Origin of the sequence: Arcanobacterium wilhelmae, from assembly GCF_029632765.1 — a bacterium.
In the GTDB taxonomy this organism is placed as follows: Bacteria; Actinomycetota; Actinomycetes; order Actinomycetales; family Actinomycetaceae; genus Arcanobacterium; species Arcanobacterium wilhelmae.
The window spans coordinates 573,445-631,115 of the sequence record NZ_CP121247.1; the positions used below are offsets into that span (position 1 = coordinate 573,445).

The 57,671-nt window shown below is 61.8% G+C and carries 51 protein-coding genes (2 of these 51 only partly in view); 36 read left to right on the top strand and 15 right to left on the bottom strand.

All coding sequences use genetic code 11. The annotated features are described in order from the left end of the window. The 8 genes from P8A24_RS02480 to rplQ all read left to right on the top strand — a co-directional run. A protein-coding gene (locus tag P8A24_RS02480; protein ID WP_278059389.1) for an adenylate kinase crosses the window boundary here: on the top strand, positions 1-142 show its final stretch. The gene continues 434 nt to the left of window position 1, outside the view; only the last 142 of its 576 coding nucleotides appear in the window; its start codon lies beyond the left edge, outside the window; the stop codon is at positions 140-142. After that, entirely contained in the window at positions 142-981 is an 840-nt protein-coding gene (map, locus tag P8A24_RS02485; protein ID WP_278059391.1) for a type I methionyl aminopeptidase, read from the top strand. The genes P8A24_RS02480 and map overlap by 1 nt, the downstream gene beginning before the upstream one ends. Positions 982-1,244: 263 nt before the next feature. Then, entirely contained in the window at positions 1,245-1,466 is a 222-nt protein-coding gene (gene infA, locus P8A24_RS02490) for a translation initiation factor IF-1 (protein WP_278013204.1), read from the top strand. Between the two features lie 39 nt (positions 1,467-1,505). After that, the gene (gene rpmJ, locus P8A24_RS02495) at positions 1,506-1,619 is read left to right on the top strand and encodes a 50S ribosomal protein L36 (protein WP_278013205.1); all 114 of its coding nucleotides are present in this window, start codon (positions 1,506-1,508) and stop codon (positions 1,617-1,619) included. A gap of 114 nt (positions 1,620-1,733) precedes the next feature. Continuing rightward, positions 1,734-2,102, top strand: coding sequence for a 30S ribosomal protein S13 (gene rpsM / locus P8A24_RS02500; RefSeq protein ID WP_278013206.1), 369 nt, complete (start codon positions 1,734-1,736; stop codon positions 2,100-2,102). A gap of 50 nt (positions 2,103-2,152) precedes the next feature. Beyond that, entirely contained in the window at positions 2,153-2,545 is a 393-nt protein-coding gene (gene rpsK, locus P8A24_RS02505) for a 30S ribosomal protein S11 (RefSeq protein WP_278013207.1), read from the top strand. A gap of 99 nt (positions 2,546-2,644) precedes the next feature. Further along, positions 2,645-3,646: a DNA-directed RNA polymerase subunit alpha gene (locus P8A24_RS02510; protein ID WP_278059396.1), complete on the top strand. Its 1,002-nt coding sequence runs from the start codon at positions 2,645-2,647 to the stop codon at positions 3,644-3,646. 30 nt (positions 3,647-3,676) lie between these two features. After that, a complete protein-coding gene (gene rplQ / locus P8A24_RS02515) occupies positions 3,677-4,162 on the top strand; it encodes a 50S ribosomal protein L17 (RefSeq protein WP_278059398.1) in 486 nt (161 codons plus the stop codon). A gap of 78 nt (positions 4,163-4,240) precedes the next feature. On the opposite strand, the gene P8A24_RS02520 is transcribed toward rplQ, so the two are convergent. Further along, positions 4,241-5,032: an ROK family protein gene (locus tag P8A24_RS02520; RefSeq protein ID WP_278059400.1), complete on the bottom strand. Its 792-nt coding sequence runs from the start codon at positions 5,030-5,032 to the stop codon at positions 4,241-4,243. Here P8A24_RS02520 and truA point away from each other — a divergent pair. From truA to glmM, 4 genes are all read left to right on the top strand, one after another. After that, positions 5,031-5,912, top strand: coding sequence for a tRNA pseudouridine(38-40) synthase TruA (truA, locus tag P8A24_RS02525; protein ID WP_278059403.1), 882 nt, complete (start codon positions 5,031-5,033; stop codon positions 5,910-5,912). The genes P8A24_RS02520 and truA overlap by 2 nt on opposite strands. Positions 5,913-6,210: 298 nt before the next feature. Next, positions 6,211-6,654 (top strand): 50S ribosomal protein L13, encoded by a 444-nt coding sequence (gene rplM, locus P8A24_RS02530; RefSeq protein WP_278059405.1) that lies wholly within the window; start codon positions 6,211-6,213, stop codon positions 6,652-6,654. Between the two features lie 37 nt (positions 6,655-6,691). Next, the gene (gene rpsI / locus P8A24_RS02535; RefSeq protein ID WP_278059407.1) at positions 6,692-7,177 is read left to right on the top strand and encodes a 30S ribosomal protein S9; all 486 of its coding nucleotides are present in this window, start codon (positions 6,692-6,694) and stop codon (positions 7,175-7,177) included. Positions 7,178-7,358: 181 nt separating this feature from the next. After that, a complete protein-coding gene (glmM, locus tag P8A24_RS02540) occupies positions 7,359-8,693 on the top strand; it encodes a phosphoglucosamine mutase (protein WP_278059409.1) in 1,335 nt (444 codons plus the stop codon). Between the two features lie 93 nt (positions 8,694-8,786). On the opposite strand, the gene coaA is transcribed toward glmM, so the two are convergent. Further along, positions 8,787-9,707 (bottom strand): type I pantothenate kinase, encoded by a 921-nt coding sequence (coaA, locus tag P8A24_RS02545; protein WP_278059411.1) that lies wholly within the window; start codon positions 9,705-9,707, stop codon positions 8,787-8,789. A 184-nt stretch (positions 9,708-9,891) separates the two neighbouring features. Between coaA and glmS the strand changes: the two genes are divergently transcribed. From glmS to tsaD, 8 genes are all read left to right on the top strand, one after another. After that, positions 9,892-11,745: a glutamine--fructose-6-phosphate transaminase (isomerizing) gene (gene glmS, locus P8A24_RS02550; protein ID WP_278059413.1), complete on the top strand. Its 1,854-nt coding sequence runs from the start codon at positions 9,892-9,894 to the stop codon at positions 11,743-11,745. A gap of 110 nt (positions 11,746-11,855) precedes the next feature. Further along, positions 11,856-13,355, top strand: coding sequence for a bifunctional ADP-dependent NAD(P)H-hydrate dehydratase/NAD(P)H-hydrate epimerase (locus tag P8A24_RS02555; RefSeq protein WP_278059415.1), 1,500 nt, complete (start codon positions 11,856-11,858; stop codon positions 13,353-13,355). Then, positions 13,352-14,455 carry an alanine racemase gene (gene alr, locus P8A24_RS02560; protein ID WP_278059417.1) on the top strand — a complete coding sequence of 368 codons (1,104 nt, stop codon included), beginning with the start codon at positions 13,352-13,354 and terminating at the stop codon, positions 14,453-14,455. The genes P8A24_RS02555 and alr overlap by 4 nt, the downstream gene beginning before the upstream one ends. A gap of 28 nt (positions 14,456-14,483) precedes the next feature. Further along, positions 14,484-15,005, top strand: coding sequence for a tRNA (adenosine(37)-N6)-threonylcarbamoyltransferase complex ATPase subunit type 1 TsaE (gene tsaE / locus P8A24_RS02565; RefSeq protein ID WP_278059419.1), 522 nt, complete (start codon positions 14,484-14,486; stop codon positions 15,003-15,005). Beyond that, positions 15,002-15,835, top strand: a complete 834-nt coding sequence (locus P8A24_RS02570; RefSeq protein WP_278059421.1) for a hypothetical protein — start codon at positions 15,002-15,004, stop codon at positions 15,833-15,835. Before tsaE ends, P8A24_RS02570 begins: the two co-directional genes overlap by 4 nt. Next, entirely contained in the window at positions 15,816-16,508 is a 693-nt protein-coding gene (gene tsaB / locus P8A24_RS02575; RefSeq protein ID WP_278059423.1) for a tRNA (adenosine(37)-N6)-threonylcarbamoyltransferase complex dimerization subunit type 1 TsaB, read from the top strand. The genes P8A24_RS02570 and tsaB overlap by 20 nt, the downstream gene beginning before the upstream one ends. Continuing rightward, a complete protein-coding gene (locus P8A24_RS02580; protein ID WP_278059425.1) occupies positions 16,505-16,990 on the top strand; it encodes a GNAT family N-acetyltransferase in 486 nt (161 codons plus the stop codon). Before tsaB ends, P8A24_RS02580 begins: the two co-directional genes overlap by 4 nt. A 51-nt stretch (positions 16,991-17,041) precedes the next feature. Next, positions 17,042-18,091, top strand: coding sequence for a tRNA (adenosine(37)-N6)-threonylcarbamoyltransferase complex transferase subunit TsaD (tsaD, locus tag P8A24_RS02585; protein ID WP_423190685.1), 1,050 nt, complete (start codon positions 17,042-17,044; stop codon positions 18,089-18,091). 143 nt (positions 18,092-18,234) lie between these two features. On the opposite strand, the gene P8A24_RS02590 is transcribed toward tsaD, so the two are convergent. Then, positions 18,235-19,416 (bottom strand): class I SAM-dependent methyltransferase, encoded by a 1,182-nt coding sequence (locus P8A24_RS02590; protein ID WP_278059429.1) that lies wholly within the window; start codon positions 19,414-19,416, stop codon positions 18,235-18,237. 169 nt (positions 19,417-19,585) lie between these two features. Between P8A24_RS02590 and groES the strand changes: the two genes are divergently transcribed. Continuing rightward, positions 19,586-19,882 (top strand): co-chaperone GroES, encoded by a 297-nt coding sequence (gene groES / locus P8A24_RS02595; RefSeq protein ID WP_278059431.1) that lies wholly within the window; start codon positions 19,586-19,588, stop codon positions 19,880-19,882. 169 nt (positions 19,883-20,051) lie between these two features. Here groES and P8A24_RS02600 read toward each other — a convergent pair whose 3' ends face one another. Next, positions 20,052-20,348 carry a WhiB family transcriptional regulator gene (locus P8A24_RS02600; RefSeq protein WP_278059433.1) on the bottom strand — a complete coding sequence of 99 codons (297 nt, stop codon included), beginning with the start codon at positions 20,346-20,348 and terminating at the stop codon, positions 20,052-20,054. A gap of 258 nt (positions 20,349-20,606) precedes the next feature. Here P8A24_RS02600 and guaB point away from each other — a divergent pair, with 258 nt between their 5' ends. Then, the gene (gene guaB, locus P8A24_RS02605; protein ID WP_278059435.1) at positions 20,607-21,758 is read left to right on the top strand and encodes an IMP dehydrogenase; all 1,152 of its coding nucleotides are present in this window, start codon (positions 20,607-20,609) and stop codon (positions 21,756-21,758) included. A 7-nt stretch (positions 21,759-21,765) separates the two neighbouring features. Here guaB and P8A24_RS02610 read toward each other — a convergent pair whose 3' ends face one another. After that, the gene (locus tag P8A24_RS02610) at positions 21,766-22,464 is read right to left on the bottom strand and encodes an exonuclease domain-containing protein (protein WP_278059437.1); all 699 of its coding nucleotides are present in this window, start codon (positions 22,462-22,464) and stop codon (positions 21,766-21,768) included. 113 nt (positions 22,465-22,577) lie between these two features. Between P8A24_RS02610 and P8A24_RS02615 the strand changes: the two genes are divergently transcribed. Beyond that, entirely contained in the window at positions 22,578-23,696 is a 1,119-nt protein-coding gene (locus P8A24_RS02615; RefSeq protein WP_278059439.1) for a GuaB3 family IMP dehydrogenase-related protein, read from the top strand. Then, positions 23,693-25,246, top strand: coding sequence for a SulP family inorganic anion transporter (locus tag P8A24_RS02620; protein WP_278059442.1), 1,554 nt, complete (start codon positions 23,693-23,695; stop codon positions 25,244-25,246). Before P8A24_RS02615 ends, P8A24_RS02620 begins: the two co-directional genes overlap by 4 nt. A 35-nt stretch (positions 25,247-25,281) precedes the next feature. On the opposite strand, the gene P8A24_RS02625 is transcribed toward P8A24_RS02620, so the two are convergent. The 5 genes from P8A24_RS02625 to pta all read right to left on the bottom strand — a co-directional run bounded on the left by P8A24_RS02625 (position 25,282) and on the right by pta (position 29,923). Then, positions 25,282-25,830: a hypothetical protein gene (locus P8A24_RS02625; RefSeq protein ID WP_278059444.1), complete on the bottom strand. Its 549-nt coding sequence runs from the start codon at positions 25,828-25,830 to the stop codon at positions 25,282-25,284. Between the two features lie 53 nt (positions 25,831-25,883). After that, positions 25,884-26,354 (bottom strand): DUF2087 domain-containing protein, encoded by a 471-nt coding sequence (locus P8A24_RS02630; protein ID WP_278059446.1) that lies wholly within the window; start codon positions 26,352-26,354, stop codon positions 25,884-25,886. Between the two features lie 120 nt (positions 26,355-26,474). After that, a complete protein-coding gene (locus P8A24_RS02635) occupies positions 26,475-26,909 on the bottom strand; it encodes a GNAT family N-acetyltransferase (RefSeq protein ID WP_278059448.1) in 435 nt (144 codons plus the stop codon). Positions 26,910-27,031: 122 nt separating this feature from the next. Continuing rightward, a complete protein-coding gene (locus P8A24_RS02640) occupies positions 27,032-28,204 on the bottom strand; it encodes an acetate/propionate family kinase (RefSeq protein WP_278059451.1) in 1,173 nt (390 codons plus the stop codon). A 90-nt stretch (positions 28,205-28,294) separates the two neighbouring features. Further along, complete coding sequence (gene pta / locus P8A24_RS02645; RefSeq protein WP_278059453.1) at positions 28,295-29,923, bottom strand: phosphate acetyltransferase; 1,629 nt, start codon at positions 29,921-29,923, stop codon at positions 28,295-28,297. A 136-nt stretch (positions 29,924-30,059) separates the two neighbouring features. Here pta and P8A24_RS02650 point away from each other — a divergent pair, with 136 nt between their 5' ends. The 8 genes from P8A24_RS02650 to P8A24_RS02685 all read left to right on the top strand — a co-directional run bounded on the left by P8A24_RS02650 (position 30,060) and on the right by P8A24_RS02685 (position 44,343). After that, positions 30,060-30,983 (top strand): pseudouridine synthase, encoded by a 924-nt coding sequence (locus tag P8A24_RS02650; RefSeq protein ID WP_278059455.1) that lies wholly within the window; start codon positions 30,060-30,062, stop codon positions 30,981-30,983. Positions 30,984-31,166: 183 nt separating this feature from the next. Then, on the top strand, positions 31,167-32,720 hold the full coding sequence (gene guaA, locus P8A24_RS02655; protein ID WP_278060167.1) for a glutamine-hydrolyzing GMP synthase: 1,554 nt from the start codon (positions 31,167-31,169) through the stop codon (positions 32,718-32,720). A gap of 170 nt (positions 32,721-32,890) precedes the next feature. Continuing rightward, complete coding sequence (locus P8A24_RS02660; RefSeq protein WP_278059457.1) at positions 32,891-36,676, top strand: S8 family serine peptidase; 3,786 nt, start codon at positions 32,891-32,893, stop codon at positions 36,674-36,676. 162 nt (positions 36,677-36,838) lie between these two features. After that, positions 36,839-39,298 carry a DNA helicase PcrA gene (gene pcrA / locus P8A24_RS02665; protein WP_278059459.1) on the top strand — a complete coding sequence of 820 codons (2,460 nt, stop codon included), beginning with the start codon at positions 36,839-36,841 and terminating at the stop codon, positions 39,296-39,298. Beyond that, positions 39,298-41,313, top strand: a complete 2,016-nt coding sequence (locus P8A24_RS02670) for an acyltransferase family protein (RefSeq protein ID WP_278059461.1) — start codon at positions 39,298-39,300, stop codon at positions 41,311-41,313. Before pcrA ends, P8A24_RS02670 begins: the two co-directional genes overlap by 1 nt. A 17-nt stretch (positions 41,314-41,330) precedes the next feature. Continuing rightward, positions 41,331-42,749 (top strand): cell division protein PerM, encoded by a 1,419-nt coding sequence (locus P8A24_RS02675; protein WP_278059463.1) that lies wholly within the window; start codon positions 41,331-41,333, stop codon positions 42,747-42,749. Beyond that, positions 42,746-43,015, top strand: a complete 270-nt coding sequence (locus P8A24_RS02680) for a DUF3017 domain-containing protein (RefSeq protein WP_278059465.1) — start codon at positions 42,746-42,748, stop codon at positions 43,013-43,015. The genes P8A24_RS02675 and P8A24_RS02680 overlap by 4 nt, the downstream gene beginning before the upstream one ends. 20 nt (positions 43,016-43,035) lie before the next feature. Beyond that, complete coding sequence (locus P8A24_RS02685) at positions 43,036-44,343, top strand: hemolysin family protein (RefSeq protein ID WP_278059467.1); 1,308 nt, start codon at positions 43,036-43,038, stop codon at positions 44,341-44,343. 115 nt (positions 44,344-44,458) lie between these two features. Here the strand turns inward: P8A24_RS02685 and P8A24_RS02690 are convergent, their stop codons facing one another. Then, positions 44,459-46,708: a 6-phosphofructokinase gene (locus tag P8A24_RS02690; protein ID WP_278059469.1), complete on the bottom strand. Its 2,250-nt coding sequence runs from the start codon at positions 46,706-46,708 to the stop codon at positions 44,459-44,461. 165 nt (positions 46,709-46,873) lie between these two features. Between P8A24_RS02690 and P8A24_RS02695 the strand changes: the two genes are divergently transcribed. Further along, positions 46,874-48,991 carry an alpha-amylase family glycosyl hydrolase gene (locus tag P8A24_RS02695; RefSeq protein ID WP_278059471.1) on the top strand — a complete coding sequence of 706 codons (2,118 nt, stop codon included), beginning with the start codon at positions 46,874-46,876 and terminating at the stop codon, positions 48,989-48,991. A 238-nt stretch (positions 48,992-49,229) separates the two neighbouring features. Next, positions 49,230-50,873, top strand: coding sequence for a glucose-6-phosphate isomerase (gene pgi / locus P8A24_RS02700; RefSeq protein WP_278059473.1), 1,644 nt, complete (start codon positions 49,230-49,232; stop codon positions 50,871-50,873). A 98-nt stretch (positions 50,874-50,971) separates the two neighbouring features. Here pgi and P8A24_RS02705 read toward each other — a convergent pair whose 3' ends face one another. Genes P8A24_RS02705 through P8A24_RS02720 form a run of 4 tightly spaced genes read right to left on the bottom strand, consistent with a single transcriptional unit; the run spans position 50,972 to position 54,828 of the window. Next, positions 50,972-51,733 (bottom strand): iron ABC transporter ATP-binding protein, encoded by a 762-nt coding sequence (locus P8A24_RS02705; protein ID WP_278059475.1) that lies wholly within the window; start codon positions 51,731-51,733, stop codon positions 50,972-50,974. Next, positions 51,730-52,857: an iron chelate uptake ABC transporter family permease subunit gene (locus P8A24_RS02710; RefSeq protein ID WP_278059477.1), complete on the bottom strand. Its 1,128-nt coding sequence runs from the start codon at positions 52,855-52,857 to the stop codon at positions 51,730-51,732. Before P8A24_RS02710 ends, P8A24_RS02705 begins: the two co-directional genes overlap by 4 nt. After that, positions 52,850-53,809 (bottom strand): ABC transporter permease, encoded by a 960-nt coding sequence (locus P8A24_RS02715; protein WP_278059479.1) that lies wholly within the window; start codon positions 53,807-53,809, stop codon positions 52,850-52,852. Before P8A24_RS02715 ends, P8A24_RS02710 begins: the two co-directional genes overlap by 8 nt. After that, positions 53,809-54,828 carry a siderophore ABC transporter substrate-binding protein gene (locus P8A24_RS02720; protein ID WP_278059481.1) on the bottom strand — a complete coding sequence of 340 codons (1,020 nt, stop codon included), beginning with the start codon at positions 54,826-54,828 and terminating at the stop codon, positions 53,809-53,811. Before P8A24_RS02720 ends, P8A24_RS02715 begins: the two co-directional genes overlap by 1 nt. A gap of 281 nt (positions 54,829-55,109) precedes the next feature. Here P8A24_RS02720 and P8A24_RS02725 point away from each other — a divergent pair, with 281 nt between their 5' ends. Next, positions 55,110-55,958, top strand: coding sequence for a biotin--[acetyl-CoA-carboxylase] ligase (locus tag P8A24_RS02725; RefSeq protein ID WP_278059483.1), 849 nt, complete (start codon positions 55,110-55,112; stop codon positions 55,956-55,958). Further along, a protein-coding gene (locus tag P8A24_RS02730; protein WP_278059485.1) for an acetyl/propionyl/methylcrotonyl-CoA carboxylase subunit alpha crosses the window boundary here: on the top strand, positions 55,955-57,671 show its 5' portion. 20 nt of this gene lie beyond the right edge of the window; only the first 1,717 of its 1,737 coding nucleotides appear in the window; its start codon is at positions 55,955-55,957; its stop codon lies off the right edge, out of view. Before P8A24_RS02725 ends, P8A24_RS02730 begins: the two co-directional genes overlap by 4 nt.

Here is a 57,671-nt window from a genome sequence, read left to right on the forward strand (position 1 = left end):
CATTGAGGTCTACCACGCCGAAACCGCGCCGCTGGTTGAAGTTTACGACAAGCGCGGTCTGGTGCTAGCGGTGGATGGCAACGGCACCATCGGCGAAGTCACCGAGCGCATCCTGAAGGCCCTGAAAGAGCGTCTTTCCTGATGCGTATTCGCGACAAGCTTGAATATAAGACGAATGACCAGTTTCGCGCGATGCGCGAGGCTGGTCTCGTCGTTGCCGAGATTCACACAGCCCTTCGTGAAAACGTCAGAGCTGGAGTGACGACGAAGGAGATGGACGACGTCGCTCTCGCGGTTCTCGAGAAGGCGGGCGTGAAGTCGAACTTCTATGGTTACTACGGTTACCCAGCGCAGACCTGCATCTCGGTGAACTCGACCATCGTTCATGGCATACCCAACGATTACGTGCTTCAGCCGGGCGATCTCGTCTCGTTCGACTGTGGCGCTGTGGTCAACGGGTGGCATGGCGACGCGGCGTTTTCAGTGGTGCTTCCGGGCGGCGATCCGAAGGTGCGGGCAGGGCGCGAGCGCCTGTGCGCGCAAACGGAAGAGTCCATGTGGGTCGGTATTGCTGCGATGGCGCAGGGGCGTTTCGTCGGGGATATCGGCGAGGCGATTGATGACTATGTGATGTCGATCCCGGCGTCGGAGCGTCCGGATATTGTCCTCGACTATGTGGGTCATGGGATCGGTACCGCGATGCACCTTGCGCCCGATGTTCCCAATTACAACTCAGGGGAGCGGGGCCCGCGCCTCAAGCCAGGAATGGCGCTGTGTATCGAGCCGATGCTCACCGCCGGCAAACAGGACAACAAAACGCTAGCTGACGACTGGACTGTCGTGACGATCGACGGCAAGGATGCGTGCCATTGGGAGCATGAAGTTGTGCTCCACGAGGGCGGCATCTGGGTGATCACGGCGCCCGACGGCGGTGCGAGCGAGCTGGCACGCTTCGGCGTCACGGTGGCGCCGCTCGGCTAAGCGCGAGCGGTCAAATCGGGCGGCGGATTTCCCGCCGCCCGATTTTGCTATCAACAAGACAACCGGGCACCTGTCCGAAGCTCGTGGCTCCGGCGTCGGCGTCGGTCGTCCACGCCGTTTCGTAAGTGACGTGCTCCACCGGAATCTCGCTTTTCAAAATACTGTCGCCAGGCGTAGACTTTTCTATTGGTGCATTCTGCGTGCAGAATCACTCGTCACCCCGCCGGGGTGGCGCCGAATTGCAATCAACGTAAGCGGAGAAAATGGCGAAAAAAGAAGGCGTCATCGAGGTAGAAGGCACGGTCGTTGAGGCCCTGCCGAATGCGATGTTTCGAGTCGAGTTGGAGAACGGGCACGTTGTGCTCGCTCACATTTCTGGCAAGATGCGCCAGCACTACATCAAGATCCTTCAAGAGGACCGCGTGGTCGTGGAGATGACTCCCTACGATCTCTCTCGTGGCCGCATCGTCTACCGCTACAAGTAAAACTCCGCCCTTTCGGGTGGGCAAGGAAGAACGACAACTATGAAGGTCAAGCCGTCTGTTAAGAAGATCTGCGAAAACTGCAAGATCATTCGCCGGCATGGTCGCGTCATGGTCATCTGCGACAATCCGCGACACAAGCAGCGTCAGGGCTGAAACTGACATTTTGAAAGAGACATTGCAGGCGAAAGCCAACCCTCGGTCCGAAGGCCGGGGCCCGCAAGGGAAGCAATGTTCCACACCTTCGGAAGAAAAATAGGAGCCAACATAATGGCACGTCTCTCTGGAGTTGATCTCCCTCGCGAAAAGCGTATCGAGGTTGCTCTCACCTACATTTTCGGCATTGGACACACCCGCGCGGTTGAGACCCTCGCCGCCACCGGTGTCAACCCTGATACCCGCGTCAAGGACCTCACTGAGGATGACCTCGTCAAGCTGAAGAATCACATCGACGAGTCCTACAAGGTCGAAGGCGATCTTCGACGTGAGATCCAGGCGGACATCCGCCGCAAGATCGAAATCGGTTCTTACCAGGGCCGCCGTCACCGCATGGGCCTTCCGGTTCACGGTCAGCGCACGAAGACCAACGCTCGTACCCGCAAGGGCCCGAAGCGTACGGTTGCGGGTAAGAAGAAGTAGTAGTTTTCGCGTTTTAGCGAGAATCGACGATATTCAGGAGTATTGAAAAAATGCCACCAAAGTCTCAGAACCGGTCGCGCCGCAACCTGCGTAAGAACGTCGGCAACGGCCAGGCTCATATCAAGTCCACCTTCAACAACACGATCGTGTCGATCACGGACACCAAGGGTGAGGTTATCGCCCAGGCGTCGTCGGGCATGGTCGGCTTCAAGGGCTCGCGTAAGTCCACGCCGTACGCTGCTCAGCTCGCCGCTGAGAATGCCGCACGCCGCGCGATTGAGCAGGGCGTGAAGAAGGTTGACGTGTTCGTTAAGGGCCCGGGTTCGGGCCGTGAGACCGCCATTCGTTCGCTGACCGCCGCTGGCCTCGAAGTGACCTCGATCTCCGACGTCACGCCGCAGGCTCACAACGGCGTTCGCCCGCCCAAGCGCCGTCGCGTTTGATCCAAAGGCCACCTGGCCTTTCCTCGGCGGCATCGCCGCCAACTCATGAGGATCGTTATTAGGCGTCATATAGTGGGCGCCTTGTGAAAGGAAAACATAGTGATCATTGAACAGCGTCCAGTGCTGCGCGAGGAGCAGCTGTCCGAGACTCGCTCTCGCTTCACGCTTGAGCCGCTTGAGCCGGGCTTCGGATACACGCTTGGCAATTCGCTTCGTCGCACCCTTCTTTCCTCGATTCCGGGAGCTGCTGTGACCTCCGTCCACATCGACGGTGTGCTTCACGAGTTCTCGACAATCGAAGGCGTGAAGGAAGACGTCGCTGAGATCATCTTGAATATCAAGGATCTCGTTGTGACTTCCGAGAACGACGAGCCGGTTCAGATGTATCTGCGTAAGGCGGGCCCGGGTCAGGTTCTGGCTTCGGACATCACTCCGCCCGCTGGCGTGGAGATCCACAACCCGGATCTCGTGCTTGCCACGCTGAACGAGAAGGGCAAGATCGAAGTTGATCTGACGGTGGAGCGTGGACGCGGCTATGTGTCGGCGTCGCTCAACAAGTCGCCGGACGACGAGATTGGCCGCATCCCGGTCGATTCGATCTACTCGCCTGTGGTCAAGGTTTCCTACAAGGTTGAGGCGACTCGAGTTGGTCAGCGCACCGACTTCGACAAGCTCGTTGTGGATGTTGAGACGAAGGCCTCAATGCTCCCGCGCGATGCGTTCGCTTCCGCTGGCAAGACCCTCGTTGAGCTCTTTGGCCTGACCACCGAGCTGAACGAAGAGGTCGAGGGCCTGGAGTTGAAGGAAGCTCCGGTTGTCGAGACCCAGTCGTCCGACCTCGCCCGCCCGATCACGATTCTCAACCTGCCAGCGCGTTCGCAGAACTGCCTGCAGCGTGAAGGCATCCACACGATTGGCGAACTTGTCCAGCGTTCGGAGGCTGATCTCCTCGACATCCGCAACTTCGGTGCGAAGTCGATCGAGGACGTCAAGGACGAGCTTGCAAAGCTCGACCTCCACCTGAAGGATTCCCCGGCCGGCTTCAACGCTGGTTTCGGTGACGACAACTACGCCATGTTCAGCGACGATTCGCAGGCCTGAGCCCGCGAGAAAAACTTTTAGGAGAACATCATGCCGAAGCCCGCAAAGGGTCCCCGCCTGGGAGGATCCCCGGCGAACGAGCGCAAGATCATTGCAAACCTCTGCAAGGCGCTCATCACCCACGAGTCCGTTGTGACCACCGAGACCCGCGCACGCCGCGTGCGTCCGCACATCGAGAAGCTGATCACGAAGGCGAAGAAGGGTGATACCCACAACCGTCGTCTCGCGCTTCGCACCCTCGGTGATCGCGAAGTTGCCTACGTCCTGTTCGAGGAGCTTGCTCCGAAGTTCGAGGGCCGCAACGGTGGCTACACCCGCATTGTGAAGCTTGCTAACCGCAAGGGCGACAACGCTCCGATGGCCGAGATCTCGCTCGTGACCGAGAAGGTCTCGCCCAAGCCGTCCAAGAAGAAGGCCGAAGCCGCGAAGGCTGCTGCCGCTCCGGCGAAGGCGGAAAAGTCCGCTGAGTCGTCGGCATCGTCTGAGTCGTCGGCTTCCGCTGAGTCGGCTGAGTGATGTAGCGTCAGCTCAATATAGGGTGCGGGCCGGAAGGTTTTCCTTCCGGCCCGCACCCTATATTGAGCTGGGTGATTCTTACTCGGTGGAAAGCACTGTGGTTGGGTGGGGTTTCGCCATCGCCCACGCGCGCACACCGCCCTGAGTGCCCGCCATATTCGGAACGAAGATGGCAGGGGTGAGCCGAGCCCGCACCGAATCGGTGATTCGGGAGGCATTTCCTCCTCCGATATAGAGCTGATCCCACCGAAAGACCGGGTAGAGTGTCTCAATTGCTTTCAATACGCGCCGTGACCACGCTGAATCACCGAGTCTGAGGCGTTCGGCCTCTCCCACCACGTCGTCGTAGGTCAGGCCCCATTTCATCTGTGCATGCGAGATTTCCAGGTGTGGGGCGAGGTGGCCGTTGTCGAGAAAGGCGGTGCCGAGCCCTGTACCGAGGGTCATGACAAGCTCGAGCCCGCGCCCCCGGACGACGCCTGCCGCGGCCACTTCGGCGTCGTTCAAAACGAGCGACGGTACTCCGAATCGCACCTCGAGAGCCGTTTGGAGATCGAGCCCGTTCCAGGCCTCTTCAAGCTGGGGGAGGGGGCGCGTGTGCGGGCCAGAGCGTCGGATGTAGTGCGGCGTATAGACAACCACTCCGTGGCGGATCATGCCAGGGAGCCCGACGGTCATCCGCGTGAACTGCCCCAAAGCGTCGGCGTGTTTCGTGATGATGTCCGCCAGATCCTGCGGAGAGAACGGATACGGGACGGGCGTGCGCAGTGAATCGCCGAGTTGGAAGCCGCCGGCGTCGAGCAGGGCGCTCTTAACGCCGCCGCCGCCGCAGTCGACGGTGAGCGTGCGTTCGTGGGAAACTTCTGTCATGGTTTCGACGGTATCGCACACGGCACGGATTCGCATCGAATGCGCCTATGATGGCGCGCAATTTCACGGCTGGGCGGCGCAGCCTGGTCTGCGGACGGTCCAGGGCGTGCTCGAGGATGCGCTTGCGACGATCCTGCGTGAGCCGATTACTCTCACGGTGGCTGGACGAACCGACGCGGGTGTGCATGCTGCCGGTCAGGTGGCGCATTTTGACGTGTCGCGTGAACGCTGGGAGGCACTTCCGGGGCGCTCAACGTTCACTCCGGGCGATTCTTTAGTCCGGCGCGTGAACGCGATCACCGCGGCAGGAAGCCGCGAAGCGGGGATCGCTGGCTATACCGACGTCGTCGTAAAAAGTGCCCGCGAGGTTCCCGAAACTTTTGACGCACGTTTTTCGGCGTTGTGGCGCGCGTACACTTACCGGATGGCGGAGGGGCCAGATGGCTGGGATCCGAAGCGGCGTGACGTGTTGTGGTTGCCGGGCGAGCTTGATATCGACGCAATGAACCGAGCGGCCCAGCGCATTCTGGGTGAGCACGACTTCCTGTCATACTGCCGCCCACGCGAGGGGGCTTCGACGGTTCGTACCCTCCACGAGTTGCGTTTCGAACGGGCCGGCGGGTTACTGCTTGGCTACGCGCGTGCCGACGCGTTCTGTCACTCGCAGGTGCGCACGCTGATGGGCACAATGATCGAGGTGGGACGTGGGGTGCGCGGGGAAGAGTGGCCTCTCAAACGCCTCGAGGCCTCCTCGCGCGACGGCGAAGTGATTGTTGCGCCACCGCACCCGCTCACGCTCGAGGAGATCGGTTACCCTCCGGAAAGTGAGTATGGAACGCAGGCGCAGCTTGCACGCCGGTTCCGTGGCCCGACCTCGTAGGTGCGAGCCGAGGGCTGACGACGTCGGTGCGGGAGCCGACGTCGTATGACGTTCGTCGGCGTCGGGGGCGTTGAAGAGGGGACAATGAATCGGCTCACAGCGCCGCCTTTCCTTTGACGCGAGTTAATGTGAGCGACTACAGTAGGTAAATGCTGTGGAAACTCATGCGTTGATGCTTATTCCCACTCGTCGCGCGAGAGAATCCCACCGTTAACTTTGACCAGGGGCAAACCGCTTTGAAGCAAGCCATTTTTCAAAGCGTGGAGCCCGAAGATTAACAGAAACGAAGGCTACGCAAGTGCGCACTTATACACCGAAGCCCGGGGATGTAGAGAAGAAGTGGTACGTCATCGACGCCACCGACATCGTCCTTGGCCGTCTGGCAGCCCAGGTTGCCAACCTGCTCCGTGGGAAGCACAAGCCCAACTTCGCTCCGAACGCTGATACCGGCGATTTCGTCATCGTGATCAACGCCGAGAAGGTGGCGCTCACGGGTGCAAAGCTCGAGCAGAAGATGGCTTACCACCACTCCGGTTACCCGGGTGGGTTGAAGGCTACGTCCTACGCCGAGCTCCTGGAAGAGAATCCGGAAAAGGCTGTGAAGAAGGCTGTCGCGGGCATGGTCCCGAAGACCACCCTTGGACGTCAGCAGCTGACCAAGCTCAAGGTTTACCGCGGTGCGGAGCACCCGCACGCTGCTCAGCAGCCGGAGGCCTACGAGCTCAAGCAGGTCGTACAGTAAGGCCCGGGCGCTGCCCGCAAGATTTTAAGGAGAAGCTGTGGCTGAAACCACTGCAACTGAAGAGTTCGAGGAGACCCCGACCTCGTACAGCACCGTGAGCGAATCTGAGCCCACGGGTCAGGGTGCTTCCCTGACGGCCCCGGGCGCTGGCCTGGGCCGCCGTAAGGAAGCTGTTGCTCGTGTCCGCCTTGTTCCGGGCACCGGCGAATGGAAGATCAACGGCCGCACGCTCGAGGAGTACTTCCCGAACAAGCTGCACCAGCAGCTCGTGCACTCCCCGTTCGTCCTGCTGGACATCGAAGGCCGTTTCGACGTGATCGCCCGCATCAATGGCGGCGGCACCTCCGGCCAGGCTGGCGCGCTTCGCATGGGCATCTCCCGTGCACTCAACGAGATCGATCGCGAGTCGAACCGCCCGGCCCTGAAGAAGGCTGGCTTCCTCACCCGCGATGCTCGTGCAGTCGAGCGTAAGAAGGCAGGCCTCAAGAAGGCCCGCAAGGCTTCGCAGTTCTCGAAGCGCTGATCGATACCGATCTTTTATTGGAAGGGACCTCCGCTCAGGCGGGGGTCCCTTCCTCGATGTTTGGCGTTGACAGTGTTGACGGCGGGGTACACACACGAATTTTGTTCGGCAAGGCACCCGCAGTGTATGACGGAGAAGTGGAATAATGGGGGAGTTAAGGAAATTTATTGAAGGAGGCCTGATGGCTCGCATGTTCGGTACCGATGGTGTTCGCGGCCTGGCGAATAAAGATATCACTGTGGATCTTGCAGTGAAGTTGGGCGAGGCCGGCGGGCGCGTTCTGGCGAAAGGCGTCGAAGGGCGTCGCCCGCGTGCGATCATTGGTCGTGACACTCGCCAGTCTTCCCCGATGCTTTCGCATGCCCTGGGCGCCGGGCTCGCTGCTGCAGGTATCGACGTCGAGCATGCCCGTGAGATCCCGACGCCAGGTATCGCCTACCTGACGGCGGAGAAGGGCTACGATCTCGGCGTGGTCATTTCGGCTTCCCATAATGCGATGCCGGATAACGGCATTAAGTTCATTTCATCGAACGGCTTTAAGCTGGACGATTCGGTGGAGGACGAGATCGAAGCTGTGCTGGGTGAGGAGTGGGAGCGTCCGACGGGTGAAGGCGTTGGCCGCGTCACCGAGAATTCCGTGGTGACGGACCGTGCGTACATGGATCACCTCGTGGCCTGTGGCGAGCCCCTGAAGGGCCTGCGTATCGCGCTTGATTGTGCCAACGGTGCTGCTTCGGAGGTTGCGCCCACGGTGTTCCGCGAGCTTGGCGCCGACGTCGTTGTGATCAACGCCGAGCCAGATGGGCGAAATATCAACCTCAACGCTGGCTCTACCCATCCGGAGGCTCTTCAGGCGATGGTCGTGGCAGCGGGCGCAGATATGGGCTTCGCGTTCGACGGCGACGCCGATCGTTGCCTTGCGGTCGACGAGGATGGCAACCTGGTGGACGGCGATCAGATCATGGGCCTACTCGCGGTGGATCTGAAGGAGCAAGGCAAGCTCGCGAACAACACTCTCGTGATCACAGTGATGAGTAACCTTGGCCTACGCTTGGCGATGAAGGAGAAGGGTATCGACGTCGCGGTCACCGGTGTGGGCGATCGCTACGTGCTCGAGGAAATGCTTGCGAAAGGCTACGTGATTGGCGGCGAGCAGTCGGGTCATGTGATCGATCTTGAGCATGCAACCACGGGCGATGGAACGCTTACCGCAATCCTCGTTTCCTCGATTGTTGCCCGTAAGGGTGGCCCGAAGCTCTCGGAGCTGGTGGGCTTTGTCAAGCGCCTTCCGCAGACGCTTATCAATGTGCGCGGCGTGGATAAGACCGCGACGGATAAGATCGCTGCCGAGGTTGCGCAGGCAGAGGCGGAGCTCGGAGAGACTGGCCGCGTGCTCCTTCGCGCATCTGGAACTGAGCCGCTCGTGCGCGTGATGGTTGAGGCCGCAACACAGAAGCAGGCTGACGACGTTGCGAAGCGTCTTGCTGCGGTTGTGGAGGAGAAGCTGGCACTCTAAGCGGGCATCTGTTTTTCCTGCTCCCGACGCCGGTCGCGCAATTTGCGCCCCGGCGTCGGCGCGTTTGGTGGCGACTCGCGCCCCGGTGTCGGCTTAGAGCCGCTTGAGGTGGATTTTCTCGATGCGGTGGTCGGCACCTTTCGTGAGGACGACGGTGGCGCGCGAACGCGTCGGTGCGATGTTCTCACGAAGGTTGGGGAGGTTAATGGCGCGCCAAATGTCGCGCGCCGTGGAGGCGGCCTGCTGGTCGGACAGGCCCGCGTAGTTGGTGAAGTAGGAGCGCGGGTCGGAGAACGCCGTGGTGCGCAGTTTCAGGAAGCGGTCTACGTACCATTCTTCGAGGCTCGTTTCAGGAGCGTCGAGGTAGATGGTGAAGTCGAAGTAGTCGTACACTCCAGCGTATTCGCCGCGTTCGTCGAGCTTGGCGGGCTGGAGGAGCGTCAAGCCCTCGACGATGAGGATATCGGGGCTGGAAACGGTGATGGATTTTCCAGGGACGATGTCATAGGAAACATGGTCGTAGACTGGCACTTCGGCGTCGCGCCCGGACTTGATGTCGTCAAGGAACTTGGTGAGGGCGCCAGGTGTATAGGACTCGGGGAAGCCTTTACGGCCGAGGATGCCGCGCGCCTCGAGTTCGGCGTTGGGCATGAGGAAGCCGTCGGTGGGGACGAGTGCAACGTTCGGCGTGCCTGGCCAACGCGAGAGGAGTTCGCGAAGGAGACGTGCGGTGGTGGATTTGCCCACGGAGACCGAGCCGGCGATTCCGACGATGAACGGCGTGCGAGGTTGTGAGAAGCCGAGGAATTCTTTCGCCCTGGCAAACAGTGCTCCCTGGGCTCCAGCGAACATTTGGATGATCGCTGACAGGGGACGGTAGATTGCATCGGCTTCCTCGAGCGAGATCGGATCGCCAAGCGAGGACAGGCGCGCTAGATCACGATCCGTGAGCGGAAGCGCGGTGGCCTGCGCAAGTGCAGCCCATTCATCGTGGTTAAAAGTCACGTACGGCATGTTTTTAGTTTCGCACGTTTCGCGTGTTGGCGCGGGCGGTGAGCGACCTTGGGACGTTACGTGCGCCACGTTGCGGTGCCGATGGGTAGGTGCGACGTCGTTGCGAGAGTGTCGGCGATGCCGTGGGCGAACGTTGTGTCGTGTAGCGCAGAAGTTTTGGCAATTTCGTCGTATATTTTTTCCTATGTGTGGAATCGTTGGATACGTTGGCCAGGCCGTTTCGGCCCGCCCGCTCGATGTTGTTCTTGAAGGTCTGTCGCGTCTGGAGTACCGCGGCTACGATTCGGCGGGCGTGGCAGTTGCCGCGAACGGCGGCGTAGATCTGCGAAAGAAGCAGGGCCGCGTAGATAATCTCCGTGAGTCGCTTGTAGCTTCGCCGGTGGGAGAGGGGATGGCTGCGATCGGCCACACGCGCTGGGCAACCCACGGCGTCCCGAGTGATCGCAATTCGCACCCGCACGCTTCGGCGAACGGCAAGGTGGCGATCGTTCATAATGGCATTATTGAGAATTATCGCGAACTTCGTAACGAGCTCGAAGACGATGGCGTGACTTTCGCGTCGGATACGGATTCTGAGGTGATCGCTCACCTGCTCGCACGCAAGCTTGCAGAAGGCGTGGAGATCACTGAGGCGATGCGCCAGGTGGCGCGCCGTCTGGAGGGGTCGTTTGCGACTGTTGCAGTGAGTGCGGATCATCCGGATGTTCTTGTTGGCGCTCGCCGTAATTCGCCGCTTGTGATCGGTATTGGCGAGGGCGAAAATTTCGTGGGTTCGGATGTTGCGGCTTTCGTCGGTTCGACGACGACGGCGATGGCGGTCGATCAAGATCGCATCGTCACCTTGCGTGCGGATTCGGTCGAGATCCGCGATTTCGATGGCAACGTTGTTGAAGGGAAGACGTACGAGGTTGAGTGGAACGCCGAGATGGCGATGCACGACGGCTACGACACCTACATGGAGAAAGAAATCCACGAGCAACCCACCGCGGTTGCTGAGACGTTGCGTGGCCGCATGGTTGATGGTGCGCTGACGCTCGATGAGCTTCGTATTTCGGAGGAAGAGCTGCGCAGCGTGGATAAGATTATCGTTGTGGCATGTGGTACTGCTGCTTATGCAGGGCATGTCGCCAAGTACGCGATCGAGCACTGGTGCCGTATCGGCGTCGAGGTTGAGCTTGCGCACGAGTTCCGTTACCGTGATCCGATCCTGACCCCGCGCACGCTCGTCGTCGCGATTTCACAGTCGGGTGAAACGATGGATACTCTGATGGCGGTTCGTCACGCACGCGAGCAGGGTTCGCGCGTCTTGTCCATCGTGAACACGTACGGTTCGACGATCGCGCGTGAGTCGGATGCTGTGTTGTACACGCATGCTGGCCCGGAGGTGGCTGTGGCCTCCACGAAGGCGTTCACCGCGCAGATCACCGCAACATATTTGCTCGGCCTCTACCTTGCGCAGCTTCGCGGCAACAAGTTCCCGGATGAAGTTGCGACGTATCTGGAGGAGCTTTCACGCATGCCGGGTCGTATCGAGGCGGTGTTGGAGCAGGAAGATAAGATCAAGAGCCTTGCGAAGCGGATGCAGGATGTTGATTCGGTACTTTTCCTGGGCCGTCATGTTGGTTTCCCGATTGCGCTCGAGGGTGCTTTGAAGCTGAAGGAGCTGGCATACATTCACGCTGAGGGCTTTGCCGCTGGCGAACTCAAGCACGGTCCGATCGCTCTCGTGGAGGAAGGCCTGCCGGTGTTCTTCATTGTGCCGACCCCGCGTCGTCCGCTTTTGCACTCGAAGGTGATTTCGAATATTGCGGAGGTTCGCGCTCGCGGTGCTCGCGTCGTTGCGATTGCCGAGGAAGGCGATGGAGCAGTGGACGAGATTTCGGAGTTCGTGATTCGCGTTCCGCGTTCGACGCCGACGCTCATGATGCCACTGGTAACTGTTGTCCCGTTGCAGATTTTCGCTGGCGCTTTGGCGGCGGCGAAGGGTTACGACGTCGACAAGCCGCGTAACCTGGCGAAGTCCGTGACTGTGGAGTGAGACGTGAAACGGGCATCGGCGTCGGGCGACGTCGGTGCCCGCTTTTCTTTTTCGTGCGAATGTTGAAGTGATAGCGATTTTTTGTCGTAGGTAGGGCCTAGGCTTGAGACATGTTGAGATCGTATTTGCCACATGATGTTGCGGCGGCAGAGAGGCCGCTGCTGGATGCAGGCGAGCCGCTGATGGCGCTCGCTTCGTTTGCCTGTGCACAGGCGGTGATTGCGGATCTGCATGCGCGTGGAGCACGGGTGAGCGGATCTGCGGTTCTTGTTGTGGCGGGCCGCGGAAATAACGGTGGGGATGCGCTGTTCGCTGGCGCGATCCTTGCGCGGCGAGGAGTGGCGGTGAAGGTCGCGCACCTTCCTGGTGCGCATGCCGAAGGCCTTGCCGCAGCGAGAGCGGCGGGTGTGCGAACGGTTGAGCTTGAGGGCACACCGGCGGATCTTCACGTGTTGCGTGGGCTTGCCGCGTGGGGTGGAACCTGGATCGATGGTCTGTTAGGGATCGGAGCGTCGGGTGCGGTGCGTGAGCCTGTTGCCTCGTGGATCGAGGCGTTGAATGAGGAACGTGCGGCGAGCCCTGATGAGCCACATGTGATCGCTGTGGACGTGCCCAGCGGCGTTGGTGTTGGCGATGGAACATTGCCGGGGCCGGTGCTTGCGGCAGACATGACGGTGGCGATGGGCGCGCGCAAGCCGGCGCATCTGGTGCCACCGGCGTCGTTGGTGTGCGGCCGTATTGTGGACGTGCCGATCGGCATTGAGTCGAACCTGCCAAAGGAAGCGGAGGTGTGTGCGCTAGGTGATGCGGATGTGGCGGATCTGTGGCTAGTTCCTGGACCTCGTGATCACAAGTACACGCGTGGCGTGCTTGGGATGCTGACGGGTTCGCGCACATATCCGGGGGCCGCGCTTCTCGGAATCGGAGGCGCTTTGGCTGTGGGGCCGGGAATGGTCCGGTATCTCGGCGGGGCCGACGTCACTGGTGTGTTTCCTGAGGTTGTCACGGCACCTGGCCGGGTACAAGCTTGGGTGATCGGCTCAGGGCTGGACGATCTGAGTGAGGCGAAGCGCGTGCTTGCGGATGCGGTGGCTGAGGGTGTGCCGGTTATTCTCGACGCTGGGGCAGTGGCGCTCGCGGCGACGCAACAGTTGCCACAAGTAACTGTTCTCACTCCGCATGCTGGTGAATTGAGCACGCTGTTGGGGGAGCTGAGTCAGCCAATGAGCCGCGAAGAGATTGAGGCTGCGCCGCTTGCAGCTGCTCGCGCCGCTGCACGGGCCACCGGAGCCATTGTGGTTGCGAAGGGCGCGATTGATGTGATCGCAGGGCCGAACGGCATGGCTTACGCACAGGGCGGAGCGCCGGGGTGGCGTGGGGTCGCAGGCGCGGGAGATACCTATGCTGGCGTCCTCGGAGGTATTCTCGCAGGTGTTGAACCGACCCAAGAGGCCGCGGCCGCCGCGGCGGCGGCCGCCTCCCACCTCCACGCGCGGGCGGCGCAGCGCGCCGCCCGTTCGAACGGTCGCATTGGGCGACCCATCCGAGCTAGGGAGATTTCTTCCGCGTTGCCCGATGTTATCGACGAAATCCTGAATGGAGAATCATGAGCTACCCGTCGCGCGCCTATATTTCGAAGAGCGCATTTGAACACAATCTTGAGGTTGCTCGCGAACTTGCGCCCACAATGGCGATCGTGAAGGCGAATGCTTATGGGCACGGCATTGAGTTCATTTCTCGCTGGGGCTTGGGTGCTGGTGTGGAGTGGTTCGGTGCGGCTCAGCTGGAGGAAGCTCTTCACTTGCGGCACTTGGTGGGGCCGGTTCCCCGTGTTTTCACGTGGATCTATGCTCCGGGGGCGAACTTGCGTGCGGCTGTGGAGAACGTCCTGGATGTGAGCGTGGGGAGCCAGTGGGCGTTGCGAGAGCTCGCTACCGCTGCCCGCGAGGTTGGGGCGACCGCCCGTGTGCACGTGGAGGTCGATACCGGAATGGCCCGCGGGGGAGTGAACCCCTCTGATCTCGATGCTCTGGCGGCCGAGCTTTGTCGACTCCAGGCGGAAGGCGCCATTGAGGTGGTGAGCTTATGGAGCCACCTCGCCAATGCTGATAGTGATGATGATTCGCTGACGATTGCTCAAACGGCTCGTTTCGAAGAGGCTCGTGCGGCCTTTGCGCAGGCTGGGGTCGTGCCTGAGATGTTCCATCTCGCCGCTTCGGGAGGTGCGCTGTGGCATCCGGCCACCCGATACGACATGATCCGCCCGGGAGCGATGCTGTACGGTTTGTCTCCGAATATGCGCCGGGCAAGCGCCGAGTCCCTTGGCCTGGAACCCGTGATGCGTCTGGAAGCTGATGTTGTTGCTGTTCGCGATGTTCCCGCGGGCACCGGAATTTCATACGGGCACACGGAAATCGCCGTCGGCGGACATCTCGCCGTGGTCCCGCTGGGCTACGGCGACGGTATCCCGCGATCGGCGTCGCGCAACGCATACGTGAGCCTCGGTGGCGAACGAGCCAAGATTATGGGAAACGTGTGTATGGATCAGTTCATCGTGGAGGTCCCGGGAGCTGCTGAGGGTGATGTCGCCGTTCTCTTTGGAGGCGCTCACGCCCCGAGTGCGGACGATTGGGGAGAAGCTGCAGGCACTATCGGGTATGAGATAGTCACCAGGATTGGCCCGCGAGTGGCACGGATCCCTGTGGCCTAACATAGAATATATGGGCGAAAGGAGAGAAATGGTTTCTCTACTAGTTCCTCAGGCCGTCGATATTCAGGCGGTTGGTTATGCAATTGGTCAGGCTGCCGAACCCGGCGATCTCGTGATGCTCAACGGCCCACTCGGCGCCGGAAAAACAACAATGACGCAAGGCATCGCCCGTGGCCTTGGCATCGAGGGCGCGATCGCGAGTCCTACGTTCGTGATCGCGCAGATTCATCACGGGCGTATCGATCTGGTGCATGTGGATGCCTACCGTTTGAACTCGATCGAGGAGATCGACGCACTCGATCTTGATACGTCTCTCGAGGATTCTCTGACGGTTGTGGAATGGGGTAGCGGCAAGGTTGAGATGCTTGCGGAGGATCGTCTTGAGATCCAGATTGTCCGCCCCGAAGGCTCGAACGAGGGGGAAGAGGTGGAGGATCTCTATGAGGATGCTCCACGAACTCTCACGTTTGTGACACACGGGCCGCGCTCGCAGGCGCTCGCGGATTCAGTTCTCGCTGATCCGAAGGTTGCGCATCTGGAGCGCGCATGAAGATTCTGGCGTACGTGCTTGCGTTACTGGGGTTCCTCCCTGTGGCGCTACCGTCGCTTGCTCAGGACGTTCCCCCAGTCCCCGATGTTATTTCCTGGTTTGAGGATGCAGGACTTGCCCAGGCCGAACGCCAGGCGCCGTCTCTTTTCGGAGTTGCAGCCGACGGCCCCACGGTGATTACTGTGGGAACGCCCGTGCGGGCTTTTCGTTTTTCGGGTGCTGGCTCAACCGCAACTGTCGCGGATACCAATAATTGGGTGGCACCGGTTTCCAAGAACGGCGTTGTGGTCGGCTCGCTTGAAGCAAACTTTGATGACCGTAAGCCCAAAGCGATCAAAGTGACAGCCGATGTTCGCCTGGGGAGCGCGGCCGGAACACGCAATATCCGCCTCGTTTCCGATCCAGAGCTTGAGGCATGGTTTGCGCTCGCAGGGCAGACCATCACTCCAGCCTCCAAGGCAGGCGCGGAAGTTGTCCTCGGCGAGATCTCGCTCCAGGATTTTCTGATCAACAGGGGCTCTCTCGCTGGCGAAAAACGCCGCTCTTCGAGCACAAGTATTGCAGAGACTCCTCAGACGGGACACTCCCTCCTGTCCAAGATTGCGGTTGGTTGGGGAGTCGGGCTCCTTGCAGTTTTCTCGCTAGCGTGGCTTCGCTGGGACCAAAATAATCGAGAGAGGCTCGAGGATATGCCCCAAGCGGTTCCTGCGCCAGAGCCACTTCATGAAAAACCGTCATTCAAGGATGCGGCCCCGAAGGTCGCTGTTTATCAACTTCCTCGTACACACGAGAATCTGGAAAAGGATAACAATGACAACTCTGACGATTGATACATCTGCCGGTATCTCGATCGGCGTGGTTGGCGAGAACTTTGAGGTTCTTGCTGCGCGCCACGAAACGGATTCACGCCATCACGCCGAGCATCTCACACCCATGGTGGCCGAGGTTTTGAAGGAAGCGGGTATTTCGCGCCCGGATCTGATCGTGGCCGGCACCGGTCCGGCAGCATTCACGGGCCTGCGCGCGGGGTTGATGACAGCCCGCGCACTCGGCCGCGGCTGGGGTGTTCCGGTTGAGGGAGTTTCCTCCCTCGAGGTGCTGGCGCTCGCGGCCGCCGACGCCGGTGCTCAAGAAGTAGTGAGTGTGATCGACGCTCGGCGCAAGGAAGTCTATGCGCTTCGTGCCCGCCCGATGGGCGCCGACGACGTCGCGGTGATCACCGAGGCTCGTGTGCTCAAGCCGGCCGCACTCGCTGAGGAACTCGCGAAGGAACCAGCCGTTCTCGCAGCGCCGTCGGAGGATCTGTACCCGGACGAGCTCGGGGAGCGCACGGTGGTTCACGCTGATCCGGCGGTGATGGTTCGCCTAGCGGCGTCGCGGAAAGCGCGCGTGGAGGCTGGCGAGGATCTGGATCTGGGCACTGAGCCGCAGTACTTGCGCCGCCCGGATGTTCACGGCGGCGCACACGCGCAGCCGAAGGCCGAGGGTAATCCGTACCAGTGAGATTCCGTCCGGTTCGGCCTGGGGATGCGGCCCGGCTCGCGCGGTTTGATGCGCGCGTGTTCGGGCCGGATGCGTGGCCGCTTGCCGTGTGGCAACAGGCTGTTGAGGCTCCTGGCCAGCTCTACCTGTTGGTGGAGAGCGAGCCGGAGCCGCCGCAAACTGCGGGTGAGGTGATCGCGCTCGGCGGTGTGGGATTTGGCCCGGAGGCCGAGATCTTGACGATCGCTGTCGCCGAGCAGGCGCGCGAGCGGGGGATTGGCGGCGAGCTCCTCAGCGAGCTCATCGCTGCCGCCTGGGCGGAGGGCGCCGAGGCGATTTTCCTCGAGGTCCGGGCGAAAGGCGAGGAGGCGCAACGCCTCTACCAGCGGGCCGGGTTCACTGTGGTGGGCCGGCGTAAAAACTACTATTCCGACGACGACGCACTGATTATGAAACTCGAGCCATCGGCGTCAGCGGAGAGAAAACAAACGAACGAAAGGTGAGCACGGGCGGCGAACCTCACGGAACGGTGGGGGAGCCCGAGCGGTACAATAATGGGCGTGGAAAAACTAGTTTTGGGAATTGAATCCTCGTGTGACGAGACCGGCGTTGCGCTGGTTCGCGGCGGGGAACTGTTAGCGGACGTAACGGCGACGTCGATGGATGAGTTCGCGCGTTTCGGTGGCATCATTCCGGAGATCGCCTCGCGTGCGCACCTGCAGTCCTTCGTGCCAACCCTGAACGCGGCGCTGGAGAAGGCGGGCGTGCAACTCGAGGATGTGGATGCAATCGCAGTCACGGCCGGTCCTGGCCTGGTCGGTTCGCTCACGGTTGGAGTGTCGGCGGCGAAGGCACTGGCGCTGTCACTGAACAAGCCGCTGTACGGCGTGAACCACATTATTGGTCATATCGCGGTGGATCAGCTGGTCCACGGCGCGTTTCCGGAAAGGTTTGTTGGCTTGGCCGTTTCCGGTGGCCATTCGCACCTCATGCTGGTCAACGACATCGCAACCGACGTCAAGGAACTCGGCGGCACTCTGGACGACGCCGCAGGCGAGGCTTTCGATAAGGTCGGCCGTTTGCTCGGTACGCCGTACCCGGGCGGCCCGCACGTGGATAAGCTCGCGCAGGCAGGCGATCCGAATGCGATCCGGTTCCCGCGTGGCCTGTCCAAGGGCAAGGACAAGGTCAACCACCCCTACGATTACTCGTTCTCTGGTTTGAAGACAGCCGTTGCCCGTCACATCGAAGGAACGCTTGCGCGCGGTGAGGAGCTCCAGCGCGAGAACATTTCGGCTGGTTTCCAGGAAGCGGTCGCGGATGTTCTGACGGCGAAGGCGTTCCAAGCGTGTGAGGATTTCGGCTGCGACACCCTCGTGATCGGCGGCGGCTTCTCGGCAAACTCGCGTCTGCGTTCGCTTGCGGAGGAGCGTGCGGAAAAGTACGGCGTGACCGTGCGTATCCCACCGATCCGATACTGCACCGATAATGGCGCGATGATTGCGGCTCTTGGCTATTCGCTGGTGATGGCGGGCGTGGAGCCGAGCGATCTGGGGATCACGGTGAACACGGGCCTCTCGCGCGATGTGATCGTGGTGCGCTAACGGAACCTCAGAGGCAAAAGCTGGTGGGTATCGAACGCCCACCAGCTTTTCTCTTGAGCGCCTTTCACCGCGGATACGCCACGGGCAAAGTTCGTATATTCCCCACGGTTTCCGCAATCGCTTCGGCGCGTCGAAGCTTGCTCTCACGCCCGCTCGGCGAGGATCGCCTGGTGCTTGCCGAGCAGCGGCGTGAGAATCAGTGTTGCGCTACCGGTACGTTTCGGATCGAGCTTGAGTTTCTTCCGGAACGTATCCGGCACGACGTCGGTGCCTCGCTTCTTGATTTCCACCCGGCCGATCCCGCGCTCGGCAAGCTCGCGCCGGATCGCTTTCGCATCGAACGGCAGCACATCGAGCACGCGGAAACGAGCAAGAAGCGGCGAATCAACCTCGCCGCCGCTGAGGTAGGCGATAGCCTGCGAAACGGGCGCCAGCTCGAGGTAAGCGGCGAGTGAAGCCACCGATCCCGAGCGAATAATCGCCGGATCGGGCTCGTACAGCCACTCGCCGAGCTCGCGCGGCTGCGCCATCTCGGCCTCGGCCTGCGGGGAATCCACCTGCGGATCCCACTGCCACGTGCCGTCCCCCAGAACGAGCGCCTCGCGGCCCGGAGTTTGCGCCGCCTCGCCCAGCCAAATCACGGCCTCGAGAAGCTCGCCACCGTCGGAAATCCACGTGACTCGCGAATCGGCCGGCAGATCGCGATAGTCGATCCCGGGCGCCACCTTGATGCCGGCACTACGGAAGCCCCGTGCAATCTCGATGGCCGTCTCCAGCGACGGCGACCACTCGGCCGGGTTCGTGATCCGGCGGCCGCCAGCGCGGCGGGCGGGATCGAGCCACGCAGCGTCGGCGCCGAACGAGCCAAGATCCAGCGAAAACGCGTCCGTGTGGAAAACCTTCGCCGTCGGGAACTGTGCGAGGTTGAACGAGGCGGCGGCAGCGGCGTCGTCGGAAATCTCGATCGCCGTCACGTCCAGGCCGAGCCCGGCGAAAGCGAGCGAATCGCCGCCGATTCCGCACCCGACGTCGAGCACGGAGGTGGCGCCAGCTGAGCGTAGCCGCGAGGCGTGATGCGCGGACACGCGCAGGCGCGTGGACTGCTCGAGCCCGTCCGCAGTGAAGAGCATGGTGGGTGCGAACGGTCCGAACTTCGCTACCGCCGCCTCGCGCAGGCGCGCCTGCGTGAGCGCGGCTGCAACGACCTCGGGGGAGTAGCCCTCGGCGCGAAGCTGCGCGGTGAGCGCGAAAACCTGCTGCGGATCGTAGCTACTGAGCCGGTCGAGGAGCGCCATGCCATCGGGGGTGAGAAGCGAAGAAATCACGTGTCCCATTGTCTCACGCCATCGCGTGTTCGCGCCCGGCGATGCGCTGGCACTCGCGTTGACCGAGTGCCAAAATCGGCCTAATCTAGATGGTGTTGTTGGAGTGAGGCGACCCCCGCGACGGCGTCGCATTCCGTCCAAAGTTGTGAGTAATAAAGGAGGAATCCGAATGTCGGTTTCCATTAAGCCGCTTGACGATCGCATCGTCATCCGCCAGGTTTCCGCTGAGCAGACCACCGCTTCTGGCCTGGTCCTGCCCGATACCGCGAAGGAAAAGCCCCAGGAGGGCGAGGTTCTGGCCGTGGGCCCGGGCCGAGTTGATGACAACGGCAACCGCGTCGCGATGGACGTCAAGGTTGGCGACAAGGTGATCTACTCCAAGTATGGCGGCACCGAGGTCAAGTATGGCGAGGATGAGTTCATCATCCTCTCCCAGCGCGACGTTCTCGCAGTGGTCGAGCGCTGAATCGCTCGGCGTGCCCTGTGAGGCGCAGATGAGCTGATCCGGCGCAAGGTGACGGCCCGACGTCGGGCGGCGGCTTGCTGCGTGAGGCCCGCGTTTCGCCTCGGCGAACGAACATAAAGGAGTGGAGGAACACCTCGGTGTTCCTCCACTCCTTTATGTTCGACTGCGTTCAGGCTGTCGGTGCGTGACGACGGCGGGCAACCACACGGTTGCGTTCCTCTTCCGACATGCCGCCCCATACGCCATACGGCTCGTTGTGGGAGAGTGCATACTCACGGCACTGTTCGATCACCGGGCAAGCCTGGCAGATGCGCTTCGCGCGCTCGATGCGACGACGACGCGGGCCACCGCGTTCGCCTTCGGGATGGAAGAAGAATTCCGGATCCATCGAGTTGCAAGCGCCGAGAAGCTGCCAGTCCCAAAAATCCACAAGGGCACCGTCAACATCTTTGATGCGAGCTACCAAAATTTCACGTCCTTTATATCCATGTGCATGGGAACCGCGATGGCGACCCCAAATGATCGCCCTGCGCGAAACCTCATCTAGTTTAACTTGCAAATCCGCGAAGAAACAGTGTTGATCTTCACTCTCATTTCTGCTAGATATCGCTTGCGCATGAAAATCCGCCTATTTTTGCCGTTCTCGCACGGGAATGAGTGCACTCCTGTGCGTGAGGAGAGACGGCCCACAGCGCCCGTCCGCTCTGCGGACTACACTAGGCCCATGAGTAACGACCCTTTCGGCCTGGTTGGCCTCACGTATGACGATGTGCTCCTTCTTCCGAACGCCACGGACGTGATCCCGTCCGAAGTGGATACGAGCGCACCTCTGACGAAAAACATCACCCTCAAAATGCCGATTCTCTCGGCGGCAATGGATACCGTGACTGAATCGCGTATGGCAATCGCGATGGCGACGCTCGGTGGCCTCGGCGTGATCCACCGCAACCTCTCGATCGAGGATCAGGCCCAGCACGTGGCCGCGGTGAAGGCCGCCCCCTCGGGCGAAGTTGATCCCGACGTAGCAACACTCGATCCTGCTGGCCGTCTGCGAGTTGGTGCGGCGATCGGTTACTGGGGTGACGCCTGGGAGCGCGCGCTCGCGTTGGCAAACGCAGGCGTGGACGTTCTGTTTGTGGACACCGCGAACGGCGAAGCCGCCCTCGCTCTCGAGATGATTGCCAAGATCAAGGCCGCACCGGAGTTCGCAGGCGTGGACGTGATCGGTGGCAATATCGCCACCACCGAGGGTGCGCAGGCGCTGATCGACGCGGGCGCGGACGGCGTGAAGGTGGGCGTTGGCCCGGGCTCGATCTGCACCACGCGAATCGTTGCAGGTATCGGCGTTCCCCAAGTGACCGCCGTCTACCTCGCCTCCCTCGCCGCGAAGCCGGCTGGCGTTCCCCTGATCGCTGACGGCGGCCTGACCCACTCGGGCGATATTGGCAAGGCGATCGTTGCTGGAGCATCAACCGTGATGCTCGGCGGCCTGCTCTCCGGCACGGATGAAACCCCAGGTGAAACCTACCAAATCAACGGTGTGAGCTTTAAGAGCTACCGCGGCATGGGCTCGCTCGGTGCGATGAGCTCGCGCGGGCGCGTCTCCTACTCGAAGGATCGCTACTTCCAGGCGGATGTGAAGAGCGACGAGAAGATCGTTCCCGAAGGTATCGAAGGCCAGGTGCAATCCAAGGGCCCGGTGGAGGCGGTGCTCTACCAGCTTACGGGCGGCCTGCATCAGACCATGTTCTACACGGGCGCGCGCACGATCGCCGAGCTCGCCGAGCGTGGGCGCTTCGTGCGTATCACTTCCGCGGGCCTGCGTGAATCGCACCCGCACGACGTGCAGATCACCGTCAAAGCGCCGAACTACTGATCGGCACTCACTGAGCGCGAGCTACTGGCCAGCCGCGGGGAGGGGTGGGACGCCCCTTCTCGCGGTTCAGCCGGTCAAAGAAATCCCGCTGATCGTTGTAGGTTTCCACCTGTAACTTTTCCAGTTCGGCCAGGTCCATTTGAGCAATATCCGGATACTTGCGGCAAATCGCTCCGAGCACTCGCAGTGTGGCGAGAACATCTGCCTCCGCGTTGTGGAACGCATCATCCTGAGCCACGCCATAATGCTGTGCGAGGTTTTCCAGGCGCCGCTTGCCCTTGCGGTAGCGATCGCAGCTCTTATCGACCATGAATGGATCCACAATCGGCCCTACCTCGCGCCCGAGCCGCTCGGCCATCGTTGCGAGGCCGTGGCGCGCGAGCTCCTCTTCCATGAGCGTGAGATCATACGAAGCGTTGTAGGCCACCACGACGAACCCCTGTTGCATGTGATTGCACAGGATGTCCGCGATCTCGTCCAAAACGTCCCTCACCGGCCGGCCCTCCTCACGCGCTTTCTCGGTGGAGATGCCGTGCACGCGCTGGGCTTGTTCCGGGATCTCAACGCCCGGATCCGCCAGCCAGTAGTTGCGCGTAGTGCGCCCGTCCTCCACGAGCACTACCGACGCCGTGACGAGCCGTGAGGTGTGGGGATCCACACCGGTTGTTTCCGTATCGAAGCCGATAATCGGGTTATTCGTCCACATTTTTCTGCCTTCCCACGTGGGTTCTTGCTCTCGTCACGATGCTAAAACCAGCCTACGACACTTTTTCGCGGACACTTTGGAAACGCGGCTACCGAAACGGCTACGCTTGGTGTGTGGCAAATGAAATTGAGATTGGGCGCGGCAAACGCGCCACCGCTGGTTATTCTTTCGACGACATCGCCGTGGTCCCCTCGCGCCGTACACGCGACGCGGCAGACGTGTCCGTGACCTGGCAGCTTGACGCCAACTACCTCGAGGTTCCGATCCTCGGCGCGCCGATGGATTCGGTCACCTCCCCGAGCACGGCGATCGAACTCTCGCGCTTGGGCGGCATCGGAGTGCTCGATCTGGAGGGCTTGTGGACCCGCTACGAGGATCCCACGCCCCAGTTTGAGGAGATCGCCGCCGCGAGCGAGGAGGAAGCGACGGGCGTGCTCCAGCGAGCCTACGCGGAGCCGATCAAGCCCGAGCTGATCACCCAGCGCCTGCGCGAGTTGCGCGAGGCGGACGCGATTGTTGCTGGCGCGCTTTCGCCGCAGCGCACCTCCCAGTACTGGGACGTTGTCGCCGACGCCGGTGTGGATCTTTTCGTTATCCGTGGCACCACTGTTTCGGCTGAGCACGTCTCCTCTAACGCGGAGCCGCTCAACCTCAAGCGTTTCATTTACGATCTCGACGTGCCGGTGATCGTGGGCGGCGTGGCCTCCTACACCGCGGCCCTGCACCTGATGCGCACGGGAGCCGCCGGCGTCCTCGCAGGCTTTGGCGGAGGCGCCACGTCGGCGAACCGCCGCACCGTCGGCGTCGCCGTCCCGATGGCCACCACCGTCGCGGAAGTCGCGGCAGCGCGGCGCGAATACATGGACGAAACCGGCGGCCGCTACGTCCACGTGATCGCCGACGGCCAGATCTCCACCTCCGGCGATCTCGTGAAAGCGATCGCGTGTGGAGCCGACGGCGTCATGCTCGGCACTGCGCTCGCGCGCGCCGAGGAAGCCCCCGGGCGCGGCTACCACTGGGGAGCCGAAGCGCGCCACGCAACCCTGCCACGCGGCGAGCGCGTCGCCGTCGGGAGCGCAGGGAGCCTCGAAACCGTGATCAACGGACCAGCTTCGGACGCCTCGGGCCGTACTAACCTGGTAGGGGCCCTCAAACGCGCCATGGCGATGACGGGCTACTCAGACGTGAAGGAATTCCAGCGAGTGTCGGTTTCGGTAGGTGCAAACAGGTGAAGGTTCTCGGCGATCACGGCGAACGGGTACTGACGAAGGAAGAGATTGACGACGGCCAATATGCGCCGACATCGGTGCTCCAGTCGTTCAAGTACGCGTTCGCTACTCCAACCAGGCTACGGAAGGAAGTGATCGCCGGGCTCACCGTGTCGCTTGCGATGATCCCGGAGGCGATCGCCTTCGCGATTATTGCGGGTGTGCCGCCAACGGCGGGGCTATACGCCTCGGTGGTGATGTGTCTGGCAATGGCGTTCGTGGGCGGGCGGCCTGCCGTGCTCACCGGCGTCACGTCGGCCGTCGCGATCGTCACCGCGCCGATCGGCAGCGCCTACGGCGTGGACTACATGATGGCCACCGTGCTCCTTGGCGGCCTCATCCAGGCCGTACTCGGGCTCGTGGGCGTGGCCAACCTTGAAAAGCTCATCGGGCGCAGCGTGATGCTCGGTTTTACGAACGCGCTCGGGCTGATGCTGATGTGGACCCAAGCGAAAGTGTTCACGCAGGGCAACTGGCAGGTGTGGGTGCTCGCCGCGCTCGGCATCGCCGTGATGTTCGTCTGGCCAAAAATCACTCGCGCGCTGCCCGGGCCGCTGGTCACCGTCGTCGTGCTCACGGTGGTCACGGTGCTCGCCGGATGGCGCGTGCCGAGCGTGGGGGATATGGGCCCGATTGGGGGAGCGCTGCCCGTTCCGGGGCTACCGGCCGTGCCCTACACCCTCGAAACACTGCAGATCATCGCGCCGTATTCGCTGGCGGTGGCGTTCATTGGGATTATTACCTCGCTGATGACGGCGAAACTTGCCGACGACGTCGTCGATTCCGATTCGAACAAAACTCACGAAACGATCGGGCTGGGAATCGCAAACATGGCGTCTGGTTTGTTTGGTGGCATGGCTGGGTGCGGCATGATGGGGCAGACGCTGATCTCGGTGCGCGAGGTGGGTGCGCGGACGCGCCTTGCCACGCTCATGGGTGGCGTGTTTATCCTGGTGCTCAGCCTGGGGCTGGCGCCGGTGGTGGCGGCAATCCCGACGTCGGCGCTCGCGGCTGTGATGCTGGTGATCGGTATCAAGACGGTGCATTGGGGTGTGATGCGTCCGGCCACGATTAAGTTTATGCCGTGGACGGAATCGATCATCATGTTTGCCACGATGGTCAGTGCGATCCTGACGCAGAATCTGGCGATCGGTGTGGGTGTGGGTGTGGTGACCGCGATTATCGGGTTTACGCGCCGGATCACGCACATGGTTCGTGTGGAGACGGTGCTCGAGGAGGCGCCGGAGGGGGATGGCAAGATCCGCACGTATACGGTTCATGGGCAGTTGTTTTGGATTTCGGCTACCTCGATCATGAAGCGTTTTAATTTTGATACGCGTGCGCATACGATCATTATTGATCTGTCCGATGCGGAGATTTGGGATGCGTCTACGGTGGCCACGCTCGATGCGGTGACGCGTAAGTATCACAATCGTGGCAAGCTCGTGCATATCCGTGGCTTGCGCGGTTCGAGCCTGGAACGCTTGCGCAAGCTCTCCGGGCACCTGGACTAGCGCCCGGAGAGAAAGAAATGGCAATGCTTGTCGTGCTAGCTGCTTCGGAGTGAATTGAGCATACGGTCAATATTTTCGATCGCAGAAGGAGGGTACGTTCCTATGTGTGTATCCGCCCAGTGATAAAAATTCGATGCACCATCAAGCAGAGAAGATACGAAAGATTGAGGGTCAACCACATGCTGAGAGCTGCGCAGAGTAAATAAGGCAATTTCGCCTTTTTTTATGATTGAAAACTCGTCGGGCTCGTCACTAAATCCCCCAAAGCCGGCTCCCGTCTTGAGGTAGTTATCGATAGCGCCGAGAAGGTTTATCCAAAATCCTCCCACATTTGTCCACGCCTCCAACGGCATTAATTGGGTGTCGTTGAGTTTTAAAGATACCCATCCAACACCTGGCTCCGAAACTTTGTCCTTTTGCCAATGCCACCAGTGTGCGGCTTCATCTGGTTCTGCGTCGATTGAGGCCAGATAACGTTTATGATCATTGGCGAATTCCTGCGGATTCAGGACGGTGTTCGATTTGAGGATAAAAGTCTCTGATTTAATGGAGGTTGGCCCCAGCCAAGTTTGTGAGATTCTCATATATATTTATTCCTTGTCACCTATTCCTCGTTACCGTGGGTAAAATTGAACGACTATAGGGCGAGGTAGTATTCGCGCCCGTCTGGGGTGCGCTGGAGGATACCGGCGTCGACGGCGGCCCTGCGGACGTTCGCGACGTCACTAACGAACATGGCAAGGGCCGCGTTGAGTTCAGTTTCGCTCAGCTTCGTGCGTGGCGCGATTCGCGAGAATACTGTGGTGATGAGTTGGGCAGAGAGCGCCTGGAGCTCGTCCTCTCTGGCCGGTACGATGCTGATTCTCTCGACTCTGGTGATGAGGTGTTCGTCGAGGAGACCCTCGAGGCCAGCTAGCGTTGAGCGAAGGAGTTTAGTGTCGATCTGTTCGCCGTGTGCCCAGTCGAAGGGGAGATTGGCGGTGTCGGCGCAGGTACCGGCAAGTACCTGGGTGAGTTTGTGACGGAATTTCGGGTTTGCGATCGCGGCGAGGACCACGCGGGCTCGTTTTACCACAGAGGTATCGGAGGCGTTCAGGGGCGAGTTCATGACGAGGCTTTCTTGAGGTTGTGCTTGTGAGAGAAAGAGCGGCGACGTCGGTGGTGCACATGAGCCACCGGCGTCGCCGTTTCGCAGGGCTGAGGTGTGGCGCTCAGATGCGCCAGTGCTTCACGCCTTCTTGAAGCGGTAAATGTTGGTTTCGCGCATCTCGAAGCCGGAACGCTGGTAGAGGCGGTTCGCAGCCTCGCGGGTGGGACGGGAGGTGAGGTCGATCGACTTCGCGCCGCGCTTCTCGGCGAGCTCCACTGCAGCCTCGACGAGCGCACGCCCGGCGCCCTGGCCGCGCGCAGCCTCGTCCACCACAACATCCTCAATCCAGGCGCGCACGCCCGTGGGGATTTCGAACATCACGAGCGAGAGCATGCCGACGATCGCGCCGTCGGTTTCCGAGCGGAATGCGAGGAGCGAGAGCGAATCGGAGGCGAGGATGCGCTCCAGGCCCTCAATATCGAGCGGGGTGGAGGATTTCGACAGCTGCGGGATCAGGAGGGCGAACGCCTTCTCCAGCTCCGGGGTGGCATCGGTGATCAGTTCAACGGCCATGAATGGTCCTTTCAAAAACGGGAAAATCAGGCAGTGCCAACGCCGGCGCTGCCAATACATGCCTCAAGTCTAAATGAAAAGCGTGGCGGGGTACCCCGCCACGCTTTTCATCAATAACCAGCTCAGATGAGTTCCATCGCCTGGCGGGCGATCGAGAGCTCTTCGTTGGTCGGGATCACCATCACGCGAACCGAGGAATCCTCGGTGGAGATGGTGCGTGCTTCCTTCGAACGCACGGAGTTCTTCTCGGCGTCGATCTTGATGCCGAAGCCTGCCAGGCGCTCAGCCACAGCGGCGCGGAGCAGATCGTCGTTCTCGCCTGCACCAGCGGTCCAGGTGATCACGTCCAGGCCGCCCATCACAGCGGCGTAGGCGCCGATGTAGTGAACGATGCGGTGCACGTACACCTCGATGGCTTCCTTCGCGTTTTCGTCGCCAGCTTCGACCTTCTCCCACACCATGCGCATGTCGTTGTCGCCGGCGAGGCCCTTCAGTCCCGACTTCTTGTTGAACAGGGTGTCGATCTCGTCGATCGACATGCCACCAACGCGAGCGAGGTGGAACACCACGGCCGGATCGATATCGCCGGTACGCGTTCCCATCATGAGACCCTCGAGAGGGGTCAGGCCCATCGAGGTATCCACGGCCTTGCCGTTCACGACGGCGGAAACCGAGGCGCCGTTACCCACGTGCAGCACGATCTGCTTGAGATCGTCGCGGCCGAGGAGCTCCGACACCGTCTGCGAGATGAACATGTGCGAGGTGCCGTGCGCGCCGTAGCGGCGGATCTCGTACTTGTCCGCAACTTCGCGATCGAGGGCGTAGGTGGCCGACTCGCGCGGGAGGTTCTGGAAGAACGCGGTATCGAAAACGGCAACGTTCGGCACGTCGAACAGTTCGCGCGCAACCTCGATACCCTTCAGATGGGCAGCGTTGTGAAGCGGAGCGAGCGGGATGAGCTCTTCGATCTTGGCCTGCACGGCATCGTCGATGATTGTGGCCTTGTCGAAGTACTTGCCGCCCTGAACCACGCGGTGGCCGACAGCCTTGATCTCAGCGTCCTCGAGCTTCGGGCCGTAGGTGTTGAACATATCGAGCACCATCTTCAGGCCAACGCCGTGATCGGCGATCGGCTCCTCAACCGTGTGCTTTTCGCCGTTCACCTTATGCTCGAGAGCCGACATCTCTTCGCCGATGCGCTCGACGAGACCCGAGGCGAGCGATTCGCCGGTCTCCGGGTTCACCAGCTGGTACTTAATGGACGACGAACCCGAGTTAATGACGAGTACAGACACGTAATCTCCTTTTAGTTTCTTTGGGGAAGTTTCTCCCGACGCCGGCGCTGATTGTACGCCGGCGTCGGAACGTTTGTTGTGGCGCGGGCCTCAGCCCTGCGCCTGGATTGCGGTGATGGCAACAGTATTGACGATGTCGTCCACCAGCGCGCCGCGGGACAGATCGTTGACCGGCTTGTTCAGACCCTGGAGGATCGGGCCAACGGCCACGGCGCCCGAGGAACGCTGAACGGCCTTGTAGCCGATGTTGCCAGCCGAGAGCGAGGGGAAGATGAACACGGTGGCACGGCCGGCAACCGGAGAGCCCGGGAGCTTCTTCGCGGCCACAGCCTTGTCAACAGCGGCGTCGTACTGGATCGGGCCCTCGATGAGCAGATCCGGGCGAGCTTCCTTCGCCACGCGGGTAGCCTCCACGACGGCGTCAACATCTGGGCCCTTGCCCGAGGCGCCGGTCGAGTAGGAAAGCATCGCAACGCGCGGCTCAACGCCGAACTGCTGGGCGGTCTCAGCGGAGGAGATCGCGATCGAGCCGAGCTGCTCCGGGGTGGGGTTGGTGTTCACGGCGCAGTCGCCGTACACGAACACGCGGTCTTCCATGAGCATGAGGAAGCACGACGAAACGATCGAAGCGCCGGGCTTGGTCTTGATGATCTGGAACGACGGAACGATCGTGTTCGCTGTGGTGTTCACCGCGCCCGAAACCATGCCGTCTGCATCGCCCATGTGCACCATCATGGTGCCGAAGTAGGACAGATCCTTGAGCGTTTCAACGGCCTGTTCGTAGGTGACGCCCTTCTTCTCGCGAAGGCGAGCGAACTCTGTGGCATACTTCTCCACGAGAGCCGGGTCCGAGATCGACACGATCGAGGCGCCCGAAAGATCCAGGCCGAGCTCGCCGGCGCGGGCGAGGACTTCGTCCTTTTCGCCGAGCAGGATGATGTCCGCAACCTCGCGGCGGAGCAGCTCGTCCGCCGCGCGCAGGATGCGATCGTCGCTCGATTCGGGCATCACGATGCGCTTACGATCGGCGCGGGCGCGCGAGATCAGGCGCGACTGGAACGCGAGCGGCGTAATCACATCCGACTCTTCCTCCATCGCGGCCTTCAGCGTTGCCGCCATATCTGCGGTCAGCTCGCGCGAACCGCCGTCGGGGAACGCGATCACCGGCGCGACTTCTTGCGCGAAGCGGGCCTGGTCGAACTCTGCCGGGGCGTCCGTGACGACGACGGCGGACACGGGGGAGTGCTCCTCAGTCACAACCGACTTTGCGAGCTTCGCGATCGTGGTGATCTGGCCGGGTGCGCGCAGTGCGCCCGAAACGGCGAGCACCATCGTGGTACCGAGGTTCGCGGTGGCGCGGCCGGCGCGATCGAGCGTGCCGGGGTTGAACGGATCGCCGTCGAGAATACCGAGGACGAGGACCGCGTCGAACCCTTCGGCGTAGTCGGTGTAGCGCTTGACCAGCTGGTTCATCGCCTCTTCCTCGTCGTTGACGTAGGTTTGGCGCGACGAACCCCACGCGCGATCGAGATCTTCGACCCGGCCAGCGGCCTCAAGGAGCTCAATAAAGGCCGCATCCTCTTCGATGGGGCCATTGGTGAAGGAACGGAAAACGCCCAGGTTCGGGTAATCAGCCTTGAGCTGCTTGACGAACGAGAGGGCTGCAGTGCGGGTGCCGGAGTTACCCTCCGCCGCGGTAAAGTAGACGCTCTTGGTCACGAGTTTTTCCTCAATCTAGTTCGGATGCCTCATTGCGTGCCTGCCAGGGCAGGACTAGTTCTATCGTCCCACTTTTCGCGCGGGCGCGTTGGCGACAGGTAAGATTTTCGGGGAAATCACACATGAGGGAGGTCACGTGGGAACACGCAGAACCGAACGGCGTCGACGTCGCGAGCGTGGGTTGCGCCCGCCGTTACGCGCGGGGCTCGGGGCAACGAGCGTTGTCCTTCCCGACGCCGGGCCGGTGCTCCTCGCCCACTGGCTCGAGGAGCGCTTCGGGCCAGGAAGCGGCGAGGCGCTCGCTCGAGGCGACGTATTCGCCGACTTCGGCGAGCAACTCGCGCCCGACGCTCCCTACGTTCCGGGCCAGCGTGTGTGGCTGTTCCGCCCGGTTCCGGACGAACCTGCCGAGCCGATTATCCTGCCCGTCGTTGCCGAAACAGAGAACTGGGTGGCGGTGGATAAGCCGCACGGAATCGCCACGATTCCGCGCGGCGGCTACGTGGCGCGAAGCGCGGTGGTGGCGGCCCGGCGCCAGTTCTCTAACGACGATCTTGTGCCCGCCCACCGCCTTGACGCCGGAACCGCCGGAGTGCTCCTGCTCGTCAAGAGGCCCGAAGTCCGCGGCGCTTATCAGCGTATGTTTCAGGGGCGACACGTGGAAAAAGAATACGAGGCGATCGCCCCGCTCGTCGGAGAGCTCGGCCAGTGGCGACGCGTAGAGCTGCGGCTCGAAAAGGAGCACGGCGAGCTCGCGGCCCGCGTCGTTGATGGCGAGCCGAACGCGATTACCGATCTCGCGCCCGTCGAGGCGCTCGGCGATGGCCTCGCGCGCTGGATGCTGCGCCCACACACAGGCAAAACACACCAGCTTCGCGCCACCCTCGCCGCGATCGGTGCGCCCATCGCCTTCGACCCGCTCTTCCCGCAGGTCCTCTCCGCCGACGCCGCCCAGCTCGCGCATCCGCTCCAGTTGCTGGCGCGCACGCTCGAGTTTCACGACCCCATCAGCGGAGATCAGGTGAAACTCGTCTCGAACGCGCGCCTTGCTCTCGGGTAAGCGGCGCGCCGGCGTCGCGGGCGTCACGAAAACCGGAGCAGATGGCGCAAAACGAGCCCCGACGTCGGCGGAACATCCCGAAACTCGCCCGCGCAATCTCACTAAGCGGACGAATACGTCTCACTGCAACGTGCGGGGTTCGCAATAGGGGAGCGGGCAAAGTAGGCTAAGCCCGTGGATAATATTCAGCCTGTTCTTGTTATTGATAACGGCGCACAGTACGCCCAGCTCATCGCACGCCGCGTCCGCGAGGCCGGCTACTACTCTGAACTCGTCCCGCACTCGTGGAGCGGCGAGAAAATCCTGGCCAAGAACCCGGCAGCGATCCTGCTTTCGGGTGGGCCGTCGTCGGTGTACGAGGAGGGTTCGCCCGCACTCGCTACCGAGATTCTCGACGCCGGGGTGCCGGTTTTTGGTATCTGCTACGGCTTCCAGCAGCTCGCCCAGGCGATGGGTGGCACCGTGGAGCACACCGGCACGTCCGAGTACGGCTCCACCGATGTGGAAATGCTTGCTGACGGCGTTGTGACTGGCGAAAAGGGGCTCCACGTGAACGCGTGGATGAGCCACGGCGACGCCGTCACCACCGCTCCCGAAGGCTTCACCGTGACCGCCCGCTCGGCCGGCGCCAAGGTTGCCGCATTCGAGAACCAGGAGCGCAAGATCTACGGCGTGCAGTGGCACCCGGAGGTCAAGCACTCCGAGGGCGGCCAGGGCATGATCGAGAACTTCCTCGCTGCCGCCGGCATTGAAAAGAACTGGAACACCTCGTCGATTATCGAAGATCAGATCGCCAAGATTCGTGCCCAGGTGGGCGATTCGTACGCGATCTGCGCACTTTCGGGCGGCGTGGATTCCTCCGTTGCGGCTGCGCTCGTGCACCGTGCGATCGGCGATCAGCTGATCTGCGTGTTCGTGGACCACGGACTGTTGCGCGCCGGCGAGGCCGAGCAGGTGATCCGTGACTACGCGGGCGCTCGCGGTATGCGTATCCTTGCGGTGGACGAGTCGGAGCGTTTCCTTTCTGCGCTTGATGGTGTGTCCGATCCGGAGACGAAGCGCAAGATCATTGGTCGTGAGTTCATTCGTTCGTTCGAGGCCGCGCAGGCGCGCCTCGTTGCTGAAGAGGGCGCCGAGGGGCGCAACATTGGTTTCCTCGTGCAGGGCACGCTTTACCCGGACGTTGTGGAATCCGGCGGCGGCGACGGCACGGCCAATATTAAGTCGCACCACAACGTGGGCGGATTGCCGGAGGACCTCGAGTTTGCGCTCGTTGAGCCGTTGCGTGATCTGTTCAAGGATGAGGTGCGCGCGATTGGCCTGGAGCTTGGCCTGCCGGAGAACCTCGTGTGGCGTCAGCCGTTCCCGGGCCCGGGCCTCGGTATTCGTATCGTGGGCGAGGTGACCCGCGATCGTTTGGAGACTCTGCGCGCCGCGGACGCGATCGTGCGTGCCGAGTTCACGGCTGCCGGCATGGACCGTGAGATCTGGCAGTGCCCGGTGGTGCTGCTGGCCGATGTGCGCTCGGTGGGCGTGCAGGGCGACGGCCGTACTTACGGCCATCCGATCGTTCTGCGCCCGGTGAGCTCGGAGGATGCGATGACGGCCGATTGGACGCGCGTGCCCTACGATCTGCTGGCCAAGATTTCGAACCGAATCACGAACGAGGTGCCGGACGTGAACCGCGTGGTCCTCGACGTCACCTCCAAGCCGCCGGCAACAATCGAGTGGGAGTGATCTTTTCCCTGTTTCCTCGCGGCTTTTCGCGGTGACTCTAAAAGAACGCCAGGAAATTTTTCTCCTGGCGTTCTTTTTCTGTGAGAACTCGCTAAACTTAGGGTTGCCTTAGTTAGCACATCCCCCTCGAAGTGTCGCTAACGCCTGAGGGAGAATAGAAAGCAGAAACAGTGTTCACCACAAATATGAAGCGCCTTGGCGCGATCACGGCCACCGCCGTCGTCGTTGCCACCGCGATCACTCCGGCTGCCGTCGCAACGAGCGCGCCGGCGTCGGCGGAAACGAAAATCCAGCGCAGCGTAACCCTCCCGAACGGGAAAACCGCCACCAACGTGCCCGAGCGATGGTTCGTGAAACTCGCAGGGCCGTCTGTTGCGAAAGGTGGCGATGCCGCCACTATCCGTCGCTCGCAGGACGCGTTCAACGCACAGCTGCGCACCGACGGCATCGACGCCTCGGTCACCACGAAGTACGAAAAGCTCTGGAACGGCGTCGCGATCGATGCCTCCGCGGCCGAACTTGAGAAGATCGCGAAGCTCGGGGTAGTCGAGCAGATCAGCCCGGTGGTCGAGGTGCCGCGCCCGGCCCCGATCGTCGACAAGGCAAAGCCGGCAAAGCTCACGCCCGCACAGATCGCTGAAGGAATCGCAACCCCCTCGCTCTTCCACGCGAAAGAACAGGGCGGCGTGCTCGTTGGTCACAATGGCCAAAAGTACACGGGTAAGAACACCACGATCGCCATCATCGATACGGGCGTGGATTACGACCACCCAGATCTCGGTGGCAACGGCAAACCCAGCGAAGATACCAAAGAATCGCCCAACTTCCCCAACAACAAGGTGATCGGCGGATACGACTTCGTCGGTGACGACTTCACAGGCGGCTTCCTCGGGCGCCCCAGCCCTGATCCGTATCCGGACGATTGCGCCGGCCACGGTACGCATGTTGCGGGCATCGCGGCCGCAAAGAAGGGGCAGGCCGACGGCATCAACGGCGTCGCGCCCGACGCCAAGATCCGCGCCTACCGCATCTTTGGTTGCAACTCGAACACCACCGCCGAGCTGATCACGAAGGCGATGGAAAAGGCTGCGGAAGACGGCGTGGACATCGTCAACATGTCGATCGGCACCGATTACATGATCTTCGCCGACTACCCAACAGCCGTGGCTGCCGCCGAGCTTACCAAGAAGGGCATCACGGTGATCGTGGCCCAGGGCAACGTGGGCGACAAGGGCCGCTGGACCATGGGTGGCGCGGGCACCTCGTCTGGCGTGATCACCGTGGGATCGGTGGACAACGCGAAAGAAACTAACCACTTCCTCACGATGACTGGCAAGGACGGATTCGTGAAGAACAAGATCCCCTACGGCATCGGCGAAGGCGCTGCCGTGCTCGTGGTGCCACACGACACCGACGTGTTCCCTGTGGTTGAGGCGGCCCCCGCCTACGGCAAGGCCGAACTTGCCAAGGACGATCCGGCGCTCCTGTGCAGCGCACCGAAGGAAAACGCGTTCAAAGACAAAGCGGTGATCGTGCGCCGCGGAGGCGATGAAAAGAAGTGTAACTTCCGCACCAAGGCGTTCAATGCGCAAGCCGGCGGCGCGAAGATGCTCATCATCGACAACAACAAGGAAGGCACACTGTCGGTTTCGGTGATGCCGGAGAAGGACCGCGACGAACTGGTGCAAATCCCGGTGGTTTCCGTTTCCTTGAAGGACGGAAACGCGATGCGCGCCGCGCTCCAAGAAGGTTCGGAGATTACGTTCCCCACGGGGCATCAGGAATTCGAGGTGGCAACCGCGGGTGAAGTGTCCGAGTTTTCCAGCTGGGGCCTAAACTCGAACCTCGAGCTCAAGCCCGACGTCGTGGCGCCGGGTGGACGCATCTGGTCCACCTGGCCGCTCACGGGCTCACTCCAGTACCAGACTGTCTCCGGAACGTCGATGGCGGCTCCGTTCGTTGCTGGCGCTGCCGCGCTGATCCTCGAAGCGCACCCGGAAATCCGCACGCTTGAGGCGAAGAACCTCTCGAACGCGGTTGCTGAGCGTCTGCGCACCACCGCGAAACCGGTGGCATGGCACCACGGCAAGAGCGAGCTCGAGCCGATGGCACGCCAGGGCGCGGGCCTCGTGAACGTGGGCGCCGCGATCGAGGCGAACATCTCGATCACGCCGTCGGTGCTCAACCTCGGCCAGGCAGCCGACGTCGGCACCGACAAAGCCCTCAACAAGCATACCGTGACGGTGCGCAACAACGGCGCCACCCGCGTCGTCTATACGCTCTTGCACCGTGACGCCGTGACGATCACCGGCCCGGGTGCGAAGCCGGAGAAGAACACGGCCGCAAGTGCCGCGAAAGTCTCCACCGACGGCACAGAGATCACACTCGAGCCGAAGGCGTCGGTGGAACTCGAGGTCGTCGTTACCCCGCCAACGGGCATGAAAGACGGCGATTTCTATGGCGGCTTCATCACCTTCACGCCGAAGGGGGACGGCCAGGCGCTGTCGATCCCGTTCTCGGGCGTGGGTGGCGACATGGCGAAAGCCGACGTGCTCGGGCTCGCAAACGGCGGCAAGGTTGAGCTGAAGAACCGCGATTTCTACGATCTTGACCCCACTGTGGACGCGATGGGCCACAACGATTACACCAACACCGGTATGTACACCGACCCGGCTCGTTTCTCGTTCGAGCCGAACGTTCCCGTGGAAAAGATCGCGGTGGACGTGGCCCCGGTGGCGAAAGACGGCACCGTTGGCACACCGCTCGGGTTGAGTCTGACCGATATTCTCGCCGCTGACGGCGGGCTTGCCGAGTTCGTCAAGGGCGTGAAGTGGTCCTCCTCGCGCCCGGTGCACGGCAAGGTTGATCCGAGCCAGCGCTTCCGCTCCGCACCTGCCTGGTTCAGCTGGGACGGCTCCTACATCGACAAGGACAAGATCCGCCGCCAGGCGCCGAGCGGCAAGTACCAGATCACGATGTACGTGCTGCCGGTTGGCGAGAAGGGTACGTCGATCGAGGATTGGTATGCGTGGACAGCTCCGCAGCTGCGGATCGATTGGGATGACGCCTATTTCGCACCGACTGAGGGCGTGAAGGTTCTTGGCGGCAAGGCTGGCGACGAGGCGGTCATGGATTCCGACGCGTTCACGTCGGTTGCTGTTGAGGGGCGCAAGGCCACTCACACTATCGATCTGGGCAAGGAAATGCGCCTGGATACGGTGACCTATATTCCGGACCAGCTTGCGCCGATCGATCGCGCGACCTCGTGGACCGTGGAGTACTCGCTCGACAACAAGACCTGGGAGGAGCTCGGCAAGCGCGAGCTTCTCACCTTCCATCAGTACTGGAGTCGCATGGGCTTCCAGGGTGCGACCAAGGCGCGTTACCTGCGTGTGACGCTCGAGAACTCGCAAGAGGACGCGACCCGCGTTTCCGTTGCCGACATCCGCGTGACCGAGGCACGTCCGGACGCTCCGGATGCGACGCCGAAGGCTGAAAAGCCCGAGGGTGAGAAGCCGGGCGAGGCCGGTGCTCCGGCTCCGGAAAAGACACCGGGTTCCGAAGGGACACCGGGCGCTGAGAAGACACCGGGTAAGCCGGGTGCCGAGAAGACGCCGGTTCCGGGGAAGGTTCCGGGAACGACGCCGTCGGCTCCGGCCACGCCGACGCCGGGGAGCACGCCAGCACCGGGTAACTCGGCCACAGCTCCGGCCGCGCCGGCTGCACCGACGACGTCGGCGCCGTCGGGCACACCGACGAGCGCAGTGAAGACGCACGTCGCTGCAAAGCCGACGGCCGGTGCCACGTCGCAGAAGGCTGGAACGGCTGCTGCTCAGCCGAAGGGCCAGGCGGAGCTGTCGTTCACTGGCGCGTCGGTGAAAGTTGCGCTGGTGCTCTCGCTCATTGCGCTGGTGATCGGCGGTGCGATCGTGATGCGTCGGCGAGGCGAGAAGTAATCGCTGACTGGCAGGGGTGGGATTGTTGTGGCGAGAGTGCCACAACAATCCCACCCCTGTGCTCTACCCGAGGAAAACTGCGCACAATCGGGCAAAAGTGATCGACGCGCCGAAAGTGCACGCCAAAAACTGTCAGAGGTGCCCAGTAGACTGAGACGCAGTATGAGTGAGAATGATTTTTCTTCAGCAATGGCGCGCCTTCGCGCTCGAATCGACGCCGCGAAGGCTCGCTCGTCGGCCGAACCCGAGCCGGCGGAAACTTCAGCGCCCGCGAATGTTTTCGCACCGGCGTCGTCGGGAGCGGATCGGCTACTGGCAGGGCTGAACCCGGCACAGAAAGCCGCCGTCACGTCCACCGCGCCGTATGTTCTGGTAGTGGCGGGCGCAGGCTCGGGCAAAACGAAGGTGCTCACCACGCGTATCTCGTACCTGATCGCCACCGGGCGGGTTGCGCCCGGAGAGATCCTCGCGATCACCTTCACAAACAAGGCCGCCAAGGAGATGCGCGAGCGTCTTGAAGCGATGCTCGGCCCGCAGGCGCGGTACATGTGGATCTCCACCTTCCACTCGGCGTGCGTGCGGATCCTGCGCGCAGAACACGAAGCGATCGGCATGCGCTCCACGTTCACGATCTACGATTCGGCCGATTCGTTGCGGCTGATGACGATCGTTGCGCGCGAAGAGGGGATCGAATCCAAGGCACACCCGCCCAAGAAGCTCGTGCGCGCGGTCTCCGATTTGAAGAACGAGCTGGTCAGCGCAGCCGAGTTCGAGCGGGCAGCGAATGGGAAAGACGAACAGCTCCTCGCCAGGGCGTATACGGGCTACCAAAAGCGGCTCGCGGCGGCGAACGCCATGGATTTCGATGATCTCATCATGACAACCGTGCAGCTCCTTCGGAATAATCCGATGATCGCCGAGCATTACCGGCGCCGCTTCCGCCACGTGCTGGTAGACGAATACCAGGATACAAACGTCGCCCAGTACGAGCTGGTGCGAACCCTGGTAGGGGAGAAGGCAGATCCCATTCACGGTGAGCTCACGGTGGTGGGCGATGCAGACCAGTCGATCTACGCGTTCCGCGGCGCAACGATTCGCAACATCCAGGATTTTGAAAAAGACTTCCCGGATTCGCAGACCGTGCTCCTCGAACAGAACTACCGTTCCACGCAAAATATTCTCTCTGCGGCGAACGCCGTGATTTCCAATAACGACGGCCGGCGCGCGAAGAACCTTTGGACCGATTCGGGCAGCGGCGAGCCGCTCGTGGGCTACGTGGCCGATGCGGAATCGGACGAGAGCGCGTTCGTGGTCGAAGAGATCGATAAGCTCCGAGGCGAGGGCTACAAGTACGGTGATTTCGCGGTGTTCTATCGGGCGAACGCGCAATCGCGTGCGCTCGAAGAAATGTTCGTGCGCTCCGGAATTCCGTACAAGGTTGTCGGTGGAACCAAGTTTTATGATCGCAAGGAAATCAAGGACGCCATCGCCTATCTCCACGCCGTCGCAAACCCGGACGATACGGTGGCGATCCGTCGCATTCTCAACGAACCCAAGCGCGGGCTCGGTGCCAAGGCCGAGGAGACCGTTGCTATGTACGCGGCCCGCTTCGGCATGTCGTTCGGTGCTGCGCTCGCGGCAGTCGCGCACCCAGAAATGGGGGAGGTTGAAGGGCTCACCCCGCGCGCCCGCGCGTCGATGACCGCCTTTGTGACGATGCTCGAGGCGGCGCGCGCTCAGGCAGAGGCTGGCGCGGCCCCTGCGGACATTCTGGACGATCTGATGGACGCCTCGGGCTACCTTGATGTTCTACAAAAATCCAACGATCCGCAAGATGAAGTGCGTGTGGAGAACCTGGCAGAACTCCACTCGGTGGCCTCCGATTTCCGCGTGCTCAATCCTGAGGGCACGCTCGGAGAATTCCTCGATCAGATCTCCCTTGTTTCCGATACAGACCAGATTCCCGATGGCGAGGGCGAAGGTCAGGTGGTCCTCATGACCATCCACACTGCCAAGGGCCTCGAGTTCCCTGTCGTCTTTGTGACGGGCCTGGAAGATGGCACGTTCCCGCACATTCGCTCGCTCGGCTCGGCTCGCGAGCTCGCAGAAGAGCGTCGCCTCGCGTACGTGGCGCTCACTCGCGCTCGCGAACGCCTTTACGTCACTCGCGCCGCCACCCGTGCGCAGTACGGCGCGCCGCAGTCGCTGCCGCCGTCGCGCTTCCTTGAAGAGATCCCCGCCGACGTCATCACCTGGCGTCGCTCGGAAGCCGCCGTCGAATCTCTTCGCGGCGGCTGGGGAGGCTCTGGCTGGGGTGGCTCTGGCAGGTCCGGCTCGCGTTCGCGCTGGAACGACGACGCCGATTTTGCGCCAGCATACGGCGGAAAGTCCACCTTCACGCCTGGGAAACTCGACGGTTCAGACCCGGCCCCCGCGCCGGCGTCGGGCCCGCAGAATACCGGCGGCCTTGCTGTTGGGGATCGCGTGCGCCACAAGTCGTTCGGCACGGGAACCGTCGTGTCATTCGAGGGCGGGGGTAAATCCACTGTCGCAAAAGTTAAGTTCTCGAACGGCGCCACCAAGCGCCTCATGCTCCGATTCGCACCACTGGAGAAGATCTGATGAGTGAATATCCACGCAACACGTTCACATCCCGTCGCCCGAGCGGGAACCGCGCCGCGCAGCGCCTGCGTCGCGAGCCCGGAGCTCGCCCTGGAACTGGTGGAACTCGAGTTTCGGCGTCGATGAGCGACCACGGCGGATACATTGCCGGCCTGGACGGGCTGCGTGCCCTCGCAGTGCTCGCTGTGGTGATCTACCACGTCAGCCCCGCGATTTTGGCCGGTGGATACCTGGGAGTGGACGTCTTCTTCGTGATCTCCGGATTCCTCATCACCACTCTGATCCTGCGTGAAAAGCGCAAAACTGGCGGATTCGATCTTCGCGGGTTCTGGGTACGCCGTGCCCGCCGCCTCTTCCCGGCGTTTGTTGTGCTGATCCTCACCGTCGTGCCACTCGCGTGGGCGATCAATCGGGATCTGCTCGTGGGAATCGGTCGGCAGGTTCTCGGCGCGCTGACGTTCTCCACGAACTGGCTCGAGATCGCGCACGGTACCTCATATTTCGACCAAACTTCACCATTGCTGTTCAAGAACTTCTGGTCGCTCGCGATTGAAGAACAGTTCTACCTGTTCTGGCCGCTTGTGATGTTGGCTCTGCTCACGGTGCTCGCGAAACTCTGGCAGCGTCTCGCCATAGCGGCGATCCTCGCGGGCGGTTCCGCGTTGCTGATGGCAGTGCTTTACGATCCCGCGAATGTCACCTTCGTGTACTACGGCACCCACACGCACATGTTCGGGATCGCGCTTGGAATTGTGTTGGCGTTCATTTGGGCAGATCCTCGAGAGCCGTTCCTCGGCTCTGCCACATGGCGTGCAATGAACCAGCCGGTCGGAGCGGGCGCACTCGCGGTGATTGCGGTGGCGATGATCGTCCTTCCGGACGACGCCGAGGGGGCCTATCGTGGCGTGATCGCTCTCGTTAGTTCACTGACGGTGGTGGTGATCGCCGCGATGCTCGCGCCCGGATCGTTACTCGCGCGCCTCGCCGATAATCGAGTATTCCGCTGGGTTGGTTCGCGTTCATACGGACTGTACCTGTGGCACTGGCCGATCCTCGTGATGGTCACTGCACTGGTCCCCGCGGCGATTGGTACTGCGGCTTACTGGATCCGTGCTGCGATTGCTGTGGCGCTGACAGCGCTGATCTGTGAAGTCTCGTACCGATTCGTCGAGACTCCGGTAAGGAAGTTCGGCTTCCGCCGCGTATTCGACGCGCTGAAAACTGAAGTGAGTGCCTCGAGGGCAGGGAAGATCGCCGCTGGAGTTGTGGGGTTGCTCCTTGCACTGACACTCCTCGCCATCACATTTGCGCCTGCGAAGAGCTCAACCACGCTCCAAATCGAAGCTGGGGAAGCTGAGCCAGTTCACGCCGAAGCGAGCAGCTCAGCCGCCCCATCGGCGTCGGCGGCTCCGGCCAGCACGGAACAAGGAGCGGCGACGCGCGCACAGCGGGAAAAACTCCCCACAAAATTCGACACGAGTGTTCCTGCTACTGACGATATCACCGCGATCGGCGATTCCATGATCGCCGCATCAAAGGGAGGCTTCGTCCATGCGATGCCAGGAATCCGCTTCGTCGCGAAATCCAACATGCAGTGGAAGGATGCTGCTCGAATGGTGCGTCAGGGGCTCGCAGCCAACCAGATCGGTCGTGGAGTGATCATCACCTATGGCACGAACGCCGGCGTGCCAGATACGGAGAAGGTCCGTGAAGTGATGGATCTGCTTGGCCCTGATCGCATGATTGTGCTGGTGAATCTCTATTCGCCGTCCACCTTCGTGTCTGCCTCGAACAAGGAGCTCGCGAAGGTAGCGAAGGAGTACGCGAACGTTACCTTGCTTGATTGGAACGCCTACGTTTCGGGAAAACCGGCACTGTTGCAGGTCGATCAAACGCACCCGTCCATGAAGGGAGCCCTCGAGTTCGGGCAACTGGCGTACCGTACCCTGAAGGATTTTTCTGCGCAGTTGAGCTCGCAAGGCAGCACAGACAAGAATGAGGAGACGAAACGGTGACGATGGAAGGAACCCAGATGGACGACGAACTCACAGCGCTCCAGCGGGCCATCATCGTGGCAAAAGGTGCACTACTCGCCCCGGTGCTCACATGGCTCGTCGTCACCCTCGCCGTCCTCCTGTTCTATGTTGCCGACGCTGCCGCGCCTTCCCTTGGCGACGCTACCTGGGGTGATGCTGCGCGCTTCGCTTCCGGTTTTTTCCTCACCGCGTTTAGCGGCTCGGTGGCAGTGGGAGGTGGTTACCTGAGCTTGGCACCGCTCACGTTGACGCTTCTTGCCGTTGGCCTCACGTATGGCACGCTGCGGCGTCGAGGTGTTCTGAATTGGGGTGAATGGGCGGTGGCCACCGCCGTCCCCGTGGCGTTCGTCGGCATTGTGGGAGCGGTTTCGCGCCCTGGTGGCCCGTGGTGGGTTGCCCTTGTCGGTGCCTCTGTCTGGTTTGGCACAATCGTCGCGCTCGCAGGCCGTGAGTTCCTTGTCCCTGAGGCAAACACGGAGGCGTTTGACAGGATCGTGCACGTGGTGGTGCTCGTGGTGGTAGGGGTACTCGTTGTGGCAGTCCTCGCTGTGGGTGCTGGCCTGATCGCCGGCGCAGAGCGTATCGGCGCGATTCATTCCTCGTTCTTCGGCTCAGCACTGGATACTGCTGGGCTCACCGCACTGCAACTTGCCTACGTGCCAGATGCTCTTGTGTGGGGCTTCGCGTATCTCACTGGTGCCGGCTTTGCGATTGGAACTGGAACGAGTTTTTCCGCGCTCGGTGTCACAGCGCTTCCCCTGCCCGCGATTCCTGCGTTCGGGGCACTGCCGCAGGTGGGGTTTGCTGCGCCGTGGCTTGTTGGAGTTGTGGTTGTGGTTTTTGCGCTGCTGGGCGTGTACTACGGACGTCATCGGCGCACAGATCCGCTGACGGTTGTGCTCGCCGACGCCGGTGCGGGAGCAGTACTCAGCGCCCTCGTTATCTCGGCGCTTGTCTCAGCCGCATCCGGTTCTCTTGGCTCGGGCCGTATGGCCACGGTCGGTGGTAACGGTGGGCTCATCTTCGGCCTGACTCTCGCCGAGGTGGCCATCCCATTCGTACTTGTGAGTATGCTTTCGCATCCCACGTTCACCTCGTGGATTCGAGGGCGCGCCCAGAGCGCCTCCACGCACGCCAAAGCGACGATCTCAGCAATGGGAGAAAATCGCGAACGTGCGAAGGCGACGGCTGACGTCGAGCCCGCAGCCGGCGTCGCACCTGAAGAACACGTCGAATCCGACGTCGAGGTCGCTGCGGAGCTCAGAGAAAATCCCGATGCTACTGTCTCGGATGCCGAGGAGAGCTTCCTCAATGTCCCTAGCGCTGCCGCAAAGCCTCAAGATACACTCGATACTCAAGAGATTGACATCGTTCGTACGCAGGCATCGAACGAGGAAGCAGAAGAAACGAAGTGAACAACTACCAACTCCCACCTCTGGGATACTACGTTGTGCTCATCGCTTGGCTCGTTGTCGCGATCGGAACGGCGTTTCTTGTGAACGTCGGATGGGCGGCCGACGTACTGGCAACCGGTTTCGTCGCCCACGCGCTTGCTCGGGTGATTCTGCCGGCTGGCACTGTTCCTCAAGTCCGTTCGAAGCTCGTCGACGTCGCGTGGTGTCTCGCCTTCGCTGGCGCGATCACATTCTTCGCCTCTTTTGGTAATACGCCGCAACTGTAGCGGCCAAAGAAAGGAATACATTGGATTCATTGCTGGTCAACATTGTGTTTGTCCTGCTCTTTACGCTGATTGGTGCGCTTTTTTCGGCGTCTGAGATGGCGCTTGTCACGTTGCGTGATACTCAGATTGAATCGATGGCCATGACCTCGAAGTCGGGAGCTAAGATCAAGAAGCTTACTGATGATTCGAACCGTTTCCTTTCAGCTGTCCAGGTGGGCGTTACACTGGCGGGATTCTTCTCAGCTTCATTCGGCGCGTCGACGATTGCGCCCGCGTTTTCGCCTCTCTTCGTGAAGTGGGGCATGGGTGAAAGTGCCGCATCGACGACCGCCTTCATCGTGGTGACGATCGCGATCTCCTACATCTCGATCGTGCTCGGCGAGCTGGTGCCCAAGCGTTTGGCGATGCAGAGCGCGGAGACGTTCTCCAAGCTTGTTGCCTACCCGCTCACCGCGATCACCGCGTTGCTTTCGCCAGTGATTTGGTTCCTCGGGATCTCGGTGAACGTTGTTCTGCGCCTGCTTGGACGCGATCCGGAAGACAAGCGTGAGGAGATGGACGCCGAGGAGCTACGCTCGTACGTTGCCGGTTACGAGGCAATTCCTGCCACCGAACGCGACATGGTAGTGGATCTGTTGTCTGTCGGGGAGCGTACGGTCGAGGAGATTATGACCCCACGTACGGAGGTCGATTTTATCGACGCCGATTTGCCGATTCATGAGGCGCAGATGATGGTCAACGAGCTTGACCATTCCCGCTACCCGGTACGCGACAACCAGAATGACGACGAAGTGATCGGTTTCATCCACATTCGTGATCTCCTCGTGCCTGATCCGAAGGTGAAGGCCGTGCGCGATATTGTTCGAATCGTCCAGTTCTTCCCTGAGGGCAAGCCAGTGTTGGCGGCGCTCACGGAGATGCGTGCGCAGAATTCCCATCTGGCGATCGTGATCGACGAGTACGGCGGAACCGACGGCCTGATCACGTTGGAAGATGTGGTCGAAGAGTTCGTCGGCGAAATTCAAGACGAATACGATTCCGAATCCGACATCGACTATTCGTCCGAGTTCGGCGGAGAGGTTTCCGGCTTGCTTTCCCGCGCAGAGGTAGAGAAATACCTCGAGCGTGAACTTCCGGAGGGCCCGTTTGATACTCTCGCCGGTTACATGGTCGATGAGCTGGGGCGCATGCCGGAAGAAGGCGATGAGGTGATGCTTGGTTCTTTGATGCTCAAGGTTGCAGCGATGGACGGCCGACGCATCGATCGGATCACTGTGGCTCCGCAGCCGCTTGCGGATGCGGAGCCGGATGCAAATCCGAGTGAGTAAAATACTCGCGGCGCGCTGCTGACGACAGGCCGCGAACGATGAGTGATTGCCTCTGTGTGATGGGAGCGGGCGGCGGGAAAACCCGCCGCCCGCTCCTGGCGTTCACCGAGTGCATCTACTCGTTGTCGAGAACCACTGAGAGCGTGGTGAGCGGCTGATCGTAGTGCGCATCGGCCATCGCCGCGGCGATGCACGTGAGCCCCATCCACCATTGGTCATATGGCAGACGCGAATCCATGTCGATCAGTTCGGGCATGTGTGCCACCGGGAGAGACGTCATCTTCCCGTCCAAGTGCCCCACGTGGAACGCGCCGACCTTTCCGGCATCGAGTTGCTCTGCGAGGACGTCGAGTGCACGGTCCACCAAGCGCACGGCGAGCGTGCGATCGAACGGCGAGGGGCGTCCGCCTTGCTGGGTGTGCCCGATAATGTGCGAACGAACGTCGAATAGGCCGCCGCCCTCCTCCTCGAATGTGCGGCGCAGGAAATCCGTGGTGTAGTACTCGGAGGCCGATTCGTTGCGGATCGTCAAGTACAGGTGGCGGCCCTCGCTGAACGAGCGCACCATGCGGGCAGCGTCGTCGGCGAGGCGCGCAAGGGTGATCCCTTGCTCTGCCAGGTACACCTGCTCGGCGCCCGTCGTGATCGCGCTCATCAGCGCGAGGTACCCGCACTGGCGGCCCATCGTCTCGACGACGAATGCGCGTTGCGAGGCCGACGCCGACGCCTTAATCGCGTCGATCGTCTCAGCGTTCACGTTCAGCGCGGTGTCTGCGCCGATCGAGAGCTCCGAGCCGGGGAGGTTGTTGTCGATTGAGGAAGGCACGCACACCATCGGAATATTGAACGCGGGGTAGTGGCTACGTTCGGTCACCATGTTGTACACAGCCTTGTATCCCTTGAATCCGCCGATCATGACAAGGGCATCGAGCTTCGCATTCTCGATCGCACGGCCGAGCGCGTAATACTCGTCAGGCTCGGGGATTGTTCGCCGGGTACCGAGTTCCGCACCGGGCTCGGTTGCCCAGCCTTCGACGTCAGCCCACTCCAGTGAGCGGAACGTTCCGGCAAGCAGGCCAGGGAAGCCGCCCTCAATACCGACCATTTCCCAACCGCGCGAGAGACCGAGCTTGACTGCGGCGCGTGCCGCCGGGTTCATGCCTGGCGCGAGGCCACCAGAATGCAAGATACCCACGCGCTTGCGTTCGCCCTCGACCTTCGGAGCCGACGGCGCGGAGAGCGTTTCGAAAAGCGAGATCATTTTCCCGTAGCCGTGTCCGCGCGATTCGATGGCGTTGCCCCAATCTCCGGCAGCCATGTAATCCTTGACTTTGCGAGTATCGGCGATCGCCTCCATCATCGGAAGGCGAACGATGCGGTTGCGCTGGGTGCCGATGATCGTGGGCTCGTCGGCGTCGGTGGCGTTCACCATGTCCAAGGTGGCTGTGTAGCCGAGGACGGTGGACATCCAGCGGTCGTATGCCGACGGCGTGCCGCCGCGCTGTACGTGGCCAAGGTTGGTGATGCGGGCATCTTCACCCAGGCCAAGCTTGACGGCATCGGCGATCTGGTTTGCCGTGATCGGTGCGCCGGAACGGTCAATTGCGCCCTCAGCGAGGATGATGATCGAATCTCGACGGCCAGAGGCACGCCCTTCACGAAGCTTGTTGCACATCGCGGTTTCCCAGCCGGGCTCGGGCGGGTTCTCGGGGATGAAGACATAGTCCGAGCCGCCAACGATCGCGCTCATGAGCGCGAGGTAGCCGCAGTGGCGTCCCATCACTTCAATAATGAAGGTTCGCTGGTGGGAGGCGGCGGTGGAGGCGATGGCGTCCAATGCCTCCATGATGCGCGTGAGTGCGGAATCAGCGCCTACTGTCATGTCTGTTCCGACGAGGTCGTTATCAATGGATCCGACGACGCCGGCGATGTGGAGTTTCGAGTGGGCTGCGGCTTGTTCTCGGGTGATGGTTCCAGCGTTTGCGAGTTCTTCCAGGAGGGAGGGCCATTCGGCGCGGAGCATGTCGGCTCCGGTGAGGGTTCCATCGCCTCCGACGATCACCAGGCGGTCGATTCCTCGTTCGACGAAGTTTGCTACAGCTTTGCGGCGGCCTTCGCGCGTGCGGAATTCGTCGCTGCGGGCGGTGCCGATGGAGGTGCCGCCGCGTGGAAGGATGCCGGATGCGTCGTTCCAGGTGGTGGGGCGGATGTAGTCGCCTCCGGCGATTGCCCCCTTCCAGCCTTCGTGGATTGCGTAGGCTGTGGCGCCGGCGCTGTGAGCTGTTCGGATGATGGCACGAACGACGGCGTTCATGCCTTGGGCGTCGCCTCCGGAGGTGAGGAAGCCAATCTTGATATCACTCATGTGACTCATCTTACCGGGGTGGGGAGCGGGCGGTGTGTGCTCATCGGCCTACGAGGGAAAGTTGTCCACAGCTTGGCTTCGCGCCAAACGTGTCCACAGGTGGTTGTGCCCGGATGCCGAAAGTCATGAACATCGAGATAATAGAGGGAGCATATTCAAGGAGGAATGATGAACAGATCCATCGCGATCGTCGGCGCGCTCTCGTTTGTGCTTGCGGCGTGTTCGAGCGGTACCCAGATGGCTGGCGGCGATCAGGAGATTTCAATCGACGGCGTCAGCTATCCGATCTACCTGGCGGGGCCGGCTACCCTCGAGGTGAAGGATGGACAGATCGTCAGTTCGGACATGGGTCAGGACGCTCCGAAAGCGGCCGCGCCGTTCCAGTCGAAAGCTGGGAACGAGCAATTTTACTTCGTGATGACGGATCGTTTCGCGAACGGCGATCCGAGTAATGATCGAGGCGGGCTCGAGGGCGATAAGCAGATAACAGGATTCGATCCCACCAATATGGGCTACTACCTGGGCGGAGATATCGCTGGCTTGGAGAAGAACCTCGATTACATTAAGGGGCTCGGAACCACGGCGATCTGGATCACGCCTCCTTTTAAAAACAAACCGGTTCAAGGTGATTCTGCCTCGTATCACGGGTACTGGATCCAGGATTTCACGCAGATCGATCCTCACTACGGCACGAAGGAGGAGATGAAGCGCTTCATCGATACTGCGCACGCCAAGGGGATGAAGGTGTATTTCGATATCATCACCAACCACACGGCGGACGTGATCTCCTACAAGGAGAACGAGTACCGGTACGTGGAGACGAAAGAGAAGCCGTACAAAGATGCGAACGGCACAGTGATCGACATCCACAAACTCGCGGGCAAGGAGTTCCCGAAGCTTGATCCGGCTTCCTCGTTCCCTTACACCCCGGTGGCGAAGGAAAAGAAAGTACCGCAGTGGCTCAATGACGTGACCTTGTACCACAACCGTGGCAACTCTACGTTTGATGGCGAATCGGCGGAGCTGGGCGATTTCGGCGGGCTGGACGATCTGATGACGGAGAACCCGAAGGTCGTTGATGGCATGGCCGAGATCTACACCGAGTGGATGAAGCTCGGGATCGATGGCTTCCGGATCGACACCGTCAAGCACGTGAATTTTGAGTTCTGGCAGGCGTTCATGGAGAAGATTGCAACCGCGGGCGGCGATGACTTCTTCACGTTCGGTGAGGTGTACGAGACCCGTGCTCAAAAGCTGGCGTCGTACCCGAGGGGCACGAAGATGAACGCGGTACTCGATTTTGCATTCCAGGCCGCGGCGACAGCGTGGGCGAAGGGTGGCCCGGCCTCAAGGCTCGCGGACGTGTTTGAAAGCGATGCGCTCTTCACTACGGATCATTCCTCGGCGGGAGATCTGCCCACGTTCCTCGGGAACCACGATATGGGCCGCGCAGCCCAAATGGTGGGCCAGGATCCGGCGGCGTTCAAGCTGGCTCACGCGCTGATGTTTCTCACTCGTGGCCAGCCGGTGGTCTATTATGGCGACGAACAGGGCTTCGTTGGGGGCGGTAACGATAAGATCGCCCGCCAGCCGATGTTCGCTACGCAGGTGGAGATGTACCGTTCGCAGAAGTTGCTTAACGGTAGTGATTTCGGGTCAGGTCCGCACATGTCCACGAACACGCCCGAGTACGCGTTCATTTCCGAGCTCGGCAAACTCCGCCGTGAGCATCCGGCACTCTCGGATGGCGTGCAGTTCGAGCAACTGGAGGAGGGCGGCGTGTATGCGTTCGCACGCCTCGATCCGGCGCAGGGCACCGAATATCTCGTGGTGGTGAACAATGGCGCGGCCACGAAGGTTACCGTTCCGCCCCTCACGGAGGGGCAGTTTTCCAAGGTCTGGGCGCTCGGTGAAGCTCCGGCGTCGGCAAGTGCGAACGGCAAGGGGCTCGAGGTGAGTGTTCCGCAGAAGGGTGCGGTGGTCTACAAGGCGGCCTCGAAGGCGCCAGTTGCGAAGGGTGCGCCGAAGCTTGCCACGTCCGACGACGGCGGCACGGTCACTTTGACGGCGACGCTCGGCAAGGGTGTGGCTCCGGTGAGCTTCGCGTGGCGTGCGGTTGGTACGAAGGAATGGCATACGCTGGGGGCTGCGTACGCGCCGAACGCCCGCGTCGTTCACGACGTGAGCGGGCAGAAGGAAAACCTTGCGATCGAATATCGTGCCACGAATGGGGACGAGGGCACCTCGGTGATCCATATCCTCGGCGGGCCTGATCAGCAATAAGGTTTCCCGACACCGGCTGGTGCTCGGTGGGATAGTGGAAGCTATTGTCGCTGAGTGCTGAGTGCTGAGTGCTGAGTGCTGAGTGCTGAGTGCTGAGTGTTGGGTGCTGGGTGCGGGGGAGAATGGCGCGGCTGTGCGGGCGGCAACGAGGGGTGAATGCCTGGACGTTCGGCCCGCTAACTTGAGGTGGAAATGCGCTAAAATTCTTGCCGGAACTGACACACCAAAGGAGAAAAAGTTGGACGTTACCGCAACTGAAGCATGGGGCCGCCTGGGTGCGCTCCGCGATTCCCTGAACGTGAACTTCCGCGAGTGGTTCGCGAATGATCCCGAGCGTGGTGAGAAGCTGGTCTTCACCGCCGGTGATCTCTACGTGGATCTGACGAAGAGCTACCTTACTGACGAGATCGTGGATGCGCTTCTCAAGCTCGCTGAGGAAGTTGACGTGGATGGCAAGCGCGAGGCCATGTACCGTGGCGACGTCATCAACGTGACCGAAGGCCGTTCGGTGCTCCACACGGCGCTGCGTCGCCCGCGTGAAGATTCGCTCGAAGTGGCTGGCCGCGATGTAGTGGCCGACGTTCACGGGGTGCTCGATCGTATCGATGCTTTCGCGAAGAAGGTCCGTTCAGGCGAGTGGGTCGGCGTGACCGGCAAGCCGATCGAAACGGTTGTGAACATCGGTATCGGCGGCTCGGATCTCGGCCCTGTGATGGCATACGAGGCGCTTCGTCCGTATGTGAAGCCGGGCCTCGAAGTTCGTTTCGTGTCCAACATCGATCCCACTGATATTGGTGAGACAGTGTCGGATCTCGATCCTGAGACCACGTTGTTCATCGTGGCCTCAAAGACCTTCACCACGCTCGAAACCCTCACCAATGCACGCCAGGCTCGCACCTGGTTGCTTGAGAGCCTCAAGGCGAAGGGGATCGACGCCGACGGCGCAGTGGCGAAGCACTTCGTGGCTGTGTCGACGAACCTCGAGAAGGTTGCGGAGTTTGGCATCGATCCACAGAATGCTTTCGGTTTCTGGGATTGGGTTGGCGGCCGCTACTCGGTGGATTCGGCTGTTGGCACGTCGCTTGCTGTGGCGATTGGCCCGGAGAACTTCCGTAACTTCCTCGCCGGCTTCCACATGATGGATGTGCACTTCGCGAAGGCCCCGGCCCGCCGCAACGTGCCGCTCCTCATGGGCCTGCTCAACGTGTTCTACACGAACTTCATGGGTGCGGCCACGCACGCGGTGCTCCCGTACTCGCAGTACATGCACCGTTTCCCGGCCTACCTCCAGCAGCTCACGATGGAGTCCAACGGCAAGCGCGTCAAGGCGGACGGCTCGGAGGTGAACACCACTACGGGCGAAGTCTTCTGGGGTGAGCCAGGCACGAACGGCCAGCATGCCTTCTACCAGCTGATCCACCAGGGCACCCAGCTGATTCCGGCCGATTTCATCGCCTTCGCGAACCCCACCTTCGCACTGAAAGACGGCGAGAACGATCAGCACGAGCTGTTCCTCGGTAACTTCTTCGCGCAGACCAAGGCCCTCGCCTTCGGCAAGACTGCCGATGAAGTGCGCGCCGAGGGCACCCGCGAAGAGATCGTCTCAGCGCGCGTTTTCCCGGGTAACAAGCCGTCGGCGTCGATCATGGCTCCGGCGCTCACGCCGTCGGTTCTCGGCCAGCTGATCGCTCTCTATGAGCACATCACCTTCGTTGAAGGCGTTGTGTGGGGCATCGATTCCTTCGACCAGTGGGGCGTGGAGCTCGGCAAACAGATGGCGAAGGAGCTCACGGGCGCAGTCGCTGGCGATGCTGAGGCCATCAAGGCCCAAGATCTGTCAACCCGCGGCCTGATCGAGTACTACCGCTCGCACCGCCGCTGACAAGCAATGCCCTAAACGACTCGAACGGGGGTGAGAAGCGAATCGCTTCTCACCCCCGTTCAGCATTTGGAGCCGTTGCGTTCGGCCTGCGCCGCTCCTCACGAAAAGTAGGAGCACAAAATCTTGCCGTCGGCGTCGCGGCCCACCCGCACGGGCGTGCCAAAAATCTCGCTCAGCGTGGCGTCGGTGCAGATCTCGTCTGGTGCGCCGGCCGCAACCACACTGCCGTCGCGCATCGCAATAATGTGGTCGGCGTAGCGGGCAGCGAAGTTGATGTCGTGCACCACCATCACAACAGTGCGCCCGAGTTCGTCTCCAGCCCGGCGTAACTGACGCATCATCGCAACCGAGTGCTGCATGTCGAGGTTGTTGAGCGGCTCGTCGAGCAGCACATACTCGGTATCCTGCGCCAGCACCATCGCCACGTAGGCGCGCTGGCGCTGCCCGCCCGAAAGTTGATCGAGGAACCGGCCCTGTAAATCCTCAAGCCCGAGAAAACGGATCGCGGCGGTAATCTGCGCCTCGTCGTCGGCGGTGAGGCGCCCACCCGAGTACGGGAAGCGGCCAAAGCTTACCAATTGTCGCACCGTGAGCCGCGTGACGAAGTGGTTTTCCTGCCGCAGGATCGCAAGCACGCGAGCCAGCTGGGACGACGGCGTTGTAGCAACGTCGCGCCCGCCAACGGTGATCGTGCCCGAATTAGGTGTCTGCAACCGGCCGATCATCGTCAAGAGTGTAGATTTCCCGGCGCCGTTCGGACCAACGAGCACGGTAATCCCGCCGCTCGGGATCACCTCAGAAACAGGGCCGATGGTGACGGACTTGGAATAGCTGCGTGTCACGGAATCGAGAACGATCATCGCATGCCTTTCTTCACAATAATCACAAGGAACGTAAGCCCGCCGATGAGCTCGATCAGAACGGTCACCGCGCCGCCGGCGTAAAACACGTGCTTGAGCACGAAGTATGCGCTGGAGAGCACCGCAACTCCCACGCCGATCCCGACGGGAAACAGCACGCGGTGGTCATGCGTACCTGCGAGCAAATAAGCGAGCTGAGCGATAAGGAAACCGAGGAACATCATCGGGCCAACAAGTGAGGTGGTCACCGCCATGAGCACGGCGATCAGCGCGAGCGTGGTGACGAGTTCGCGCCGGTGATCCACGCCCAGCGCAGTGGCGATGTCGCGCCCGAGTGCCACAGTGTTCAGACGGCGCGAACGCGCGAGGAGCACACACACCACGCCAATCACCAACGGAACGGCGAGTGCAAGATTTGCAGTATCGGCGTTGGAAATGTTGCCAAAAAGCCGGGCTGTGAGCACGTCGTAGGTGGCAGGATCCAGGAGGCGCTGCAAGAAGCTCGACAGCGAACCGAGCGCTGTGCCGAGCAGTACGCCCACGAGCAGCATCATGTGAAGATTTCCGAGTTTTCCGCCAAGCAGCCACGCGTACAAAAGCCCCGCGAACACCACCATCACTGCCACTTGGCCGAGGAACGCGAGCGGATGATCGAGCACGGTCGCGCCGGCGATCCCGAGCGCGAAAACCGTGAGCGTGGAGACCAGCACGTACAGCGCCTCGAATCCCATGATTGAGGGTGTGAGCAGGCGATTGCCCGTCACCGTATGGAACGCGATCGTGGAAACGCTATGGCTGGCCGCCACGAGCAGGATCACGATCACGCTCTGCGCCCGCATCGCGGCGATGAGCCGCCACCCTTCGCTGCCGAACTCGGCAGGATTTCCCCAGCTGAGAATCCCGACGAGGGCCACTAGGCAGGTCAGTGCAATCGCGCTCGCCGCGACGATTGCTCGCCGACGGTGCGTGTGCGAGGCGAACACCGACGTCGTCGGTTCGCCTCCTGCCGGTTCAGTAACGTTCGTACCCGACGCCGGCGCGCCAGCCGCGCCCGAGGTGCCGCCCGACGCCGGCGCGCCAGCCGCCTCGCGTGGCGCGGCCCGCTTGCGGAGCAAGTTACCCATGACGCCGCCTCCATTCGAGTAGTGCAATGAAACCGAAGGAACCGAGTACGGCCAGGCTCATTGCGGCGGGGATTTCGAAGGGTGCGATCACGATCCGCCCGAAAATATCGCACACCAGCACCAGGCTGATGCCCGCCAGGCACACCCAGGGGAGGTTGGTTCGCAGGTTGTCGCCGCGCGCGATCGAGACCAGGTTTGGCACGATCAAGCCGAGGAACGGCAGCGAGCCAACCACAACGGAAACGACGCCGGTCACGACCGCAACGATGGCCACGCCGGCCAGCATGACGCGCCGGTAGTTCAGGCCAACGTTCGTGGCGATTTCTTCGCCGAGCCCGGCAACGGTGAACCTGTCGGCGAGGTACCAGGCGGCGATCATTGCGCCCGCGACGATCCACAACAGTTCGTACCGCCCGCGTTCGATGAGTCCGAAGGAGCCGGTGAACCAGATGCCCAGGCTCTGTAACAGGTTGAATTCGAGGGCGAGGAACGTGGAAAAAGCGCTCACCACCGCGCCGAGCATGATGCCTACGATTGGCACGATGAGCGCAGATCGCAAGGGGAGGCGGCGGAGCAAGGAGAAGAAGATGAGCGTGCCGGCGAATGCGAACGCAATCGCGATCATCATGCGTACAGGGATCTGGGCGCCCGGGAACGCGATGAGCGCCACGAGTAGCCCGAGCCCGGCCCATTCGAGCGTGCCCGTGGTGGTGGGCTCAACGAACCGGTTTTGCGCCATGAGCTGCATGATCAGACCGGCGATCGCCATCGATCCGCCGGCGAGCACGATGGCGATCGTGCGCGGAACGCGAGTGATCAAGAAAATCTCCCAGCCGCCGTCGGCGCCCGCGACGTCGTACACGCCGGTTGCGAGCGAGAGGCAGGCAAGCGCGGCGGTGACGACGGCGGCGAGGGCGAGTCGACGGCGGCTGGACGTGGCGTTTTCAGGCATTACTTGGCGGCCTCAAACGCTTTCGCAATGTCGTTAATGAACTGGGTGTACAAAATGATGTCTTCAGAGAGGTAGAAGCCGTCCGGAGCCACGATGATCTGGTTCTTTGCCACGGCCGGAACCTTGGCAAGCGCGGCGGATCCCTTGATCACGTCGAGGGCGGGCACCACAGCGGAGCCGTCCTTTTTCCCAACCGCTTGGTCGCGGTCGAGCACAACCAGCCACTCGGGCTTCGCCGCTGCGATCGCTTCGATGGAGACGTCGTCACCTTCGTGATCCGTTGAGCCTGTGGAATCGAGGGCTGGGGTCAGGCCGAGCATCGGGAAGAGCGGGCCAACCGAGCGGCCGTTGCGCGGAGCGGCGTAGTTGATCGAACCACCGGAAACGATCAGGCCCATCACCTTGTGTGTGGGGTTGTATGCCTTTTTTGCGCGCTCGATCGCGGTATGGAAATCGTTGATCAGTGAACTCGCTTCAGCTTCTTTGTGGAAGATCTTTCCGAGCAACTCAACCTGGATCGGGAAATACTTCTCGTGTGGCATGTCCTTGGGGCGGTTTGTGTCGATGAATGCGGCATCCTTGCCCAGGAGGGGGCGGATTGTCTTTTCTTGGCCGGCGTAGCGCTGACCGTTGATCACCAGGTCCGGTTTCGCGGCCACGAGCGCTTCGAGGTTTGGCTCGCGGTGATTGCCCATATCGGCCACCGACTGGTCGCCGATGTAGGGAGCATGCACCTTCTTATCCATGATTTTCTTCGGGGCGGCGGAGAGCTTCACTCCCCAGTTTTGAAGGATCTGGAAGGAGCGGTTGTCAGTGGCGACGACGGAGGCGGGGTTGCTGGGAACGGTCACCGACTTTCCAGAGAGATCGGTGACGGTGACTGCCTGGGACTTTTGGTGAGCGCCGGACATTGGCATGTTCGAGAAGGTCGAGCTTGCCGAGCAAGCCGCGAGGGTGAGGGTGAGTGAGGCGATCGATGCGGTTATAGCAAGTTTTTTCCACGCTGAAGTGAGTGTCATGTCGGCCTTTCGTTGGTCGGTGGGGGATGGCGCTGTTTGCGACAGATGAAAACCTTATCTGAGCCGTTCTAATTTAGCAAGGTGAACGTTGCGTAAATCGTCAGCGCGAGGAAACCGGAGCGCGCTCCCCAATTCCGTGAGCTTCTGCGTGAATTAGGAATCCTAGTTACGGTTGGGTAAGTTGGTGTTACAGTGGGAGAATCCGGAGTGCGCTCCGCTTTGGTTTTCGTCGCAAATTCGCAACGGCGGCTGGCGGGCGCAACTCGAGTTGAAGGAGCCTCATGACATACGAACCTGTCGCAAACTCGGCGGCGTCGGCCCTGGCCAGCGCCCAGTTGTACACCCCCGTCACAGGCTCCACCCAAGACGACGCCCGCGCCTGGTACGTACGCGAGGACATCCCGTCGCTGACCGTCCTCTCCGCCGGCCACCAAACAGCCGGCCGCGGCCGCGTTGGCCGCACCTGGGAAGATCGGCCCGACGCCGGTGTGCTCTCCACGATCGTGCTGACCGTGCCCGATACCCCCGAAAACCGCGATGAGATCGGCTGGCTCACGCTCATGGTGGCCATTGCCGCGCGCGCTGCGGTAGCGGAAACCGGCGGTGAGAGCGCCGTGGCCGAGATCAAGTGGCCCAATGACATCGTGATCAACCGCGAGGCGTGTCGCGATGCTCACCGCCACTTCAAGATCGGCGGGATCCTTGGCGAGCTCCTCGGTGTGCGAGGTGGCGTCATCACCTGTGCAATCGGCGTGGGCATCAACGTGAACCAGGGGATCGGTGAGATCCCGCAGCTGGCCACGTCGATGCGGCTCGCGTTCGGACCGCACACCCTCGGCGCGGCCGACGCCGTGCTGGCCGGCATTCTGCGCCGCCTGCGCGGCATGCTCCCCGCGTGGATCAGCGGCGGCGCAGGCCGCAACGCTGAGCTTCGCGCCGAGCTCACGGCTCATAGCGCCGATCTCAATCATGCGGTGACGGTGCGTTTTGCCGACGGCGAGGAGGTAGCGGGATACGCCCGCGAGATCAGCGCCGACGGCTCACTTCAACTCGATACTCCCTCCGGCCCAGTGGCGATCACCCCCGCGGACGTTGCGATGTTCGCGGCCGAAGAATGGGAGAACGAATGAAAATTTTTGTGGCGAACAGGTCGGAGATCGCCGAGCGCGTGATCCGCACTGCCCACGATCTCGGGCATACGGTAGCGGTCGGCTACTCGGATTCGGACCGCGAAGCCCGATTCGTGCGCATGGCCGACGAAGCCTACGCCCTCGGCGGCACCACCACAGCCGAGACGTACATGAACGCCGACAAGCTCGTGGCGCTTGCGGTGCGCGTCGGCGCCGACGCCCTCCACCCGGGATACGGCTTCCTGTCCGAGGTTGCCTCCTTCGCGGCCGCCGTTGAGGAAGCCGGGATCACCTGGATCGGCCCGTCGTCGAAGGTCCTCGCAGCTTTGGGGGATAAGATTTCGGCCCGTCAGATCGCCGAAAAGGCTGGAGTCTCGCCGGTGCCCGGAATCTCGCACTCGATCGCCTCGCGCACCGAGCTCGAGGCTTTCGTTGCGGCTCACGGCTACCCGGTGGTGACGAAGAAGGCCGACGGCGGTGGCGGCCATGGCATCACAATCATCCGTAGCGTTTCCGACGTTGATCTGTTCTTCGCCGTGAACGGCCACAACCTCGGTGCGTTCTTCGTGGAGAAGTTCCTTGAGCATGCCCACCATGTTGAGACCCAGTCGATGCGCGACTCCAACGGAAAGTTCGCCGTGGTTTCCACGCGCGATTGCTCGATCCAGCGCCGCAACCAGAAGCTCATCGAAGAGGCGCCGGCTCCGGGACTGTCGGCGGCCGTCGTCGCCGAGCTCGAACGCGCCTCGCGTGCCCTGTTCGACACCGTCGGCTACGAGGGCCTGGGAACGTGCGAGTTCCTCATCGAGGGCGAGAACGTGTACTTCATGGAGGTCAACCCGCGCCTGCAGGTCGAGCACACGGTTTCGGAGGAGGTCTCCGGGCTGGACCTGGTCGAGCAGCAGATTGCGATTGCTCAAGGCAAGCCGGCCGCCGACGTCGGTGCGCCGCATGCCCACTCCTTCGAGTTCCGTATCAACGCCGAAAATCCCTCGCTCGGCATGCGCCCGGCCTACGGGAAGATCCGTCACCTTGCGTGGCCGCTCGGCCATGGCGTACGCATCGAATCGGGAATCGCAGAGGGCGACGTCGTTACCGCCGATTTTGATCCGATGCTCGCCAAAGTGATCGTCACCGGCCCGACGCGCGAGGCCGCTATCGCACGTTCGAAGCGCGCGCTTTCGGAGCTCGTGCTCGACGGCGTGGCTAACGGCGTGCAGCTCTACCGTGACGTTCTCTCGCACCCGGATTTTGCTAACAACAATTTCTCCACCCGTTGGTTCGAAGAATCCTTCCTGCCGGCCTGGATCGAAAAGCATCCGTCGGCTCCGGAAGAACTCGAGCCCGAAGCTCCGACCGAGCGTCGTGAGACCTTCACGATTGAGATCGATGGCAAGCGAGTGACCCTCACGCTCCCGCAAGAAATGTTCGGCAGCGCTAACCGCGCGCAGGCGCCAGCTCAGGCACGCCGTCGTCGCTCGTCCTCGCCGGCTCGCCGCGCGGTGCTCGGGGAAAGCTCAAACGGCGAGGTGGCCTCGCCGATGCAGGCGATCGTGGTGCGAGTGCTCGTGGAGGAAGGCGCCGAGGTAGCCGAAGGTGATCTGCTCGTGGTGCTCGAATCGATGAAGATGGAGAGCTACGTGCGTGCCCCGCGCGACGGCGTGGTCAAAGCCGTCTCCGTGGCCGACGGCCAGACCGTAGCCGCTGGCGAGA

What these genes read in the sequence shown, in the direction of transcription:
- map (WP_278059391.1), top strand. Translation starts at nt 142, where the DNA reads ATGCGTATTCGCGACAAGCTTGAATATAAGACGAATGACCAGTTTCGC.
- infA (WP_278013204.1), top strand. Translation starts at nt 1,245, where the DNA reads ATGGCGAAAAAAGAAGGCGTCATCGAGGTAGAAGGCACGGTCGTTGAG.
- rpmJ (WP_278013205.1), top strand. Translation starts at nt 1,506, where the DNA reads ATGAAGGTCAAGCCGTCTGTTAAGAAGATCTGCGAAAACTGCAAGATC.
- rpsM (WP_278013206.1), top strand. Translation starts at nt 1,734, where the DNA reads ATGGCACGTCTCTCTGGAGTTGATCTCCCTCGCGAAAAGCGTATCGAG.
- rpsK (WP_278013207.1), top strand. Translation starts at nt 2,153, where the DNA reads ATGCCACCAAAGTCTCAGAACCGGTCGCGCCGCAACCTGCGTAAGAAC.
- rplQ (WP_278059398.1), top strand. Translation starts at nt 3,677, where the DNA reads ATGCCGAAGCCCGCAAAGGGTCCCCGCCTGGGAGGATCCCCGGCGAAC.
- truA (WP_278059403.1), top strand. Translation starts at nt 5,031, where the DNA reads ATGGTTTCGACGGTATCGCACACGGCACGGATTCGCATCGAATGCGCC.
- P8A24_RS02520 (WP_278059400.1), bottom strand. Translation starts at nt 5,032, where the DNA reads ATGACAGAAGTTTCCCACGAACGCACGCTCACCGTCGACTGCGGCGGC.
- glmM (WP_278059409.1), top strand. Translation starts at nt 7,359, where the DNA reads ATGGCTCGCATGTTCGGTACCGATGGTGTTCGCGGCCTGGCGAATAAA.
- coaA (WP_278059411.1), bottom strand. Translation starts at nt 9,707, where the DNA reads ATGCCGTACGTGACTTTTAACCACGATGAATGGGCTGCACTTGCGCAG.
- glmS (WP_278059413.1), top strand. Translation starts at nt 9,892, where the DNA reads ATGTGTGGAATCGTTGGATACGTTGGCCAGGCCGTTTCGGCCCGCCCG.
- P8A24_RS02555 (WP_278059415.1), top strand. Translation starts at nt 11,856, where the DNA reads ATGTTGAGATCGTATTTGCCACATGATGTTGCGGCGGCAGAGAGGCCG.
- alr (WP_278059417.1), top strand. Translation starts at nt 13,352, where the DNA reads ATGAGCTACCCGTCGCGCGCCTATATTTCGAAGAGCGCATTTGAACAC.
- tsaE (WP_278059419.1), top strand. Translation starts at nt 14,484, where the DNA reads ATGGTTTCTCTACTAGTTCCTCAGGCCGTCGATATTCAGGCGGTTGGT.
- P8A24_RS02570 (WP_278059421.1), top strand. Translation starts at nt 15,002, where the DNA reads ATGAAGATTCTGGCGTACGTGCTTGCGTTACTGGGGTTCCTCCCTGTG.
- tsaB (WP_278059423.1), top strand. Translation starts at nt 15,816, where the DNA reads ATGACAACTCTGACGATTGATACATCTGCCGGTATCTCGATCGGCGTG.
- tsaD (WP_423190685.1), top strand. Translation starts at nt 17,042, where the DNA reads ATGGGCGTGGAAAAACTAGTTTTGGGAATTGAATCCTCGTGTGACGAG.
- groES (WP_278059431.1), top strand. Translation starts at nt 19,586, where the DNA reads ATGTCGGTTTCCATTAAGCCGCTTGACGATCGCATCGTCATCCGCCAG.
- guaB (WP_278059435.1), top strand. Translation starts at nt 20,607, where the DNA reads ATGAGTAACGACCCTTTCGGCCTGGTTGGCCTCACGTATGACGATGTG.
- P8A24_RS02610 (WP_278059437.1), bottom strand. Translation starts at nt 22,464, where the DNA reads ATGTGGACGAATAACCCGATTATCGGCTTCGATACGGAAACAACCGGT.
- P8A24_RS02625 (WP_278059444.1), bottom strand. Translation starts at nt 25,830, where the DNA reads ATGAGAATCTCACAAACTTGGCTGGGGCCAACCTCCATTAAATCAGAG.
- P8A24_RS02630 (WP_278059446.1), bottom strand. Translation starts at nt 26,354, where the DNA reads ATGAACTCGCCCCTGAACGCCTCCGATACCTCTGTGGTAAAACGAGCC.
- P8A24_RS02635 (WP_278059448.1), bottom strand. Translation starts at nt 26,909, where the DNA reads ATGGCCGTTGAACTGATCACCGATGCCACCCCGGAGCTGGAGAAGGCG.
- pcrA (WP_278059459.1), top strand. Translation starts at nt 36,839, where the DNA reads ATGAGTGAGAATGATTTTTCTTCAGCAATGGCGCGCCTTCGCGCTCGA.
- P8A24_RS02670 (WP_278059461.1), top strand. Translation starts at nt 39,298, where the DNA reads ATGAGTGAATATCCACGCAACACGTTCACATCCCGTCGCCCGAGCGGG.
- P8A24_RS02675 (WP_278059463.1), top strand. Translation starts at nt 41,331, where the DNA reads ATGGACGACGAACTCACAGCGCTCCAGCGGGCCATCATCGTGGCAAAA.
- P8A24_RS02690 (WP_278059469.1), bottom strand. Translation starts at nt 46,708, where the DNA reads ATGAGTGATATCAAGATTGGCTTCCTCACCTCCGGAGGCGACGCCCAA.
- P8A24_RS02695 (WP_278059471.1), top strand. Translation starts at nt 46,874, where the DNA reads ATGATGAACAGATCCATCGCGATCGTCGGCGCGCTCTCGTTTGTGCTT.
- P8A24_RS02705 (WP_278059475.1), bottom strand. Translation starts at nt 51,733, where the DNA reads ATGATCGTTCTCGATTCCGTGACACGCAGCTATTCCAAGTCCGTCACC.
- P8A24_RS02710 (WP_278059477.1), bottom strand. Translation starts at nt 52,857, where the DNA reads ATGGGTAACTTGCTCCGCAAGCGGGCCGCGCCACGCGAGGCGGCTGGC.
- P8A24_RS02715 (WP_278059479.1), bottom strand. Translation starts at nt 53,809, where the DNA reads ATGCCTGAAAACGCCACGTCCAGCCGCCGTCGACTCGCCCTCGCCGCC.
- P8A24_RS02720 (WP_278059481.1), bottom strand. Translation starts at nt 54,828, where the DNA reads ATGACACTCACTTCAGCGTGGAAAAAACTTGCTATAACCGCATCGATC.
- P8A24_RS02725 (WP_278059483.1), top strand. Translation starts at nt 55,110, where the DNA reads ATGACATACGAACCTGTCGCAAACTCGGCGGCGTCGGCCCTGGCCAGC.